Genomic DNA, 54,459 nt, shown 5'->3' with positions numbered 1-54,459 from the left:
GGTGCAGCGCATCGCCGGTGCCAAGATCACCGTGGTGCCGATCCTGCGCGCGGGCCTGGGCATGCTGAGCGGCGTGCTGTCGCTGATTCCCGCCGCGCGCGTCAGCGTGGTCGGCCTGCAGCGTGACGAAGAAACCCTGCAGCCGGTGCCCTATTTCGAGCGCCTGACGGGCCGCCTGGAAGAGCGCGACGCGCTGATCCTGGACCCGATGCTGGCCACCGGCGGCACCCTGATCGCGACCATCGACATGCTCAAGCGGGCCGGCGCGCGCCGCATCAAGGGCATTTTCCTGGTAGCCGCACCGGAGGGCATCGCCGCCGTACAGGCCGTGCACCCGGACGTGGAGATCTACACCGCCGCCATCGACCATCATCTGAACGAAAAGGGCTACATCCTGCCCGGCCTCGGCGACGCCGGCGACCGCATCTTCGGCACCCGCGTCTGAAAAAAAGGGGACGGAGGGGATTAAGTCGCATTTGGCCCACGCGTGGGCCAAATGCGACTTAATCCCCTCCGTCCCCTTTTTGGTGTTACAGGGCGCGGGCGGTGAGTTCGTGCTGCTCGTGCACGGTCACGAATCGCCCCTTGTCGTCGCGCTGGAGTTGCGCCAGCGCGATCTGCGGGTCGTGGGTAAAGAACAGGTGGACGTTGCGCGACAGCTTGTCTTCGAGGAATTGTTTCTTCTCGTCGATCAGCAGTTCCGCGTTGCGGTCGTAGCCCATGGTGATCGGCACGTGCACCCAGGACCGGCCCGGCACCAGGTCGGCACAGAACACCACGCCGCCCCGGGTCTGGCCATCTGCCGTTGGCTGGCCGACGATCTCCGCCAGCATCAGGCCAGGCGTGTGGCCGTCGCTGAAACTGAAACGCACGCTGGCACCCAGTACCTGCGAGTACTCGCCCTGCACGATTTCAAGGCGTCCGCTTTCCTGCAACAGGGCGGGCAGTTCCGGGATGAAGCTGGCGCGGTCGCGCGGGTGGGGCTGCACTGCGCGCTGCCAATGCTCGGCACCCACCACGAAGGTGGCATTGGGAAACAGCAGTTCGGGGGACCTGCCCTCCACCCACGGCGCCAGCAGCCCACCGGCGTGGTCGAAGTGCAGGTGGCTCAACACCACCACATCGATGTCTTCGTGCTCGAAACCCGCTTCGCGCAGGGAGTCGATCAGCACGTGCCGGCTTTCCTGCACACCGTAGCGCTCGCGCAGCCGCGGTTCGAAGAATGCGCCGATCCCGGTTTCAAACAGCACGGTCTTGCCGTGCAGCGGGCTGGCCAACAACGCGCGACACGCCAGTTCGATGCGGTTGAGTTCGTCGGGCGCCGCCCATTTTTCCCACACCGCACGTGGAGCGTTGCCGAACATCGCACCGCCATCCAGGCGTTGCGTGTTGCCGCGGATCGACCATAGTTTCATGCGGCAAGTATCGGTCAGCTACCGTTAAATAATCGCTAGCCAGGGTGGTCACGCCGAGTGTGGCTCGGCGCTACCGCTGAACCATTTACTTCACCTGCGCGCTGCCGACCGGGTTGCGCGGGTCGCTGCCGCCGTACAACGTATTGCTGCGGCGATCCCATTCCACCGTCTGCAGGTTGCCCCACACGTGGCTGGATCCGCGACCGCCAGCGGCGCTGTCGCCCGGCAGGTCGATCTTGTGGCCCATGGCCTGCAGCTGCTTGATGGTGCCGGCATCGAACGCATCGGTTTCCGCTTCGATCGCATCCGGCAACCACTGGTGGTGATAACGCGGCAACGCGGCAACCTGCTGCGCGGTCAGCCCTTGGTCGTAGCCGAGGATGCCCAGCAGCACCATGGTGATGATGCGGCTGCCACCCGGGGTGCCCAGCACGACCACCTTGTCGTCGCTTTCCATGAAGGTCGGCGTCATTGAGCTCAGCATGCGCTTGCCGGCCTTCGGCGCATTCGCCGCGTAACCCATCACGCCGAAGGCGTTGGGGGTACCGGGCTTGAGCGCGAAGTCATCCATTTCGTTGTTCAGCAGTACGCCGGTGCCCTTCGGAATCAAACCGGAGCCGTACAGCAGGTTCACCGTCTGCGTTGCACCCACGCGGTTGCCGTCGCGGTCGATGATCGAGAAGTGCGTGGTCTCGTCATCTTCCAGCGGCGTCGGATTGCCCGACAGCAGATCGCTGGGCGTGGCCTTTTCCGGATGGATGGTCGCGCGCAGCCCCTGCGCGTAATCCTTGCTGGTCAGCACTTTCTGCGGGATGTCGACGAAATCCGGATCACCCAGGAAGAAGGTGCGATCGCGGTATGCGCGGCGCATGGCCTCCACCACCAGGTGGGCGCGGTGCGCCTCATCCATCGACTTGATGTCCCAGCCCTCGAGGATCTGCAGCATGCTGGCCAACGCAATGCCACCGGAAGACGGCGGCGGCGCGGTGGTGATCTTCCAGCCGTTGTAATCGAACACGATCGGCTCGCGCACCTTCACCGTGTAGCCGGACAGCTCGTCGGCGGTCCAGCGGCCACCGGCCTGCTTGACCCCGGCCAGCAGCAGCTTGCCGGTCTGTCCGCGGTAGAACCCATCGAATCCGCCGTCCGCCAGACGCTGCAGCGTGCGTGCCAGTTCCGGCTGCTGGAAGATATCGCCCTCGGCAATCGGCTTGCCGTTGCGCAGGTAGACCTCTCGCGTGCCGGCATAACGCTCCATCACTTCACGGCGCGACTGGTAGCCCTTGGCCATCCGCGCGTACACGGGGAAGCCTTCGGTGGCGATGCGGATCGCCGGCTGCAGCGAGGTCTTCAGCGGCAGCTTGCCATGCTTGGAGGACAGCTCGACCAGTGCCGCGGGCAGGCCTGGGATACCGGCCGACCAGGCACCGTTGACCGAACGGTCGCGATCCAGATTGCCGTCCTTGTCCAGGAACGCCGCTTCGGTGGCGGCCGCCGGTGCGGTCTCGCGTGCGTCCAGCATCACGTCCTTGCCCGAGGCGGCATCGTGCAGCAGGAATAAGCCGCCACCGCCCAGCCCGGAGCTGATCGGTTCGACGACCGCCAGGGTGGAGGACACCGCGACGGCCGCATCGAAGGCATTGCCCCCCTGCGCCAGGATGTCCATGCCGGCCTGCGTGGCCAACTGATGGCCACTGGCGATCGCCACGCCATCGGGATGGGCGGCACGGGTGGGGCCAGTGGATTGCGCCCACGCGATCGGCGCAGACAGCAGCAGGCCCAGCAGCAACAAGGGTCGCAGGATCGGGTTCATTCGGATGGGGGCTCCGCGTAGAGTTCAGGGTGATCGTGCTGCAGGCCGCGCAGTTTGGCCATCAGCTGGTCGTGCGTTTCGACGATGTCCGGGTCCGGGTCGATGCATTCCACCGGACAGACAACCACGCACTGGGCTTCGTCGAAATGGCCCACGCACTCGGTACAGCGTGCAGGGTCGATCACGTAGATGGTTTCACCCATCGAAATGGCCTGATTGGGGCAGGCCGGCTCGCAGACGTCACAGTTGACGCAGAGCTCATTGATTTTCAGCGACACGGCGATGGACTCCTCGCCCGCGCAGCGCGGCCTGCCTGGCAAGGCAGACCGCTGGACTGGCACCGGCCGGCGCGGGCGCGCTGGCCGGTCAGTGGCACCCCGTCGGGGGCACCTACGGCCACGCCGCAGGGCGTGGCCGCTACCGCACGGGTATTACTTGGCTTCGACGAACACGTACTCGGCACCGGTCGGCTGGACGACAGCCTGCACGCGGGCATTGTCTGCGGCGTCACCGATGAACAGCACGCGCACGTTCTTCATGGAATCCGGCGACACGTCCTTGAACACGACCTGGATCATGTCGGCCATCTTGGCCGAGGCCGACGAACCGAAGGCCAGCATGTTGCCCGGCTGCACGCCACGGGCGACGGCCTGGGTGGCGCTCTCGGTCTGGCGCTCGAACTTGGCGGCGAACTCCGGATCCGATTCCGGTGCGAGGTAGTACAGGAACGGGCTGTTGGTCACGGTGCCCATGTTCTGCACGGCCACGGTCTGCAGGTACTTCTTCCAGCCGGCATCGTCGTCCTTGGCCGGAGCGACCAGCGCCTGCTGGGCGTCGGCGGCCGGAGCCGGGGCTTCTTCCTTCTTGCAGGCGGTGAAGGCCAGGGCAAGCGAGGCCAGCAGCATGGCGCGCATGGTGGTGTTCATGGGTGATCTCCCGTGGTGATTCTGTGGATTGCAGTGGATACGTAAGGATGCCGGCGGCGCTGGTGCGCCACGGGCGGGTGGTTCAGGCCTGCGCTGCCTTGGCTTCGCGGGCCCTGCGCAGCGCATCGAGCACCGACGCCGGCACGAAGCCGGACACGTCGCCACCCAGGCGTGCGATTTCGCGCACCAGCGACGAGGAGATGAAGCTGTGCTGCTCGGCCGGTGTCAGGAACAGGGTTTCGACTTCCGGGATCAGGTGGCGGTTCATGCTGGCCATCTGGAACTCGTACTCGAAATCGGAGACCGCGCGCAGCCCGCGCAGCAGGATGCCGCCCTGCACCGAACGCACGAAGTGCGCCAGCAGGGTATCAAAGCCGATCACTTCCACGTTGTCGTGGTGCGACAGCGCGCCGCGGGCCAACTGCACGCGCAGCTCCAGCGGCAGCGTCGGGCCCTTGGATGGGCTCTGCGCCACGCCGACCACTACTTTTTCGAACAGCGGAGCGGCCCGGTTCACCAGGTCGATGTGACCATTGGTGATGGGGTCGAAGGTGCCCGGGTAGACAGCGATGCGACGATTGGCGACGGTCATGTGCGGTCGTAAACGTTCAGATTTGGTCAAAGTGTAGCAGTGGCACGCCGATACAGCGCAAAGCGCACCTCGCGGGTGCCTCCTTCGCGGTGCAGCAGCCACTCCGCCGGCAAGCGCGGGGCCTGGCCTTCGGGTGACTCCACGTACAGCCAGGCGTCGGCGGCCAGGTGTCGCGGCAGCTGGGCCAGCGTGCTTTCCCACAGCCCGGCTGCGAACGGCGGATCGACGAAGGCGATGTCGGCCTGTGCCGGCGGCGCGCTCTGCAGCCACCGCAGCGCATCGCTCTGCACCACCTGCACGCGTGACTCGGCCTTGAGCTTGGCCACCACCGCCGTCAGGTTTGCCGCCAGCTGCGGATCACGCTCGATCAGCGTGGCGTGCGCCGCACCGCGTGACACGGCCTCCAGCCCGAGTGCGCCGCTGCCGGCGAAGACATCGAGCACCCCCGCCCCGCCCAGCCGGGGCATCAGCCAGTTGAACAGGGTTTCGCGCACCCGGTCGCTGCTGGGGCGCAGGCCTGGCAGGGGGGGCACCGGCAGCCGTGTGTTGCGCCACTGGCCGCCGATGATGCGGACCTGGCCCTCGTTGCCACCGCGGCCGCTCATGGCGCGCTACCGGGATTGACCCGCGCACGGGTCTGTTTCATGGAATTCAGCATGTTTCGATTGTAGCGGCAGCAGCGAACGGCTGAGCCCCTCGTGGTGGGTCGCTGGAAGCGGTCTACTGGGAGTGGGCCGGGCGGGAGGGGTTGGTGGGGGACGGCAAAAACCGCATCCATGCGGGCCTCGTTTCGCGCCATCCCTGGCGCGGGTCCACGTCATCGCATTCGCGCTGCCGCTCCCACGCTTTGCTTCGCAAACCGTGGGCCCCGTCTCACCAGCACCCACACCCCGCCGCCTCGCGGCCGCCCCTGACTCAGGGGCTCCCTCCACCCGACGCGTCAACGGGGCTGCGGTAGCGCCGAGCCGTGCTCGGCGGAATGTTTCCGCCAAGGGCCCGCTGCGCTCGCCGACCATGGGTCGGCGCTACCGCTATTTCTTTTTCTTTTTACGTGGCGGGACGCGCGCGCGGACTGTCCGGGCCGGGCGGGAGGGGTTGGTGGGGGCGTTGAGCGCCATGGATGGCGCGAAACGAGGCCCGCAGGATGCGGTTTTTGCCGTCCCCCACCAACCCCTCCCGCCCGGCCCACTCCCAGGAAACCGCTTCAAGCGACCCACCACGAGGGGCTCAGCCGTTCGCCCGACGCCGAGGGCCTTGATAACGGGACAATCACCCTCACCCCTTGCGCAGGCCGCACACGCTGACGCGGCACTGACACGGAGCCCCATGCGATGACTGAAACCACACAGACCGAGACCCTTGGCTTCCAGACCGAGGTCAAACAGCTGCTGCAGCTGATGATCCACTCGCTGTACTCGAACAAGGAAATCTTCCTGCGCGAGCTGGTGTCCAATGCCGCCGACGCAGCCGACAAGCTGCGCTTCGAAGCGCTGACCCAGCCGGCCCTGCTGGACGGTGACAACGAGCTGCGCGTGCGCGTCAGCTTCGATGCCGCCGCGCACACGGTGACCATCGAAGACAACGGCATCGGCATGAGCCGCGACGAAGCCATCGCCCACCTGGGTACGATCGCCAAATCAGGTACCGGCGACTTCCTGCGCCAGCTCTCCGGCGACCAGAAGAAGGACTCGCAGCTGATCGGCCAGTTCGGCGTCGGCTTCTACAGCGCCTTCATCGTGGCCGACCAGGTGGATGTGTACTCGCGTCGCGCCGGTGCGTCGGCCGCCGAAGGCGTGCGCTGGTCCTCGCGCGGCGAAGGCGAGTTCGATATCGCGCAGGTGGAAAAAGCCGAGCGCGGTACCCGCATCGTGCTGCACCTGAAGGACAGCGAGCAGGACTTCGCCGATGGCTGGCGCCTGCGCGGCATCCTGAAGAAATACTCCGACCATATCGGCCTGCCGATCCAGATGCCGAAGGAACAGCCGGCCGCCGAAGGCGACGATGCGGCGCCGGCGCTGGAATGGGAAACCGTCAACCGCGCAAGTGCGCTGTGGACGCGTCCGCGCACCGAGATCACCGACGCGGAATACACCGAGTTCTACAAGCACGTTGCCCACGATCACGGCGATCCGCTCGCGTGGAGCCACAACAAGGTCGAAGGCAAGCTGGAGTACACCTCGCTGCTGTACGTGCCGGGCCGCGCACCGTTCGACCTGTACCACCGTGAGGCCCCCAAGGGCCTGAAGCTGTACGTGCAGCGTGTGTTCGTGATGGACCAGGCCGAACAGTTCCTGCCGTTGTACCTGCGCTTCATCAAGGGCGTGGTGGATTCCAACGACCTCTCGCTCAATGTGTCGCGCGAAATCCTGCAGTCCGGGCCGGTCATCGATTCGATGAAGTCCGCGCTGACCAAGCGCTCGCTGGACATGCTGGAGAAGCTGTCCAAGGACAAGCCGGAACAGTTCGCGACGTTCTGGAAGGAATTCGGCCAGGTGCTGAAGGAAGGCCCCGCCGAAGACTTCAACAACCGCGAGAAGATCGCCGGCCTGCTGCGTTTTGCCTCGACCCGTGGCGATGGCGATGCGCAGACGGTGTCGCTGGCCGATTATCTCGGCCGCGTGGCGGAAGGCCAGGACAAGATCTACTACCTGACGGGCGAGAGCTACACCCAGGTGCGCAACAGCCCGCATCTGGAAGTGTTCCGCAAGAAGGGCATTGAAGTCCTGCTGCTGACCGACCGCATCGACGAGTGGCTGATGGGCTACCTGACCGAGTTCGACGGCAAGCGTTTCGTTGATATCGCGCGGGGCGACCTGGACCTGGGCGCGCTGGAAAGCGAGGAAGACAAGCAGGCACAGGAATCGGCGGCCAAGGACAAGCAGGCCCTTGTCGAGCGTCTGAAGACCGCGCTGGGTGATGACGTGGCCGAGGTAAGGGTGTCGCACCGGCTGACCGACTCGCCCGCCGTGTTGGCGATCGGCGAGCAGGACCTGGGCCTGCAGATGCGGCAGATCCTGGAAGCCAGCGGGCAGAAGGTGCCGGAGAGCAAGCCGGTGCTGGAGATCAATCCGGGCCACCCGCTGATTGCCAAGCTGGACGCGGAAGCAGACGGCGAGCGCTTCGACGACCTGGGCCGGGTACTGTTCGACCAGGCCGCGCTGGCCGCCGGTGACAGCCTGAAAGATCCGGGCGCCTATGTGGCTCGCTTGAACAAGCTGCTGCTGGAGCTGTCCGCGTAAAGGCCGTTCGTGATGCAGCAGCGTGAGGACGATCGGTCGTCACGGTGCTGCGCCTGCGCGGCCCGGCTCTGGTCGGCTGCACGGTCTGGCTGATGGTCGGCTGCACGGTCTGGCTGATGGTCGGCTGCACGGTCTGGCTGATGGTAGAGCCGACTTCAGTCGGCTGCTCGGTCTGGCTCTTGGTAGAGCCGACTTCAGTCGGCTGTTCGGCCTACGTCAGCCGACTGAAGTCGTCTCTACCAGGCTGTTCGGCCTACGTCAGCCGACTGAAGTCGGCTCTACCGGCTGCTCGGTCCACGTCAGCCGACTGAAGTCGGCTCTACCAGGCTGCACGGTCCACGTCAGCCGACTGAAGTCGGCTCTACCGGGTTGCTTCCCTTCCTCCACGCAGGCCCTACCGGGGCCGGTGGTACCCTGTCCCCTGATTCAAAGCCGCTGCCCGCCAATGCTTAGTTTTTTCCGTCGTAAAAAGACCCAGGATGCGCCGCAGGCCGACGCGCCCAAGACCCATCACTACACGGCTGAAGAGCTGGCGGCTGCCTTCCCATCGGCACGCCCGGCCGAGGAAATCCCTGCCCCGCCCGTAGCGCTCGAGCCGCCAGTGGTGAGCGAGCCGCGGCAGGCGCCCAGCGCGCCGTCACCGGTGGTGGCTGCACCGGCACCCGTTGTCCCGACACCGCCCGTGGTCAGTGTGCCCGCACCGGTTGCACCTGCGCCGCCCGTGGTCGCGGCGCCGGCGCCCGTTACCCCTGCCCCTGCGCCCCCCGCAGCGCCGCCTACCGCCGAGCGCGCGCCTGAAGATTTCGTGGCCGAGGCGCTTGCCGCAGCGGCTGTACTGGCGCCGATCGCGCCGGTCACGCCTGCCATGGAACCGGCCGCCCCGGCCGCCGACCTGCCCGTGCTGGTGGATGCCGAGCCTGCACCTGCCGGTAAGAGCGGTTGGCGCGAGAGACTGCGTAACAGCACGTTCGCCCGCAGCTTTGGTGGGTTGTTCTCGCGCAACCCCAAGCTCGACGATGACCTGCTGGATGAAATCGAGACCGCGCTGATCACCGCCGATGTCGGCGTCACCGCGACCACCACGCTGGTCGAAAGCCTGCGCCGACGCATGAAGTCACGCGAGTTCGCCGATGCGCAGGCGCTGCTGAAGGCACTGCGCGCCGACCTCATCAACATCCTGGTCCCGGTGGCCAAGCCGCTGGTCATCGACCGCAGCGCCAAGCCCTTCGTCGTGCTCACCGTGGGCGTCAACGGCGTCGGCAAGACCACCACCATCGGCAAGCTGGCCAAGCGCTTCAAGGACGAAGGCCACAGCCTGATGCTGGCCGCCGGCGACACCTTCCGCGCCGCTGCGGTTGCGCAGTTGCAGTCGTGGGGCGACCGCAATGGCGTCACCGTGATCGCGCAGGGCCAGAATGCCGATGCCGCTTCGGTTGCGTTCGATGCACTGCAGGCCGGCAAGGCGCGCGGTACCTCGGTGCTGATCGCCGATACCGCCGGCCGCCTGCACACCCAGTCCGGGCTGATGAACGAGCTGGGCAAGATCCGTCGCGTACTGGGCAAGATCGATCCCGGCGCACCGCATGAAGTGCTGATGGTGATCGACGGCACGACGGGCCAGAACGCGCTGTCGCAGCTGCGCCAGTTCAACGCCGCAGTGAACGTCACCGGCCTGGTCGTGACCAAGCTGGATGGAACGGCCAAGGGCGGCGTGGTGTTCGCGCTGGCGCAGGAATTCGGCATTCCGATCCGCTTCGCCGGCATTGGTGAGCGTCCTGAAGACCTGCGCGTGTTCGACCCGGAAGCCTTCGTCGACGCGCTGCTGCCTGAAGCGCTGGGCAGTGCCTGAGGCCGCCACCGTCGTCGCGGCCGCGCCTCCGCTGGCGTCGGTCGCCGGCGGCGGCGATCCGTTCGTCGCCCACTTGCTGCACTGGTTCGACGGCCACGGTCGCCATGACCTGCCTTGGCAGCATCCGCGAACGCCGTACCGGGTGTGGCTGTCGGAAATCATGCTGCAGCAGACACAGGTCGCGACGGTGATCCCGTACTTCCTGAAATTCCTGCATCACTTCCCTACCCTGCCCGACCTTGCCGCCGCCGAAAACGATGCAGTAATGGCGCAGTGGGCCGGGCTGGGGTATTACGCCCGTGCGCGCAACCTGCATGCGGCTGCCAAGCGCTGCGTGGCCGACCACGGTGGCGAACTGCCGCGCGATCTCGATGCGCTGCACGCCTTGCCGGGCATCGGCCGCAGCACCGCCGGGGCGATCCTCAGCCAAGCGTGGAAGGATCCTTTCGCGATCCTGGATGGCAATGTCAAGCGGGTACTGACCCGCTACCACGGCATCGAGGGGTTTCCTGGGCTGCCGGCGGTGGAACGGCCGCTATGGGCCTTGGCCGACGCCCACGTCGCGCAGGTGCCGGTGGGCCGGATGGCCGATTACACGCAGGCGCAGATGGACCTGGGCGCTACGTTGTGTACGCGCAGCAGGCCGAGCTGTGTGATCTGCCCGCTGCAGGAGCGCTGCGTGGCCCGCCGCGAAGGCCGCACCGCGGAATTGCCCACGGCGAAGCCGAGCAAGGTACTACCCGAGCGCGAGGCCGTGGCGGTGCTGCTGCAGGATGGCCAGGGCCGCACGCTGCTGCAGAAGCGCCCGGAAACGGGCATCTGGGCGTCGCTGTGGACCCTGCCGCAGGCGGACACGGGGCTGGCGATGCAGGATTGGTTCGATGCGCACGTGGACGGCGCGCTGGAAGATGCGCAGGCGTTGCCGCTGCTGCAGCACACCTTCAGTCATTACCGGCTGCAGCTGCAGGTGTTGCGCGCGCGGGTGAGCGGGCTGAAGGTGGACGATCCGATGCTGCGCTGGGTGGCGGCCGGAGACATGCCAGCGCTGGGCCTGCCCGCCCCGATCCGCAAGCTGCTGGAGGCGGTGTTGTGATGTGGATCGGTCACAGCGAACGTGGCGATGGTCGTGAAGCGGGTCGGTCGCGGCGAACGTGGCGATGGTCGTGATGCGGGTCGGTCGCGGCGAACGTGACGATGGTCGTGATGCGGGCCGGTCGCGGCGAACGTGGCGATGTTCGGTAGAGCCGACTTCAGTCGGCTGATGCTATCCGCAGCCGACTGAAGTCGGCTCTACCGGTCGGCTCTACCGGTCGGCTCTACCGGTCGGCTCTACCGGTCGGCTCTACCGGCCGGCTATCCCGGTCGGCTGTTGCGGCCGCCCTTCACTTCTTTTGAGAGTATCTGCCCATGTCCCGCACTATTTTCTGTCAGTACCAGCAAGCCGATGCCGAGGGGCTGGACTTCGTTCCCTACCCCGGTGAGTTGGGTCAGCGCATTTTCGCCCATATCGGCAAGCCGGCGTGGAGCGCGTGGCTGGCGCACCAGACGATGCTGATCAATGAAAACCGGCTGTCGCCGCGTGATCCGAAACACCGCGCCTTCCTGGAAGAGGAACTGGTGAAGTACCTGTTCGCGGGCAATGCGGAAAAGCCGCCGGGTTTCGTCCCCGAGGCCTGATCGGGCTCAGGGTTCGCGTTCCTGGGTGGCGGCCTGGCGCAGGTCCTGCTCGGCCACGCGCAGCGCCTTGATGTCCAATGGGCGGATGCGGGCGATGAAGCACGGCATCTGCGGGCCCGGGCCGGGGCCGCCTACGAGCACCTTGTCGAAGCGGGCCGCCACCCGCCCGACGCGACTGGTGAGGCCAATCGCCTGCGCATACGGCAGGTCAGGGCACGGGCCGGACAGCTCCAGCAGGTACGCCTCGCCGGGGCGTGTCCACACCGCCAGTGCGCTGTCGCCCAGTTCCTGCCAGCCACTCAGGCTGGAAGTAAACGGCATGTCGTTCTGTGGCGCACCGGCGTGGGCGCGGTACAGCTGCACCTTCTGTTCAGTGGTCAACCGGCCACTGGTGGCACAGGCCGCAAGGCAGAGGCACAACGCAGTGGCGGTGATCAGGCGCTTCATGGCGGATATCCCGGGGGTTCACGGCCGATGATGCAACTGCGACCGTGAACGCGGTAGTGACGGCCGCTGGCCGTCCATCCGGGACCGCTGCAGTGGAATGCCAGCGGCCGTCACTACCGGGTCGCCGACGTTAGACGTCGGCGTGCGCCAGCGCGTGCAGCTTGCCTTCGCGCAGCTCCAGCACGCGGTCCAGTTTGCGCGCCAGGCTGCGGTCGTGGGTGACCAGCACCAGCGAGGTATGCCGCGCGCGATTCAGTTCCAGCATCAGCTCGAATACGGTCCCTGCGGTGCGGTCGTCCAGGTTGCCGGTGGGCTCGTCGCCGAGCACGCAGGCGGGCTGGTTGACCAGTGCACGCGCCACGGCCGCACGCTGGCGTTCGCCACCGGACAGCTCGCCCGGCTTGTGCTGCAGGCGGTGACCCAGGCCTACCGACTCCAGCAGCGCCTTTGCGCGGTCATTGGCCGCCGCCACCTCGCCGCCGCCCAGCAGCACCGGCATCATCACGTTTTCCAACGCGGTGAACTCCGGCAGCAGGTGGTGGAACTGATACACGAAGCCCAATGCCCGGTTGCGCAGCACCCCGCGCTCGCCATCGGACAGCTTGGACATCTGCTGGCCCGCGACGAACACTTCACCGGCACTGGGCGTATCCAGCCCGCCCAGCAGGTGCAGCAGCGTGCTCTTGCCGGCGCCGGATGCACCGATGATGGCCACGGTTTCGCCGGCCGTCACGTGTAGGTCCAGGCCGTTGAACACCGGGGTATGCATCTTGCCTTCCGCGTAGGTCTTGCCCAACGCTTCGGCGCGGATGACTTCCTGGCCGGGAGAGAAAACCTCATTCATAACGCAGCGCCTCCGCGGGCTGGGTGCGGGCGGCGCGCCACGCCGGATACAGGGTGGCAAGGAAACTCATCGCCAGCGCGACCACCGTGATCACCACGATGTCGGCGGGCTGCATGTCGGTCGGCAGGCCGGTGATGTAGTAGACGTCTTCCGGCAGCAGCTTGACGTTGAACACCGCCTCGATGGCACCCAGGATGCGCTCCAGATTGAGGGTCAGGGTGATGCCGCCGATCACGCCGGCCACCGTGCCGATGATGCCGATCAGCGAGCCCTGCACCATGAAGACGCCCATCACCCCGCGCGGGGTCAGCCCCAGCGTGCGCAGAATGGCGATGTCGGCCTGTTTGTCGGTCACCAGCATCACCTGCGAGGACACCAGGTTGAAGGCGCCCATCGCGATGATCAGCGACAGCAGGATCCCCATCACCACTTTTTCCATCCGCAGCGAGTGGTACAGGTTTGCATTCTGCTGGGTCCAGTCGCTGACCCGATAGCCGCCGCCAAGGCGCTGCGCAAGGTCGACGCCGACGTTGAGCGCCTGGTCCATGTCATGCAGCTTCAGCCGCACACCTGTGGCCCCATCGATGCGCAACACGCGCTCCAGGTCCTTCATGTTGGCGAACGCCACACCCCGATCGATCTCGTTGTAACCGGCTTCGAAGATGCCGCTGACGGTGAAGCGCTTCATCCGCGGAATCGCGCCCATCGGCGTGCCCTGCACTTCGGCCAGCGTCGCCACCACCTGGTCACCGACGCCCACACCCAGCCAGATCGCCAGCTCCTGGCCAAGGATCATGTTGTAGCTGCCCGGCGTCAGGCTGTCGAAACGGCCCTTCTTCATTTTATCGGCGACAACGGAAACCTTGGGCTCCATCGCCGGATCCACGCCCTGCACCAGCGCGCCCTGCACGCGGGGGCCGCTGATCATCGCCTGGATCTCGATATACGGCGCGGCACCGGCCACGCGCGGATCTTTGTAGGACAGATCCACGGCGCGCTGCCAGTCGCTCATCGGCTCGCCATCGCGGGTGATGGTGGTGTGCGCGGACATCTGCAGCAGGCGGTCACGGATTTCCTTCTGGAAGCCGCTCATCACCGCCAGCGTGGTGATCAGCACCGTGACACCCAGCGCAATGCCGAGGATCGATGCCATCGAAATGAAAGAGATGAAGCCGTTGCGGCGCTTGGCTCGCAGGTAGCGCAGGCCGATGGCCACGGGGATGGGTTTGAACATGCAGGTGCGCCGGTAGATTCAGCGTATGGTGCCACCTACGGCGGCTTACGGGAAACCTGTCGTGCACGGACGGCTAGACGCAGTTCACGTCGCTGCCCGCGCGACAGCACGTCCGGCCAGAACAACAGGCTGCCGCCGCTGCCCGGTCCCTGCCAGCGCAGCTGCAGCCACGGCCCGCGTACCTGCAGGGTCGGCACGTCCAGTTCCACGCCATCCAGCAGCAACGGACGGGGCAGTTCCTGCAGCCACAGCAGACGACGCGGGCAGCGCATCGCGGACCAGATCAGGCCCACGCCCACCAGCCAGCACAGCAGGATCACCGGCGATTGCGCGCGTGCGGATATGCCGCTGGCAGCGACCAGCCAAGGCGCAGCGAGCGCGACCAGGGCCTCCGCCAGCAGGCGCACGCGCGAAGGTCGCCACTCAAGCCTTGAGGACGCGGATCCGGTCGAGCATCGGGACGGCGTGTGCATGCGGGCAGGCCTCGTAGCCCATGAACCACCGCCACAACTTATCGTCCTCGCAGTCCAGCAGGAACAGGAAAACCTCGCGGTCCGCTGCCGGTGCAGTGGGCCACTCGCGCTCCAGGTAGCGTTCGAACAGCTGGTCCAGCTCGCGCATGCCGCGGCGGCAGCGCCAGCGCAGCTTCTTCACCAGGGTGGCTTCGTCCATCGGGGTTCCCGGATAGCGCAACGCCGAGCATGGCTCGGCGCTGCAGGGTGCATCAGTGTGGCAGGCAGATCAGGCGCGACGCGCCATCATCAGCTTCTTGATCTCGGCAATCGCCAACGCCGGGTTCAAGCCCTTCGGGCAGGTCCGTGCGCAGTTCATGATGGTGTGGCAGCGATACAGCTTGAACGGATCTTCCAGATCGTCCAGGCGGGCACCGGTGTCTTCATCGCGCGAATCCACGATCCAGCGGTAGGCCTGCAACAGCACGGCCGGCCCCAGGTAACGCTCGCCGTTCCACCAGTAGCTCGGGCAGCTGGTGGAGCAGCACGCGCACAGGATGCACTCATACAGACCGTCCAGCTTCTTGCGGTCTTCCGGCGACTGCAGGCGCTCGCGGTCCGGCGGTGCCGGCGTCTGCGTGCGGATCCACGGCTTGATCGACGCGTACTGCGCATAGAAATGCGTCAGGTCCGGCACCAGGTCCTTGACCACGCTCATGTGCGGCAGCGGGTAGATCGGCACTTCGGCCTTGCCGCAATCGGCAATGGCGCGGGTGCAGGCCAGCGTATTGGTGCCGTCGATGTTCATCGCGCACGAACCGCAGATGCCCTCGCGGCACGAACGACGGAAGGTCAGGGTCGGATCGATCTCGTTCTTGATCTTGATCAGCGCGTCCAGGACCATCGGTCCGCACGCGTCCAGGTCGATCTCGTAGGTATCGGTACGCGGGTTGCTGTCGTCGTCCGGACTCCAGCGGTAGACCTTGAAGGTACGCACGTTCTTCGCGCCGCCGGTGGCGGGGAAGTGCTTGCCCTTCGTGATCTTTGAATTCTTTGGCAGGGAAAACTCGGCCATGGCTGCTCTCGTTGGCTCAGGCGGCCCGCGCCCTCAAGGCGCGGATTGCATGGTAGGCGGGGGTCGCGATCAGTACACGCGCGGCTTCGGCGGCACCACGTCAACCTCATCGGTCAGCGTGTACATGTGCACCGGACGGTAATCGAAGCTGCACTTGCCCTGGTCGTCGACCTTGACCAGCGTGTGCTTGTGCCAGTTGACGTCGTCGCGATCCGGGAAGTCTTCGTGCGCATGTGCGCCGCGGCTTTCCTTGCGCTGCTCGGCCGAGTTGATGGTCGCCACGGCATTGAGCAGCAGGTTGTTCAACTCGTAGGTTTCGATCAGGTCCGAGTTCCAGACCAGCGAACGATCGGTGACCTTGACGTCCTGGAACGAGTCGAAGATACCGGCCATCTTCTCGCAGCCTTCCTTCAGCGTCTGGCTGGTGCGGAACACGGCCGCATCGGCCTGCATGGTGCGCTGCATGTTGTCGCGGATCACCGACGTCGGCGTATCGCCCTTGGCATAACGCAGCTTGTCCAGCAGCCCCAGTGCCTTGTCGCAGGCATCGGCCGGCAGCGGCTTGTGCGATGCACCCGGCTTGATCGTTTCGGCACAGCGGTTGGCCACTGCACGACCGAACACCACCAGATCCAGCAGCGAGTTCGACCCCAGCCGGTTGGCACCGTGGACCGATACGCAGGCCGCTTCGCCGATCGCGTACAGGCCCGGGATGACTGCATCCGGGTTGTCGCCATCGATGCGCACCACTTCACCGTGGAAGTTGGTCGGAATGCCGCCCATGTTGTAATGCACGGTCGGGATGACCGGGATCGGCTGCGTGTGCACGTCGACGCCGGCAAAGATGCGCGCGCTTTCGGCGATACCCGGCAGCTTGTCGTCGATCACGCCCGGGCCGAGGTGGGTCAGGTCGAGCAGGATGTGATCCTTGTGCTCGCCGACGCCGCGGCCTTCGCGGATTTCCACGGTCATCGAACGCGCAACCACGTCGCGCGATGCCAGATCCTTGTAGTGCGGTGCGTAGCGCTCCATGAAGCGCTCGCCGCTGCTGTTGCGCAGGATGCCACCTTCGCCGCGCACACCCTCGGTGATCAGGCAGCCCGCGCCGTAGATGCCGGTCGGATGGAACTGCACGAATTCCATGTCCTGCATCGCGATGCCGGCACGCATGGCCAGGCCGCCGCCATCACCGGTGCAGGTGTGGGCGGAGGTCGCGCTGAAGTAGGCACGGCCGTAGCCGCCGGTGGCCAGCACCACGCCCTGGGCGCGGAACAGGTGAAGCGAGCCCTCGGCCATGTCGATGGCCAGCACGCCGCGGCAGGTGCCGTCTTCGTCGAAGATCAGGTCCAGCGCGAAGTACTCGATCATGAAGCGTGCATCGTGCTTCAGCGACTGCTGGTACAGGGTGTGCAGCATGGCGTGGCCGGTACGGTCGGCCGCCGCGCAGGTACGCTGCGCCGCCGGGCCCTCGCCGTACTTGGTGGTCATGCCGCCGAACGGGCGCTGGTAGATCTTGCCCTCTTCGGTACGGCTGAACGGCACGCCGTAGTGCTCCAGCTCGATGATCGCCGGGATCGCTTCGCGGCACATGTACTCGATGGCGTCCTGGTCACCCAGCCAATCCGAGCCCTTGATCGTGTCGTAGAAGTGGTAACGCCAGTCGTCCTCGCCCATGTTGCCGAGCGCGGCGGAGATGCCCCCCTGCGCGGCGACGGTGTGCGAACGGGTCGGGAAGACCTTGGTCAGGCACACGGTCTGCAGGCCCTTGGCAGCCAGCCCGAACGTGGCGCGCAGGCCGGCACCGCCGGCGCCCACCACGACCATGTCGTACTTGTGTTCGGTGATCTTGTAAGCGGACATCTAATCTGGATTCCTGTCTTGGTGCCTGGACTCAGGCAGCGCCGAGGGCAATGCGGACGACAGCGAATATGCTGACGATCGCGCCGAGCACGGCGATGAACTTCACCAGGGTCTGCAGCGCAAGCGCCACCAGCGAGTTGTGGATGTAGTCTTCCAGCACGATCTGCAGGCCAAGCTGGGCGTGCCAGAACATGGCCACCAGGAAGCCGACCACCAGCACCGCATTCCACGGCTTGGCGATGGCCGCCGACGCGGTCACGTAATCAGCGCCGACCAGGCTCAGCACGAACACCAGGAACCAGATCGACAGCGCGACCAGCGCGGTGGCGGTCAGGCGCTGGTGGACGAAGTGTTCGGTACCGGTCTTGGCCGCGCCAAGGCCACGCACGTTCTTCAGCGGGGTGCGGTAACGGCTCATGCGGCACCTCCGGAAAGCACGACGTAGGCCCAGATCGCGGCGGTGATGACCAGCGATGCGAACACCGAAAGCCAGCTGCTGCGGACGAATGCGGGGATGCTGAAGCCGATCGCGAAGTCCTGCACGATATGGCGCAGGCCATTGCACAGGTGGTAGGCGAAGGCCCAGGTCCAGGCAAACAGGAACAGCTTGCCGTACCAGGCGCCTGCGTGGTCGGTGAAGCAGGTCCAGGAGGCGGGGCCCATCATCAGGGCGAGCAGTCCGCCGGCAATGATCAAGGCTCCAACAGACAGAAAGATGCCGGTCGCTCGATGCAGAATCGAGGTGGCCATCTGGATCTGCCAGCGATACACCTGGAGGTGCGGGGAAAGGGGGCGTTCTCGGGTCGCCATTCGCTGGGCTCGTTGTCTCGGCTGGGCGGCACAGCTGCCGCGTTGGCTCAATGCTGGATCAAAAATCGATGCAGCGTCCGTTTTTCTCCCAATCACCGTACCGCACCGGATCAAGTCCGCCGCGGCCACCGTATTCCTTCTGCTCAGCAGGCATGCTTTCGGGCGCGGGCGCCTTCGGGTCCAGCGGAGCTTCAGATTCAGCGTCGGGAGTGGGGGTTGTTTGGCCTATCATCAGGATTCTCGCAACGCACAAATTCTAGACCTCACGCACGTGCCTGACAACCTTTCCCCTGATATCGATGCATATCGCCCATTGGCAGACCGCCAGTTGCTGGCGATTTCCGGCCCCGACGCGGCGGTGTTCGCGCAGGCGCAATTCTCCAGCGATGTGCTCGCCCTCGCCGATGGCCACTGGCAGTGGAGCGCGTGGTTGACGGCCAAAGGCCGCACGATCGCCGTGTTTCAGCTCATTCGGATCACTTCCGATGATCTGCTGCTGATCTTCGCCGACGGCGACGCAGATGAGATTGCGTCGCAGTTGCAGCGTTTTGTGTTCCGTCGGAAAGTGAAAATTGGTCTGCGCGATGATCTTCAGCTGCAGGCCGCGCTCACTGCCCCGAAAACTGCTTCTGGCGCAGTTCTGGCCGGATCGCTGGCTGGATTCCTGGAATTGGACGTGGGCAGCGGGGACCTGCCGAGGACGATGCGCATTGCCGCCGACGCGCCCGGGCAGGTGGACGCAGGATTCACCGCGACGTGGCGTCAGGCGGACCTTCGCTTCGGTGTACCGCGACTGGACGCAAGCCAGCGCGAACAGTGGACACCGCAGCAACTCGGCCTGGATCGACTGAACGGCTACAGCGTCAAGAAGGGCTGCTACCCGGGTCAGGAGATCGTGGCGCGCACGCATTTCCTTGGCAAAGCGAAGCGCGCGTTGCAACTGCTGCAGCTTGACGCAGGCGCCGCCCCCGGTGTGGCCGTGGAACAGAACGGCAGCACCTTGGGCACCGTTGCCTGCGTGGCCGGTGAGCTGGCGCTGGCGGTGCTGCCGCTGGAAGCCAGCGACGCTCCGCTGAGCGTAGCCGGCCTGCCCGCGCAGCGCCTCCCGCTACTGGAAGGCCTGGCGCGGTAGAGCCGACGGGGGGGCCGACTGGTGGGGCCGACCGGTAGAGCCGACTTCAGTCGGCTGCCTTTTACGTGATGACCGGCAGCCTCGGCCAGCCCCACGCGCAGCCGACTAAAGTCGGCTCTACCGGTCGGCTCCACCCGTCGGCTGCCTGCCCGTGATGCCCCGCGTTCGGAATCGGTAGAGCCGACTTCAGTCGGCTGCCTTTCACGTAATGGCATGCGGCCTCGGCCAGCGCAGCGCTCAGCCGACTAAAGTCGACTCTACCCGTCGGCTCTACCCGTCGGCTCTACCTCTCGACTGCCTTCAGGCGGTCAGGCGCTCGCCGGTTTCCGGGTCGAAGAAGTGCAGCGCGCCGGGCTGCACCGCCACCTGCAGGGTTTCGCCCACGGCGGGCAGCGAACGCGGTGCGACGCGCATGGTCAGGGCGTGGTTGCCGCTGACCATGTTGACGAAGATCTCGTTGCCCACCGGCTCGATACCCTCGATGCGGGCGTCGAACGCCCACTCCGCATTGCCGTCGGCCGGCTGCAGATGCTCGGGCCGCACGCCGACGGCCACCGGCTTGTCCAGCCAGCGCGGATCGATCGTGGCCTGGCCCAGCGGCGCTTTCCATGCACCGTCGATCACCGCCACGCCCGCCGCGGTCGCCTGCAGCGTGCCGCGCAGGACATTCATCGCCGGGCTGCCGAGGAAGCCGGCCACGAACAGGTTCGCCGGTCGGTCATACAGCGCCATCGGCGTGTCGATCTGCTGGATCACGCCGTCCTTCAGCACCACGATGCGCTGGCCGAGGGTCATCGCCTCGACCTGATCGTGGGTGACGTAGATCATCGTGGTCCCCAGCTTGCGGTGCAGCTGCGCGATTTCCGTGCGCACGCTGTGGCGCAGCTTGGCGTCCAGGTTGGACAGCGGCTCATCGAGCAGGAACACCGCCGGCTCACGCACCAGGGCGCGACCCAGCGCGACGCGCTGGCGCTGGCCGCCGGACATCGCCTTGGGCAGCTTGTCCATCATGTCGGTCAGGCCAAGGGTCTGCGCCGCTTCGCTGATGCGCTTGTCGATGGTCGCCTTGTCGTGGCCGCGCAGCTTCAGGCCGAAGGCCAGGTTCTCGGCGACGGTCATGTGCGGATACAGCGCGTAGCTCTGGAACACCATCGCGATGTCGCGGTCTTTCGGCGCCACGTCGTTGACCACGCGGTCGCCGATGGTCAGCGTGCCGCCACTGATCTCTTCCAGCCCGGCGATCATCCGCAGCAGGGTCGACTTGCCGCAGCCCGAGGGGCCCACGAGCACCATCAACTCACCGTCAGCCACCTCGAAGGTGGCCTCCTTCACCGCGACCTGGCCGTTGTCGTAGACCTTGCGCACACCCTGCAACTGTACTTTTGCCATATCACTCTTCCAGTCCGCCCGTTGCCTGGGCATTGCATGTGGACTGCCTTCGGCCCTCCCGATGGCAGTGTTTTTGCCTCAGTGCCGCATGACGGCACCAATGCAATCGAATACAGTTGCACATTCTGCCATGTAAACGTTTTCACGTGGCAGTATCCGTAGGTTGCTGCGCACGCAGTGTGCATCGATGATGGAACGTACACCCGGCCCCTCGTGACGGGCAGCGCCAGCAGCCGCTGGCATGCACCCACGATGGAACGGACAAAGCAGCGCCAAACCCCTCCCGGAACCCAGCCAGGCAGCGATTGACAACGATGTCACCCGGATCTGAAACTCGAGAAATGCACGATACCCTCTTCCTGTTCGGCGCCACTGGCGATCTGGCCCAGCGCTACCTCTTCCCTTCCCTGCTGCGGCTGCTTGGTGATGGCCTGCTGCCGGAAGACTTCAAGGTCCGTGCGCTGGCATTGTCGCCGCACGACACCGACGCCTTCCGGGACATCCTGCGCCCGCGCCTGCAGCAATCCATGCCGGCGGCCAGCGAAGCGGACATCGCCTCGCTGCTGCAGCGCATCGACTACCGCTCGGTGGACCTGCGCAACGCCGACTCGGTCGCTGAAGCCGTGGCCGACCAGGTCGGTCGCCGCTGCGTGAGCTACCTGGCGATTCCGCCCGGCCTGTACATCTCCACCTGCGAAGGTCTGGCCAAGGGCGGCGCACTTGCCGCACCGCACCGGCTGATGCTGGAGAAGCCGATCGGCAGCGACAGCGAAAGCGCCGAGCAGATCATCAGCACCATCGGCCAGTGGATCGACGAAGACCGCGTGTTCCGCCTGGATCATTACCTCGGCAAGGCCGCGGTACAGAACCTGATCGCGCTGCGTTTCGGCAACACGCTGCTGGAAGCCGTGTGGAACCGGACCTACATCGAATCGGTGCACATCCTGGTGTCCGAGAGCGAAGGCGTGGATGGCCGCGATGCCTACTACGCGCGCTCCGGTGCGCTGCGTGACATGGTGCAGAGCCATATCCTGCAGCTGCTGTGCCTGGTGGCGATGGAGCCGCCGGCATCGCTGGAAGCCGATCGCATCCGCGATGAAAAGGTCAAGGTGCTGCGCTCGCTGCGTCCGCTGGATGCCAAACACGCTGCACGTGACAGCGTGCGTGGCCGCTACACCGCCGGCAGCATCGACGGCCAGCCGGCGCAGGCCTATCAGCCGCCGGAAGGCAGCGACGTGGAAACCTTCGCCGGGGTCACCGCGCACATCGACAACTGGCGCTGGAGCGGCGTGCCGTTCCACCTGGTCACGGGCAAGCGCCTTCCCGAGCGCACCAGCCGGGTGGTGGTCACGCTGAAGCCGGTCACCCATTGGTTGTTCGAGCGCCCGCATCGTGGCCAGGCCACGCCGAACCGGCTGGTGTTCCAGCTGCAGCCGCAGGAGAACATCGAGCTCGGCCTGATGAGCAGCCTGGCGGGCCCGGAATGGGGCGCGCTGGAACTGCAGCCGGTCGAGCTTGATCTGTCGGTTCCCACCGGCCTGCACCGCCGCATTGCTTACGAACGCCTGTTCCTGGACGCCTTCAATGGCAACCACGCTTTGTTCGTCCGCGATGACGAGGTGCGTGCGGCATGGCACTGGATCGACAGCGTGGCCGATGCGTGGAAGAACGCCGATCTGCCGCTGCAGCCGTATGCCGCCGGCACCTGGGGCCCCGCCGAAGCGGCCGGCTTCCTGCCTGGCGATGTCATCGATACCGCACACGGAGACCCGGCATGACGGCGCAGGAGCGGCCGCTGCTGGTCGCCGACATCGGCGGCACCAACGCACGCTTCGCACTGGCCGACACCGCCAGTGACACGCCGCTGCTGGAAGACAGCATCCGGGAGTTCCCGGTGGTCGATTTTCCTTCGCTCGGTGATGCCGCACGGCATTACCTGCAGGAAGTCGCGGCCGAGGCAGACCGCGGCGTGTTCGCCGTTGCCGGTCGCGTGGACGGTGACGAGGCCCGCATCACCAACCACCCGTGGGTGATCTCGCGCAGCCGCACGGCGGCAATGCTCGGTTTTTCCGAGCTGCACCTGATCAATGACTTCGCTGCGCAGGCGATGGCCATTTCGCTGCTGCAGCCCAAGGATGTGGTGCAGATCGGCGGTGCCGCGTGGAGTCCGCGGCGCAGCGGTGCACCGGCCAACTACGGCGTCATCGGCCCTGGCACCGGCCTCGGTGTGGGTGGCCTGGTGATCCGCAATGACCGCTGCTTCCCGCTGGAAACCGAGGGCGGCCACGTCAGCTTCCCGCCGGGCACCCCGGAAGAGATCCGCATCCTGGAAATACTGTCGGAAACCTTCGGCCGGGTATCCAACGAGCGCCTGATCTGTGGCCCCGGGCTGGTCAACATCCATCGCGCCGTCTGCGAAATGGCCGGCTTCGATCCGGGCCACCTCAAGCCGGCCGATGTCACCGCACGCGCCGCCACGGGCGATCCGCAGGCGATGCGTGCAGTGGACCTGTTCTGCGCGATCTTCGGCGCCATCGCCGGTGACCTGGTGCTCATCCAGGGGGCGTGGGACGGCGTGTTCCTGACCGGCGGCCTGGTGCCGCGCATGCTGGAATCCCTGCAGCATTCCGGCTTCCGCCAGCGCTTTGAACACAAGGGGCGTTTCTCTTCGATCATGGGCCGCGTTCCTTCGCTGGCCGTCATCCACCCCAATCCCGGCCTGCTCGGCGCGGCGGCCTATGCGGTCGATGCCCAGTGCGGTGCCCTCGGAGCTGTTGCCTGATGCCTGTTCCCTTCTCTACCGACCGCGTCGAATTCATCGCCCACCGCGAAGCCGACGGCTGGATCGAATCCGTTGCCGCGGACATGGCGAAGATCCTCAACGCCGACATCGCCGAGCACGGGCGTGCGCGCATGCTGCTGTCCGGCGGCACCACTCCCGCGCCGGTGTATCAGGCGCTGGCCGAGCTGGACGTGCACTGGGACCGCGTAGAAGTGGGGTTGGCCGACGAACGCTGGCTGTCGCCGCAGGATCGCGACAGCAATGCGCGTCTGGTCCGCGAAAACTTCCTGCAGCGCGCCGAAGGCGCCCATTTCGATCCGCTGGTGCGCATCGGCAAGCCGCTGGCCGAGTGCGTGTACACCGCCAACCTGCAGGCCCAGCACAGCCTGCAGCCGAGCGTGGTTGCACTGGGCATGGGCAACGATGGACATACCTGCTCGCTGTTCCCCGGCTCGCGCGAGCTGCCGCGTGCACTGGAAAGCACCCTGCCCTACGCCTCACTGGATGCAACCGGCTGCCCGGGCGCCAACCAGTGGCCGCTGCGCATCACCCTGACGCCGCATGGCCTGCGTTCCTGCCGCCAGCGCCTGCTGCTGCTGCGCGGCAAGCAGAAGCTGGAAGTGCTGCAGCACGCGCTGGACAGCAACGACGTCCACCAGTATCCGATCCTCGCCGCCATCGAACAGCCCGGTCCGCGCCTGCGCGTGCACTGGGCCGACTGACCTGATCGCCGTGAACCGCTTTCCCCCTCTCGCCACCTTCCAACGCTGGTAGCCAATGAGTCTGCATCCGCAACTGCACGCCATCACCGAGCGCATCGTCCGCCGCAGCGCCGCCTCGCGCGCCGCTTACCTGGCCGGGATCGATGCCGCCCTTCGCGATGGTCCGTTCCGCAGCCGCTTGAGCTGCGGCAACCTTGCCCACGGTTTCGCCGCCTGTGGCGGTACTGACAAGAGCCGCCTGCGTGGCGGTGTGACGCCGAACCTGGGCATCATCACCTCGTACAACGACATGCTGTCGGCCCACCAGCCGTTCGAGAGCTACCCGGAGCAGATCCGGCAGATCGCACGTGAGCTGGGGGCGACCGCCCAGGTGGCCGGCGGCGTGCCGGCGATGTGCGACGGCGTGACCCAGGGCCGTGGCGGCATGGAGCTGTCACTGTTCTCGCGTGATGTGATCGCCCAGTCCACCGCGATCGGCCTCAGCCACGACATGTTCGACGCGGCGATCTACCTTGGCGTGTGCGACAAGATCGTACCTGGCCTGCTGATCGGCGCGCTCGCCTTCGGCCATCTGCCGTCGGTGTTCGTGCCGGCCGGACCGATGACCCCCGGCATCCCGAACAAGCAGAAAGCGGAAGTGCGTGAGCGCTACGCCGCCGGCGAAGCGACCCGCGAGGAGCTGCTGGAGGTGGAGGCCGCGTCGTACCACGGCGCCGGTACGTGCACGTTCTACGGCACGGCCAATTCCAACCAGGTGCTGCTGGAAGCCATGGGCGTGCAGCTGCCGGGTGCCTCGTTCGTCAATCCGGAACAGACCCTGCGCAGCGCGCTGACCCGCGAAGCCACCGTGCGCGCGCTGGACATGACCGCGCTGGGCGATGATTACCGCCCGATCGGCCGGATCATCGACGAGCGCGCGATCATCAACGCCATCGTGGCGCTGATGGCCACTGGTGGCTCGACCAACCACACCATCCACTGGATCGCGGTGGCACGTGCCGCCGGCATCGTGGTGACCTGGGACGACATGGACGAACTGTCGCAGCTGATCCCGCTGCTGACCCGCGTCTATCCCAATGGCGAAGCCGATGTGAACCGCTTCGCCGCTGCCGGCGGACCGGCCTTCGTGTTCGGTGAACTGATCCGCGCCGGGCTGATGCACGGCGACATCGTCACCGTCGCCCGCGGCGGCATGGCCGACTACGCACGCGAGCCGCGCCTGCAGGACGGCCAGGTGGTATGGGTGGACGGCATCATCCGCAGCGCGGACGAGGACGTCGCGCGCGGCGTCGACAATCCGTTCGAAAGCCAGGGCGGCCTGCGCCTGCTGCGCGGCAACCTCGGCCGTTCCCTGATCAAGCTGTCTGCAGTGAAGCCGCAGTACCGCACCATCGAAGCGCCTGCCGTGGTGGTCGATGCGCCGCAGGTGCTGAACAAGTTGCATGCCGCTGGCCTGCTGCCGCAGGATTTCGTGGCGGTGGTGCGCTACCAGGGCCCGCGTGCGAACGGCATGCCCGAGCTGCATTCGCTGGCGCCGCTGCTGGGCCTGCTGCAGAACCAGGGCCGCCGCGTGGCGTTGGTCACCGATGGTCGCCTGTCCGGGGCGTCGGGCAAGATTCCGGCGGCGATCCACGTGACGCCGGAGGCCGCACGTGGCGGTCCGCTGGGCAAGGTACGCGAGGGCGACATCATCCGCCTGGATGGTGAAGCGGGCACGCTGGAAGTGCTGATCGATGCGGCCGAGTGGGCAGCGCGCGAGCAGGCACCCAACACGGCGCCGGCTGCCAATGATCTGGGCCGCAACCTGTTCGCGATCAATCGTCTGGTAGTGGGTCCGGCCGACCAGGGGGCGATTTCGATTTCCTGCGGGCCAGCAGCCTCTGACGGCAGTGCGTGGGATTACGACGCAGAATACGAACTGGGGCATGACGCCGCAGCGGCGGCGGCACCGCACGAGTCGAAGGACGCCTGAGCATCATGCGGCGGGCTTGGTCGATCCGGGGCTGCGGGAAACCCTGACCAAGACCCGCCTTGAACCCATCCATGGGGGCTCGTTTCGCGCCATCCGGGCGCTCAACGGTCCTGGCCAGGGCTCCCCGCAGCCCCGCTGACAGTTCATCGGCGCTTCTGCGCTGCAGATAGAAAAACAAGGGAAAAACAGAGCATGGGTATCGCAGAGCATCAGGTACGGGCGGCGGAATTGTTGCGTGCAGCGGGCATCCTGCCGGTAGTGACCGTGCATACGCTGGATCAGGCGCGAGCGGTCAGTGCGGCGTTGCTGGAAGGCGGCCTGCCGGCCATCGAGCTGACCCTGCGCACGCCGGTGGCGATGGACGCGCTGGCAATGTTGAAGCGCGAACTGCCGGGCGTGGTGGTGGGTGCAGGCACCGTGCTGACGGTGGAGCAGATGCAGCAGTCCATCGATGCGGGTGCGGATTTCCTGGTGACGCCGGGCACGCCGGCGCACATGGCCGACGCGTTGGCCGCGGCACCGCTGCCGGTCGTGCCGGGTGCGGCCTCGCCGACCGAACTGCTGGCCTTGTACGCGCGGGGGTTCCGGGTATGCAAGCTGTTCCCGGCCACCGCCGTGGGCGGGCTGGCGATGATCAAGGGACTGGCCGGGCCGGTGCCGGACCTGAAGCTGTGCCCGACCGGCGGCATCACCGAAGACAGTGCCGCAGAGTACCTCGAGCAGAAGAACGTGCTCTGCATCGGCGGGTCGTGGATGGTGCCGGGCAACTGGATCGCCGACGGCGCGTGGGACAAGGTGCGCGACGCAGCGGCGGGCGCGGCGAAGATCGTCGCCCGGGTGCGCGGTCACTGAAGCGGTAGCGCCGAGCCATGCTCGGCAGGGACGACAGGGTGACGATCAACGGTCGTCACCCATCACACGTACCGCTACCCGCCCTGATCACATCGGGCGGGCGGGGTCCACCAGACCGTACTGGCTGGCCATGCGCGCCAGCGCGATGTTGTCGTGGATACCCATCTTCTCGAACAGGCGTGCCTTGTGCGTGTTGATGGTCTTCGCGCTCAGGCTGAGCCGGCGCGCGATGTCTTCCTGGCGCAGCCCCTGGGTCAACAACAGGGCCACTTCCAGCTCGCGCGGCGACAGGCTGTCGAACGGCGAGGCACTGCCCTCCACCGTGGACAACGCCAGGTTCTGCGCGATGTTGCTGCCCAGGTAGCGCCGTCCCTGCGATGCCTCGCGGACTGCGCGCAGCAGCTCCTGCGCGTTGCAGCCTTTGCTGATGTAGCCGGACGCACCGGCCTCCAGCAGCCGCTTGGGCATGGGGCCATCTTCCAGCACGGACACGATGACCACGCGGGTGGCCTCCTGCCCGCGCACGATGCGCTCGGTGACTTCCAGGCCACTGACGCCCGGCAGGTGCAGGTCGCACAGCACGACGTCCGGCTTCAGCTGGCGGATTTCGCGCAGCGCATCCTCGCCACACTCCGCCTCGCCGATGACCTCGATATCGGTCTCACCGGACAAAATCATCTTCATTCCGGTACGGACCAGTGCGTGGTCATCCACCAGATAGATACGAATCGTCATGCATGTTCCCCTTTCACCACCGCTGCCGTCTTCCACGGTAGGTACCGCGCAGACGCCCCACAAGCGTAGTTCCCGACGGTCGCTCCCGAACTGCGGCCAGAATCACATAACGCCCGTGTCTGACCCTGTATCGCTCGCCGTGAACCTGCTTGTCCGATCAATATAGCCTATAGGAGGCGCATCTTTACGGTTTGTTCACGTCAGCCCGGGCGAGCGGCCCACGCCGGGGACCCCACGGACGCCGCTGGCGGAACATCACCAGATAGCAGCCCACGACCCACACCAGCGCCGCACACCAGCCGGCCAGGATGTCGGAGGGGTAATGCACGCCCAGATAGATCCGCGAGATGCTGACCAGCACCGCGAACAGAGGCGCACCGATCAGCACCGGCACACGCCAGCGCGTGTTCCACGCCAGCAGCACGACCACGCAGGCGAAGGTCATCGAGCCCATCGCATGACCGCTGGGGAAGCTGTACGTGGACTCTGGCGCGATGGACTCCCATAGGCTTGGCCGATCGCGCTGGAAGAATTGCTTGCTGCCCATGTTGAGCAGGGCCGATCCGACGAACGCGATCGCCGCGAAGCTGGCCTCACGCCAGTGCCGACGCAGCAGCAGGGCCGCCACGATGACCACGTCGGCCGGGATCAGGAACCACTCATAGCCCAGCCGCGTGACCACCACGACGAACTGGTCAAGCGCCGGGCCATGCCAGCCATGCATGCGCATCAGCAGCGGGGCGTCGAAGTGGAACGATTCGAACTCATGCACTTCATCGGCCAACGCAACGAACACCGCCAGCGGCACCAGCACGCCGGCGAACAGCAGCAGGAAGCGCCACGCGTTGCGCGACAGCCAGTGACGAACACCTGCCGCCTCTTCCTGGCCGTCCGGTCCGACGAGGTTATCCGGCACTTCGGACATAGTTGCGCTCGACGTAGTCATCGATCAGGGCCACGAATTCCTGGGCGATGTTCTCGCCGCGCAGGGTGACCGACTTCTCGCCATCGACAAATACCGGCGCCGACGGCGCTTCCCCGGTGCCCGGCAGCGAGATGCCGATGTTGGCGTGCCGCGACTCACCCGGGCCGTTGACGATGCAGCCCATCACCGCCAAGGTCATGTTCTCCGCGCCGGGGTGCTCGATCTTCCACAGGGGCATGCGCTCGCGCACGTGGTTCTGCACGACCTTGGCCAGCTCCTGGAAGAACTCGGAGGTGGTGCGGCCACAACCAGGGCAGGCGGTGACCAGCGGCGTGAAAGCGCGCTGGCCCGTGGTCTGCAACAGTTCCTGGGCGACGATCACTTCCTGGGTACGCGACTGGCCCGGTTCGGGCGTCAGCGATATCCGGATGGTGTCACCGATACCTTCCTGCATCAGCACCGCCAGCGCGGCTGCCGAGGCGACGATGCCCTTGCTGCCGATGCCTGCTTCGGTCAGGCCGAGGTGCAGGGCAAAATCGGACCGCTGCGCCAGGTCGCGATACACGGCGATCAGTTCCTGCACGCCACTGACCTTGGCCGACAGCACGATACGGTCGCGCGGGAGGCCCAGTTCGACGGCGGTTTCCGCCGAATCCAGCGCCGACCGGATCAGCGCCTCGCGCAGCACCCTCCCGGCATCCCACGGCTGGGCGCGCTGGGTATTTTCATCCATCAGCCTGGCGGCCAGCGACTGGTCCAGCGAGCCCCAGTTCGCGCCGATGCGCACCGGCTTGTCGTAGCGGATGGCGAACTCGATCAACTGCGCGAACTGCAGGTCTTTCTTCTTGCCGAAGCCCACGTTGCCGGGATTGATGCGGTACTTGGCCAACGCTTCGGCGCAGGCCGGCTCGGCGGTGAGCAGCTGATGGCCGTTGTAATGGAAATCGCCGATCAGCGGCACCTCGATGCCCATCATCGCCAGCTTCTCGACGATGCGCGGGATCGCGGCAGCCGATTCGGCGTTGTTGACCGTCAACCGGACCATTTCCGATCCAGCGCGCCACAGTTCGGCGACCTGCTTGACGCTGGACGCCACGTCGGCGGTATCGGTGTTGGTCATCGACTGCACCACCACGGGCTTGCCACCGCCCACGACCACCCCGCCGATGCGGACAGGTTGGGTCAGGCGGCGCGGCCAGGCGGTGGGCTCGGCAGGAGGTGTGGGGCGGGAGACGGCGTCATGCATCGGAATATTCTAGCGCTGCCGCGCGACCGCCGGGTGACTCCCATTCAGTGCCGGTGCGGTCTGCGGCCGATTGTCGCAGGCAGGACACGCGGGGAGCGCATACGATGAGCGCCCATGACCTCTCCCGACGCCCCGTTCCTGCAGACCCTGTGCAGCCTGCGCTGGCTGGCTACCGCCGGCCAGGCGGCGACCATCCTGGTGGCCACCTGGGTGCTGGGCCTGCCGCTGCCGCAGGTGCCCCTGTGGGCCGGCGTGCTGGTGCTGGCCCTGTTCAACACGTATGCGCAGCTGCGCGTGCACGGCACCGATACCGCGCCAGTAACCGCCTTCGGCCATATCCTGGTGGATGTCACCGTACTGACCTGGATGGTCGGCTGGAGCGGCGGCATCAGCAATCCCTTCGGCTCGCTGTTCCTCATCCTGATCGCGCTGGCGGCGCTGGCCCTGCCGGTGCGCTGGACGCTGGCGGTGGCCGCGTCGTGCCTTATCGGCTACTCGCTGAGCGCCGCGTTCGGCCTGCCGCTGCCCGCCGGCGGCTACTTCGCTCCGAAAGACCTGCAGCAGTGGGGCGTGGTGGCCAACTTCCTGATCTCGGTGACGGTGGTGCTGGCGTTCTCCACGCGGCTGGCGGTTGCCCTGCGCCAGCGCGAACACGAGCTGTCACTGCTGCGCGAACGCTTCGCCCGCAACGAGGGCATCGTCGCGCTGGCCACCCATGCCGCATCGGTGGCGCATGAGCTGAACACCCCGCTGGCGACGATGACGCTGCTGGCCGACGATATCGCCGAGCAGAACGAAAGTGCCGAGGTGCGCGACGACGTGGAAACCCTGCGCGAACTGCTGGTGCAGTGCCGCGAGCGGGTACTGGCCCTGGCCGCGCCGGCATCACCGGATGTGCCCGGGCGAGGACCGGCCACCGCGCTGCAGGTGCTGGAGCAATGGCGGCTGGTACGGCCGACCATCATCCTCAGCCGCAACGCGGATGCTCCGCTTACCCTGCCGCTGGATGCCGGCGTGGGCCACCTGCTGATGGTGCTGCTGAACAATGCCGCCGAGGCCGGTGAAAACGCTGGACGCGCGGAAGTCGAGCTGTCGCTGCGCATCGAGGGCGACGACCTGGTGGGCGAAGTCCGTGACTTCGGCCACGGCTTCGATGCACGCCAGGCCGTCCTGCCCGCCACCCTGTTCAGCTCGAGCAAGAGCGAGGGCATGGGCGTTGGCCTGGCCCTGTCCCACGCCACCATCGAACGCCTGCATGGCGAAATGTGGATGCGCCCTGCGCATGGCGCAGGCAGCCGCGTCGGCTTCCGTATTCCGTTGGTCCCCCGCGAGGAAACCCCATGAACACTGCCCTGCCCTCTTCCGCCGCAGGCCTGCATGGCGATGGCCTGCTGGTCGACGATGACGAACTGTACCTGCGCACGCTGCAGCGCAGCCTGGCCCGCAAAGGCCTGGAAACGCGCACCGCGCAGGACTCGGCAAGTGCCCTGTTGCTCGCCCGCCAGCAGCCGCCCGCGTTCGCGCTGATCGACCTGAAGCTGGGCAGCGAGTCCGGGCTGGCGCTGATCCAGCCCCTGCGTGCCCTGCGCGAAGACATGCGCATCCTGCTGGTCACCGGGTATGCAAGCATCGCCACGGCCGTCGAGGCCATCAAGCTGGGCGCCGATGACTACCTGCCCAAGCCGGCCACGGTGCCGATGATCCTGCGCGCGCTGGGGGAAGAAGATGACGGCCCGGCCGACGATGGCGAGCTGGACCTGCCTGATGCGATGACGCCGATCAGCCGGCTGCAGTGGGAGCACATCCAGCAGGCGATGCATGAAACCGGCGGCAACGTATCGGCCGCCGCGCGCCTGCTCGGCATGCACCGGCGTTCGTTGCAGCGCAAGCTGGCCAAACGCCCGAGCCCGGAACCCTCACGCTGACGGCGGACTGCCGGCCCGCGCGCGATGCGTCTGGTAGCGCCGAGCCATGCTCGGCGGAATGCCGGCCCCGCGCGACACCCCACGGGGCCATGAACCTGACTTACAACAACCGCAGGATCTCGCGCGTCATGGGATCGGTGATCTCCACTGCCTCGCCCTGCAGCGCTGGCAGCAACTGGCCTGCCAACTGCTTGCCCAGCTCCACGCCGAACTGGTCGAACGCGTTGATGTTCCAGATCACCGACTGCACATACACCGCGTGTTCGTACATCGCGATCAGTGCGCCCAGCGCCTGCGGCGTCAGCGCATCCAACAGGATCATGGTGCTCGGACGACCGCCCGGGTAATCCCGATGCGGGTCATCGCTGGACTGGCCATTGGCCAGGGCCTCGGTCTGCGCCAGCAGGTTGGCGAGCAGCGCCTGATGGTTGACCGTGTACGGATCATCGCTGCGCACGCAGCCGATGAAATCGGCCGGAATCACACTGGTGCCCTGGTGCAGCGCCTGGAAGAAGCTGTGCTGCACATCGGTGCCCGCTCCGCCCCACCATACCGGCACCGTATCGCTGGCCACCGGCTGCCCATCGCGCTGCACGCGCTTGCCCAGGCTTTCCATCACCAGCTGCTGCAGGTAAGCCGGCAGCAATGCCAGGCGCTGGTCGTAGGTCATCACCGCATGCGTGGCATAGCCCAGCAGGTTGCGGTTCCAGATATCGGTCAGCGCGTGCAACACCGGCAGGTTGCGCTCGAGCGGCGCGTCCAGTGCGTGCGCGTCCATCTGCGAGGCGCCGTCCAGCAACTGCTCGAAACGTTCAAAGCCAATGGCCAGCGCGATGGGGAAACCAACGGCCGACCACAGCGAATACCGGCCACCCACCCAGTCCCACATCGGCAGCACGCGGCTGGATGCGATGTCGAACGCCTTCGCTGCACGTTCGGGATTGGCGCTGACCGCATACAGACGTTCGCTGCCGCCCAGCCAGTCGTGCAGGATCTGCCCGTTGAGCAGGGTCTCCTGGGTGCCGAAGGTCTTGGAGATCAGGATGCCGGCGGTGCGCGTCGGATCCAGCGTAGCCAGCGTGCGCTGCATGGCCGCGCCATCCACGTTGGACACGAAATGCACGCGCAGCCGGCTGCCATCAACCGGGCGCAGGGCATCGGCCACCAGCCGCGGACCGAGGTCCGAACCGCCGATGCCGACGCTGACGACGTCGGTGACGCCACTGGTTTCCAGCGCGCGCACCAGCTCGCCCATCTGCTGCCGGACCTGGCGTGCCGTAGCGAACGCGTCGGCGGCGACCGGCGCATCCACCACATCGCCACGCAGCGCGGTATGCAGCGCGGCGCGGCCTTCGGTCAGGTTGACCTGCTCGCCACGGAACAGGCGTGTGATCGCACCGCCCACGTCGCGTTCGGCGGCCAGCGCCAGCAACGCCTGCAACGCAGCGGCATCGTACTTCTGCCGCGCGAAGTTGACATACAACGGACCGACCCGCAGCGCCAGATCGGTGACACGGCCGGGTTCGGCGGTGAGCAGATCCGGGATGCGCGCGCCACGCAGGCGCTGGGCATGGGAGTGAAGCGCGTCGAGTCCGTTGTGTGTGGTCATGCGGCCTGGGTCGGGATGCTGTCGTTGGTGTGGGAGATCTGGTTGTTGCCATCCACATATACCAGCTTCGGCCGGAAGCTGTCTGCTTCCTGCTCGGTCATGCTGGCGAACGCGGCGATGATGATGATGTCGCCGACCTGCACGTGGCGCGCCGCGCCGCCGTTGAGCGACACCACGCCGCTACCGGCCTCGGCACGGATGGCGTAGGTGCTGAAACGGGCGCCGTTGGTGACGTCCCAGATATGCACCTGTTCGAACTCGCGGATGCCGGTGGCAGCCAACAGGTTGTCGTCGATCGCGATCGACCCTTCGTAGTTCAGCTCCGAATGGGTGACGGTGGCGCGGTGGATCTTGGTCTTCAGCAGGGACAGATGCATGGCACAGGCAACGCGGGAAAGGAAAGTCTGGATTCTACCATCTGGGGGATTGGCGACAGGGGCAGCGCACGCCAGTCAGGCGGCGGTTCAGGTACTGACGGCCACGCACGATTCCCGCAAGCGCGGCTTGCTTGCATCCGCTGAACTGTCCGCTTCAACCGGGAGTACCCATGTTCGCCACCCTCAGCCGTGCCAAGGATTTCGACCAGCTTGTCAGCCGCTTCTCCGGTCCTACCCGGATCGGCGATGTGTCGGCACAACCCCGCCGACGCAAGCTGCGTTCGGTCGCTATGCGCAACCTGCATCGACCACCTGTGGAGGCGCCACAGCGCCGCGTTGAGAGGTCAGCTGCCCGCCCGGCGGAAACAGCGCCGCTAGCGTGCAAGGCGAAGGACGCGGTGCAGTTTCCCGCCACCGGCATCTATGCCGCGCATCCGATGCTGCGCAGAATCGCAAACCTGGAAGCCAGGCTGACGCGGGCCGCGTGGGCCGAGGCCGAACAGACCGACAAGGAGATCTCGGTGGCCAGCGGCTTCCGCTACCGACCTTCCGCCCCGGCCAACGCAGTGAGCCCTGCGTCATCCCGCACGCCCACGCTTCTGGATACCGAATCAGACAGGGCGATGGAGATCGCGGTGCAGATCCATGAACAGCGGATGGCACGCGGGCAGCCGGTCTACCCCGATAGAACCTGGTACCGCGAAGGGCTGGTCAGGCGGGCGCTGGAGCAGGTGTAAAAAAGGGTCAGAGTCCATTTCGCTTCGCGAAACGGACTCTGACCCGGTTACGCCCCGTTCCGCCATGCCCCAGCCTCAGAACTCCAGGTTGTCGATCAGGCGCGTGCTGCCCAGCCGGGCAGCGATCAGGGCCACGCGCGGGCCGCCCTCATGCGGCGGTTCGATCAGGTCCGGCGTGCGCAGTGCGGCGTAGTCCACCTGGAAGCCTGCCGCCTGCAGCGCGTCTGCTGCATCGGCCTCGATGCGCTCGCGCGCATGCCCGCTGATGTAGCCCTCGCGCATCCCCGTCAACACCCGGTGGATGGTGGTCGCGGCCGGGCGTTGCGTCGCATCGAGGTACTGGTTGCGCGAACTCATGGCCAGGCCATCGTCTTCGCGCACGATGTCGCCGCCGACGATCTGGATGGGGAACGCCAGGTCGGCCACCATCTGCCGGATCACCGCCAACTGCTGGTAGTCCTTCTTGCCGAACGCGGCCACGTCGGGCTGCACCTGATTGAACAGGCGCGATACGACCGTGCACACGCCATCGAAATGGCCAGGGCGGTGCGCCCCTTCAAGCAGGCCACTGATGCCGGGTACGCTGACATTGGCCGCCAGCTCGACGCCGAACGGGTACATCGATTCGACGGTCGGCAACCACAGCACGTCGCAGCCAGCGTCTTCCAGGCCACTGGTGTCGGCCTCGGGGGTGCGCGGGTAGCGGGTGAAATCCTCGTTCGGGCCGAACTGCGTCGGGTTGACGAACACGCTGGACACCACGCGGTCGGCGTACTGCCGCGCCAGCGCGACCAGCGAATAATGGCCCGCATGCAGGTTGCCCATGGTGGGCACCAGCGCAACGCGCAGCCCCTCGCGCTTCCAGCCGCTGACGATGGCGCGCAGCTGGGCAAGTTCGGTGACGGTCTCGATCATGATGCGTAGGCGTGCTCAGCGTCGGGGAAAGTGCCGTCGCGCACGGCGTCGGCGTAGGCACGGACAGCACCGGCAACCGAACCGCCTTCGGCAAGGAAATCCTTGACGAACTTGGGCCGGCGGTGGCCACTGTCCAGGCCGAGAAGGTCATGCATCACCAGCACCTGGCCATCGCACTGCGGGCCGGCGCCGATGCCGATGGTGGGCACGGACACCGCGGCGGTTACTGCGGCGGCAACGGGGGTGGGCAGGCATTCCAGCACGATCATGCTGGCCCCTGCCTCGACCACGGCCTTGGCATCTTCCACCAGCTGCCGCGCGGCATCACCACGACCCTGCACGCGATAGCCACCCAGCCGCAGTACTGACTGCGGGGTCAGCCCAAGGTGCGAACAGACCGGAATCTCGCGCTCCACCAGATGGCGGATGATGTCCAGCTTGAAGCCGGCGCCTTCGATCTTGACCATTTCCGCGCCGGCCTGCAGCAGCTGCAGCGATGCGTCGAACGCGCGCTCGGGCGTAGCGTCCGCACCAAAGGGCAGATCAGCCACCAGCAGCGCGCGTTCCAGTACGCGGGCCACCACACGGGTGTGGTAGACCATGTCGGCAACGGTCACCGGCAGCGTGGAATCATGGCCCTGCACCACCATGCCCAGTGAATCGCCAATCAGGACGATGTCGACCCCGTTGGCATCGAAGGCGCGGGCGAACCCTGCGTCATAGGCGGTCAACATGACCAGCTTCTGGCCGTTGCGCTTGGCCTCCGCCAGCGCCGGGACGGTCCAGGGCTTGCTGTCTGCGTGCGTGCTCATCAGGAAATAACCGGGGGTGATAACGCGCCCATTATCCCTCTAACCGGGAAATCCCGCAGGGGTCCACCTGCATCACTGCATCCTGCACGCGACCATGACCGGGAAGCACAAGCCCGGGGGCCACTTCCGCCAGTGGCACCAGGACGAACGCACGCTGGTGCAGGAAGGGATGCGGCACCGTCAGCTCGGCCAGATCGATCACCTGGTCGGCATACAGCAGGATATCCAGGTCCAGCATGCGCGGCCCCCAGTGCAGGGACGGATCGCGCACCCGGCCGAACCGCTGCTCCAGCGCCAGCAAGGCGTGCAGCAGGGCCAGCGGCGGCAGCCTGGTCTGCACGCAGGCCACCGCGTTGACGAAGGGCGGTTGATCCTTGTTGCCCCACGCAGGGGTGGCGTACAGCGAGGATGCCCGCAGGAGCGTTGTGTCCGCCAGGCCATCGAGCGCGCGCAATGCACCGCGCACGCTTCCCTCGGCGTCGCCGAGGTTGGCCCCGAGCCCGATCCAGGCCTCGACCATGCGACTCATTCCGCCGGCGCGGAGGCGGCACCTTCCGGACGACGACGGCGACGACGACGCTTGCGCGGCGCGTCCTCTTCGCTGGCGTCATCCTGCTCGTGGATATCGTCCAGCGTAGTCTCCAGCTCGCGGCCGGATTGCTGCTGTGCCTCGCGCCAGAACGCCACGTCGGCAGCGTGCTCGCTGGACGCCACCTGGCGCAGGATCAGGAAATCGAAGGCGGCGCGGAAGCGCGGGTGGGTCAGGGTGCGGAACACCCGCTTGCGCTGGCGCGATCCGAAGCGTGCCTGCAGCAACCAGATCTCCTGCATCGGCAGGGAGAACCGGCGCGGCAGCGCCACGGTGGTCAGCTGGTGCAGGGTCACCCGATCAGCCGCACGGCGCTGCGCCTCTTCTTCAGCCACGCCCTGCTTGAGCAGGCTGGCCTGCGCACGGCAGAACGCCGGCCACAGCAGCAGCGCGAACAGGAACGACGGCGACACCGGCTCATAATTGGCCACGCGCAGGTCGGTGTTGGCAAGACCTTCGATCAACATGCGGCGCAGCGCGCCACTGCGGTTGGAGCGCAGCGCCTTGCCGCTTTCCGGGAACAGCACGTCGAACAAGCCGTAGCGCTCGAGTCCCTCGAAGCTGGCCACGCCGTGGCCGGACAGGAACAGCTTCAGCACTTCCTCGAACAGGCGTGCCGGCGCGGCTTCGTTCAGCAGGTTCGCCAGCTGCGGAATCGGCGCGGCGGTCTTTTCTTCAATCTGGAAACCGAGCTTGGCCGCCAGACGAATCGCGCGCAGCATGCGCACCGGATCTTCGCGATAGCGCTGCTCCGGGTCGCCGATCAGCTTCATCAGGCGCGCCTGCACGTCTTCAAAGCCGCCGGTGTAGTCGCGCACCGAGAAATCCTCGACCGCGTAATACAACGCATTGCAGGTGAAATCGCGGCGGATCGCATCCTCTTCGATGGAGCCGTACACGTTGTCGCGCACCAGCATGCCGTTGTCCATCTCGCGGTCACCGCTGCCATCATCAAGATTGGCGCGGAAGGTGGCCACTTCGATGATCTCGCGGCCGAACACTACATGGGCCAGGCGGAAACGGCGGCCGATCAGGCGGCAGTTGCGGAACTGCTGCTTGACCTGCTCGGGCGTGGCGTCGGTGGCCACGTCGAAATCTTTGGGATGGCCATTGACCAGCAGGTCACGCACGGCACCGCCTACCAGGTAGGCGCCGAAGCCGGCATCACGCAGGCGGTACAGCACGCGCAGTGCGTTCGGGCTGATGTCCTTGCGGGAGATGGTGTGCTGGTCGCGCGGGATGACGCGCAGGCTTATCGGAGTTGTCACGGAGGAAATGATGTTGGCGCTTCCGGTTGAAGTTTCGGGATTGCCCAATGGCATCGAGATGCATATACTAGCGCGCCTGCCCCGGCAGTGACACTTCAAACGCTCCCTTCGTCTAATGGTTAGGACGTGGCCCTCTCAAGGCTAAAACAGGGGTTCGAGTCCCCTAGGGAGCACCAGTCACTGCAGCAGGAAGCAAAAAGCCCGCCAAAAGCGGGCTTTTCTGCGTCCAGTCCCTGCTATTGCACCTGCTAGAGCCGGCGGTAGAGCCGGCTTCAGCCGGCTGCTGTTGCGCCTGGTAGAGCCGGCTTCAGCCGGCTGCACCACGCACTACATCCCGCCGCCGCAGGAAACGGTCGACCCTCGGCCGACCGCACCTCAGCCCTCCATCTGCTCCAGCTCCTTGCCCTTCGTTTCGCGCACGTAGCGCAGCACGAAGAAGATGGAGAGGAAGGCGGCGACCGTGTAGATGCCGTACGCGCCGGCCAGCCCGATCCCGGTCAACAGCACCGGGAAGCTCACAGTGATCGCAAAGTTCGACGTCCACTGTGCCGCGCCCGCCACCGCCAGCGCCGAGCCCCGGATCTGGTTGGGGAACATCTCCCCCAGCATCACCCACATCACCGGGCCCCAGGACATGTTGAAGAACACCACGTAGACATTGGCGGCCACCAGCGCCAGACGGCCCATGCCATCGGACAACTGCAGCTTGCCATCGACCAGACTGCCGCTGGAGAACGCCACCACCATCAGCGCCAAGGACACCGCCATGCCCACCGAGCCAATCCACAGCAGTGGCTTGCGACCGATGCGGTCGATCAGCAGCACGGTGACCAGGCACGCCCCGATGCTCAGGGCGCCGGACAGCACGTTGATCAGCAATGCATCGCTTTCCGAGAAGCCGACCGCCTGCCACAGCACGGCGCCGTAGTAGAACACCACGTTGATACCGACCAGTTGCTGCAATACGGCCAGGCCGATACCCACCCACACGATACGGCGCAGCTTGCCGGTGCCCTGGTCCTTCAGATCCGCAAAGGACGGTGTGTGCTGGTCCTGCGACAGGCTGGCTTCGATCTCGCCCAGCTTGGCCTGCGCCTCGGCTGCTCCGTACAGCCGCGTCAACACGGCAGCCGCCTGCTCGCGCCGTCCCTTCACCACCAGGAAGCGCGGACTTTCGGGAATCACCAGCAGCAGCGCGAGGAACAGCAACGACGGAATGGCCTGCATCCAGAACATCCACCGCCACGCCTCCTGCCCCAGCCACAAGGCTTCGGTGGAGGCGCCCGCCGCGCGGGCCAGCAGATAGTTGCTGAGGAACGCAGCGAACAGCCCGCTGATGATCGCGATCTGCTGCACCGTTGCCAGCTTGCCGCGATAGCGCGCCGAGGCGACCTCGGCGATGTAGGCCGGGGCCATCACGCTGGCGGCACCGACGGCAAAGCCCCCCACCACGCGCGCCGTGACGAACAGCCACGACGCATGCGCGGCGCCAGCTCCCAGCGCGGACAGCAGGAACAGCACCGCAGAGATGATCAACACCCCGCGCCGGCCCAGCCGGTCCCCCAGCCGCCCGGCCAGGAATGCACCGATGGCGCAGCCCAGCAGCATCGAGGCCACCTCGAAGCCCAGCGCCGCTTCGCTGGAATTGAACGCGGTGCGCAGGCCATCGACGGTGCCGTTGATGACGCCACTGTCGAAGCCGAACAGGAAGCCGCCAATGGTGGCCACGCAGCTGATCAGCACGATGAAAGCCGTGTTCTCTCCGCGCGTGCCGACGGATGCAGGTATCGCTGTGGACATGGGTTTATCCGGTTGCGGTGGACGCCCGCTGCTCAGCGCAGCAGGTACTGGTTGAGCAGATTCTCATACGCTTCCTGCCGTCCGCTACGCTGGCGCGGCTCGCCGGCCTGCTGTGCATGGGCACACAGGTCCTGCAGGGTCAGCTGCCCCTGGGCAAACGCGGCACCGGGGCCCTGGTCGAAGCTGGCATAGCGCTCGCTGCGCCACTGCTCCAGCGGCGATGCCGTGAGCAGTGCATGGGCGACCTCCAGGCCGCGGGCAAACGCGTCCATGCCGCCGATGTGGGCCATGAACAGGTCCTGCGGATCTGTTGATTCGCGACGTACCTTTGCATCGAAGTTCAGGCCGCCATCGGCAAATCCGCCCTGCCGCAGTACCACCAGCATCGCCCCCACCGCGTCATACATGTCGGTGGGGAACTGATCGGTGTCCCAGCCGTTCTGCGGGTTGCCGCGGTTGGCGTCGATGCTGCCCAGCAGTCCCGCGTCAGAGGCCACCTGCAGATCGTGCGCGAAGGTGTGCCCGGACAAGGTGGCATGGTTGGCTTCGATGTTGAGCTTGAAGTCCTTGTCCAGGCCGTGCGCGCGCAGGAAGCCGACGACGGTGGCGCTGTCGAAATCGTACTGGTGGTGCATCGGCTCCATCGGCTTGGGTTCGATCAGGAAGGTGCCCGTGAAGCCGATACTGCGCCCGTAATCGCGGGCCGCTGTCAAAAACCGCGCAAGATGCGCCTGTTCGCGCTTCATGTCGGTGTTGAGCAGGCACGAATAGCCCTCGCGGCCGCCCCAGAACACGTAATTGCTGCCACCCAGCGCGACCGTGGCATCCAGCGCCGCACGCACCTGCACCGCGCCGCGCGCCACCACACTGAAGTCCGGGTTGGTCGCCGCACCGTTCATGTAGCGCGGATGCGAGAACAGGTTGGCCGTGCCCCACAGCAGCTTGATGCCGGTCTTGTCCTGCCGCTCGCGTGCCACCTCGACCATGTGCGCCAGATTGTCCCGGTACTCGCCGATGTCATCGGCATCCGGCGCAAGATCGACGTCGTGGAAGCAGTAGTACGGCACGCCCAGCTTGGTGAAAAACTCGAAGGCCGCGTCCGCCTTGGATTCGGCACGCGCCAGCGGCGTGGCCCCCTGGTCCCACGGATACGCCCGCGTACCCGGGCCGAAGGGGTCGTGCCCTGCCCCGCAGAAGCTGTGCCAATACGCAACGGCGAAGCGCAGGTGTTCGGCCATGCTGCGGCCACCGATCTGCTTGCCTGCGTCATACACCTTGAAGGCCAGCGGATTGTCGGAATCACGTCCCTCGAAGGGAATCCGGCCGATACCCGGGAAGAACTCGCGTTGGCCAACGTGGAACGAAGCACTCATGGTCGACATCCTTTTGGGGGAATCAGGGCAGGCGCTGCCGGTACAGCGGCAACAGTTCCTGCAGATGGTGGGCAAAACGCTGGTACGCACGCGCATACAGCGCACCGCGTGCGGGGTCCGGCCGGGCGGACAGTCGGGGATCGAAGACCACGTGCGCGTCGACGATGTCCTGCAGTGCGTGGCCGTCATGCCCTGCGCCGTCGCAGGCCCACAGCGCCTGCAGCGCCGCACCGAAGGCCGCGCCCTCGGTCTGCAGCGGCACCTCCACCGGCAACTGGAAAACATCGGCGATCAACTGACGCCACTCGGCACTGTTGGCGCCGCCGCCGGTGAGCACGATCCGCTCGCCCTGCAGCCCGGCCTCGCACAGCGCGTCGTAGCCCAGGCGCAGGCTGAAGCTGGCGCCCTCCATCGCAGCGCGGTAGAGATTCGCCGCGGTCAGGTTGTGCAGGTCCATGCCATGCAGGGCGCCCTTGGCCAGCGGCAGGTCCGGGCTGCGCTCACCGTTGAAGAACGGCAGCAGCACCAGGCCACCGGCACCGGGCTGGCTGGCCGCCATCAACTGCTCGCCGTCGCCACGGTGCAGCCCCAGCAACTGCGCGACCTGGTTGGTGGCCACGGTGCAGTTCATGGTGCAGATCAGCGGCAACCAGCCGCCATCGGACGCGCAGAAGGCGGCCCAGCGTCCCTGCGGGTCGATCGTCGGGCTGCCGCGCCAGGCAAACAACGTGCCGGATGTCCCCAGGCTCATGCTCAGGCGGCCTTCGCGCACCGCGCCGGTACCGATCGCCGCCATCATGTTGTCGCCACCACCGACCGCCACGCGCACATCGGCGGGCAGGCCCAGCGCTTGTGCGGTGGCCGACTGCAAGGCAAACGTGGCATCAGGCGCGACCAGCGGCGGCAACAGCGCGCGCAGGTCCCGCGTGCCATCCGTGGCCGCCAGCAACGGGGCAGACCAGGTGCGCGAGCGCACGTCCAGCCAGCCGGTACCCGAGGCATCGCCGCACTCCATGAACCGCTCGCCGGTGAGCCACAGGTTGAGGTAGTCGTGTGGCAGCAGGATGCCATCCAGCGCCACATAGACCTCCGGACGGTGCTGCCGGGTCCAGGGAAGCTTCGAGGCCGTATAGCCCACACGCAGCGGATTGCCGGCGGCCGCAATACACCCCGCTTCACCGCCCATCGCCCCCGTGATGTCGTCACATTCGGCGGTGGTGCTGGTGTCGCACCAGAGTTTCACCGGACCCAGCACGCTGTCATCGGCAGCCACGGGCACGAAGCCATGCTGCTGGCCCGACACGGCCAGACCGCGTACCCGCGACCGGATGTCGGCGGGCAGCGCCAACACGCAGGCCTGCAGGCAACGGATCCACTCACCTGCGTCCTGCTCGCGGGTGCCGTCGTCGGCACTGACCAGTCCCAGTTCACGTGCCTGCTGGGCCACCACCTGCCGCAGGGCAGAGTCGTAAGCCAGCACCTTCAGGCTCTGCGTCCCCGCATCGATACCCAGAAAGATGGGTCCTGCTGCCTCGCCGCCTTGCTCCCGCACCCCCCACCTCCGAAAATGTCTACCGCTAGACATCGAGTGTTGCCCGCTGTTTTCGGATTGGCAATGTGCACTGCGGCAAAAGCACAGGCCGCGCCGGGCCGCGCAGTGCCCTGCCCTGCTTTTCTCTTTTCTTTCTTTTTTCGTCGCGGCCACCCACCGCGCCCGCACTCTGCCAGAGGGTCGGGCGGAGGGGGTTGGCAGGACGCTGAGCCGCATGGATGCGGCGATGCAGCCTACAGGGACGTACTTGCGGCGTGTCCTGCCAAGCCCCTCCGCCCGACCACCACGACGCGCCGCTGTGCCGTGGCCGCGAAGGGGTTTATCCGTTCGACCAGCACCCACGCCCAACCTGTTCTAGAATTGCGGGCTTGAAGACGGATCTGCCTCTCCCCCTATGCCTTTTGTCGTCACCGAAAACTGCATCAAGTGCAAACACACCGATTGCGTGGAAGTGTGTCCCGTGGATTGCTTCCACGAAGGCCCCAACTTCCTGGTGATCGATCCGGACGAGTGCATCGACTGCACCCTGTGTGAGCCGGAATGCCCGGTCAACGCGATTTTCCCCGAAGACGACGTTCCCGCCGGCCAGGAAGTGTTCGTCAGCCTGAATGCCGAACTGGCAAAGGACTGGCCGGTCTTGACCGTGCGCAAGGATCCGCCGGCCGATGCAGAAGAGTGGGACGGCAAGCCGGACAAGCTGAAGCTGCTGGAGCGCTGAGACAGGCGCGATGCGAAAAAAAAGGGCGCCGAGGGCGCCCTTTTTCGTAATACCCGGCGGGTGGAGCCGACGGGTGGGGTCTATGGATGGGCCTATGGGTGGGGCCGACCGGTGGGGCCTGCGTGTGGGGCCGACCGGCGGGGCCTACGTGCGGGGCCGACCGGCGGGGCCTACGTGCGGGGCCGACCGATGGGGCCTACGTGTGGGGCCGACTGGTAGAGCCGACTTCAGTCGGCTGAAGGGAAGTGCAGCCGACTGAAGTCGTCTCTACCACCCCACCCCAGCCCAACCAAACCCAAACCGACCCAACGCACCCAGCCACCTTCAGACCGCCATCAGCCCATCCACGCCCGGCGTGCCCGGCGTGGACAGGGCCCGACGTGGCTTACGGGGCCAGCTTCGCCTTGAGTGCAGCGATCAGCTTCACCGGTGCGTCGCCGGTGGCCGGCAGGCCACGCGGGTCGACAGCGGAAATATACGAACCGCCGTTCACGGCCACCACGCGCACCAGGAAGTTGCTGCCCTCGAAGGCGACGTCGTAGGAACCCAACAGCTGGGCACGGGTGACGATCTGCGCGCCCTCGGTACCCTCCAGCGCGGTGCCGACGGCGCCAAACGCGGCATCCTTGGCGGTGCTCACGTTGAAGCCGGACGCGCTGTTGGCCGGGGCGGCAGGCGCCTGACCGGCAACGGCAGGCGCCGCCGGGCGGTTGGCCTGCGAGGCCAGCGCGGAACTGGTGCCAGCGGACGCACCCGCGGCGGTCGCACCGGCCGGTGCTGTCAGATCCGGCGGCACTTCCAGCGGACGCATTTCCGGGGCCAGGGCGTAATCGCCCTTCGCGCCCTTCTTGAAGCAACCGGTGGTCGCCACGACGGTGCCGAGGGCAAGGAACGCGATGGACAGCACGCGGAAGGTAGTAGTGGATTGACGCATGGGAATCTCCTGGGACGCCACGTGGGGATCAGTGGCTGGAAAGGGCTTCAAGCGCGGCGATATCACCGGCCAGTTGCTCGGCAGCGGGCTGGTGCGCTGCCGACAAGGGCAGCAGCGGCAGGCGCAGGTCGTGTCCGATGCCGATCCGGCGCAGCAGCGCCTTCACCGGGATCGGGTTGGATTCAACACCACAGAAATCATGGAACGGCTGCAGGCGCGCGTCCCAGCTGTCGGCGGCGGGGTCATGCGCGGCGGCGAGGTCACACAGGCGGCGATAGGCGCCCGGCAAGGCGTTGGACCCCACCGAGATCAACCCCTCCATGCCGGCCTGGATGGAACGCGACGCGGTCCCGTCATCGCCACTGAGCACCACGAAGCCCGGCGCACGCAGCGCCAGCAGGGCCTGCACGCGGCCGGCCTCGCCCACCGCTTCCTTGATGCCGACGATGTTCGGGTGCTGGGCCAGCTCGGCCACGGTCTCCGGCAGCATGTCGCAGCCGGTGCGGCCCGGCACGTTGTACAGGACGACCGGCAGCCCGCCCTGGTCCGCCACCGCGCGGTAATGTGCGATCAGGCCGGCCTGGGTGGGACGCACGTAGGGGGGGGTGACGACCAGCGCGTGGGTAGCGCCGGCCGCCGCCGCGCGCCGGGTCTGGGCGATCGTCCTGGCGGTGCCCGACAGGCCGGTACCCGCCAATACCGGCAGCCGACCGGCGACCTGCGCGACCGCGCTGGCCAGCAGCTGGTCGTACTCGTCGTCGGACAGGGTGGAGGCTTCGCCGGTGGAACCTGCCACGACAACGCCGTGCACGCCTCCTTCCAGCTGCAGGCGCAGCAGACGCTGCCAACCATCGATATCGAGGGAACCGTCGGCCCGGAACGGGGTCGCCAGCGCGGTGATGAGACCGGAAAGGGACAAGGCGTGCTGCTCTTGGCTGTAGGGGAGACGCGGCGGGGCCGGAAAGCTCCGATGCGCCCTGCATGTTACTTGCGGCGCGAAAGCGCGGGCAAGTATGCTGGTCACCGGTGAATCCCCGCCCGTTGCGGGCATTCAGACTCACGCACGCATTACCCCGGAATCGCCTTGACCGACACCACCCCGCGCCCTTCGCCGAGCGAAAACCACCTCCTGATCAACGCCTATACGACGCATCCGGAGTCCCCCCTGCTGCCTGTCACCCGCCGCATCGCAGATAGCGGCTGCAACCTGGTCGACGCCCGCCTGTCCACCGTGGGCCGCGATGTATCGGTCACCGCGCTGGCCACCGGCTCGTGGGATTCGGTCGCCAAGCTGGAAGCCATGCTGACGCGGCTGGAGCGCGAAGAAGGCTTGAAGCTGGTCTGGTACCGCACCGAAGCGAAAGGCGCACAGTCCAACCTGTTGCCCTACATCGTGGAAGTGATCGCCGCCGACAAGCCCGGCATCCTGTTCCAGCTGGCCGATTTCTTCGACCGCCAGGGCATCACCATCGAAAACCTGCAGAGCACCCGTTACCGGGCCATGCAGACCGGCGCGGAAATGTTCAGCGCGCAGGTCACCGTCGGCGTGCCCGCTGCCATGCACATCGCCGCGCTGCGCGATGACTTCCTGGAGTTCTGCGACCATCTGAACCTGGATGCGATCATGGACCCGATGAAGTTCTGACGGTTTTTCGCGCGTTCGTCACGGGCGCGCGATGTTTCATGAAGCTGTAGCAGCGTGCAGGTGTAGTGGCATGCAGTGGATTGGCCAGAACCCGGTTCGGCACAAGGAACATATGGACAACGGCGACACCCTGGACCGCACCACCCTCTCCCTGCCGCTGGCGCTGTCCGGCGGCGATCACGCCACCCTCGCCGATTTTTCCGGCTCGTGGCTGGTGCTTTACTTCTACCCGAAGGACAGCACTCCCGGCTGCACCACCGAAGGGATCGATTTCAACGCCCGGCTGCCGCAGTTCGAACAGCTCGGCGCCCGCGTGCTCGGCGTGTCCCGGGATTCCGTCAAGTCACACGACACGTTCTGCGCAAAGCAGGGGTTTCGTTTCCCACTGATCAGCGACACGGATGAGGCGCTGTGCGCTGCGTTCGATGTGATCAAGCTGAAGAACATGTACGGCAAGCAGGTGCGCGGCATCGAACGCAGCACGTTCCTGATCTCGCCGGAAGGCCGCATCGTGCAGTCGTGGCGCAAGCTGAAGGTAGCCGGCCATGCCGATGCGGTTCTCGACGCGCTGAAGGCCGCCCAAGCACAGTGACTCCCATCGCCTACTTCGTCCGTCACCACCCTGCCCTGCAGGCTGTGGTGATTTTTCCCTGCCCGTCCACCAGGAACCGATGATGACCCGAGGCAAGCGCATCTACGTGCTGGATACCAACGTGCTGATGCACGATCCCACCGCGCTGTTCAAATTCGAGGAGCACGATGTCTACCTGCCGATGCAGGTGATCGAAGAACTGGACAATGGTAAGAAGGGCACCTCTGAAGCGAGCCGCAACGCACGCCAGGTAAGCCGGTTCCTCAATGAACTGGTGCAGGCGTCGGGGCTGGACAACCTCGCTGAAGGCATTCCGCTGCAGTTGCCCAACGGCCTGCAGCTGCGTGGCAAGCACAGTGCGGGCAAGCTGCGCTTCCAGACCAGCCATTTCGATGCCGGCAAGAGCTTTGGCAAGGTCATTCCGGACAACGCCATCCTGGGCGCGATCCTGGCCTTGAACGAGGAGACGCCGGAAGTTCCGGTCGTGTTCGTGTCCAAGGACATCAACCTGCGGATCAAGGCAGCGATCGCAGGCATCGTGTCCGAAGACTACGAAAACGACCGCGCGCTGGATGATTTCAGCCTGCTTTACACCGGCGCCACCGAGCTGCCGGAGGACTTCTGGAAGCTGCACGGCAGCGACCTGCGCAGCTGGAGCGACAAGGGCCGCACGCATTACGAAGTGGAAGCGCATGAGACCGAAGACTGGTACCCGAACCAGTACGTCCATCTGCCCGGTGATGACGAAGTCGAGCTGCGTGTCAGCAAGGTCGCCGGAGACAGGATCACGCTGTCGCTGGTCGATGATTTCCGCCACGGCAGCCATGCCGTTTGGGGTATCAGCGCGCGCAACCGCGAACAGAACTTCGCCCTCAATGCACTGATGGACCCGGACATCGACTTCGTCACCCTGCTGGGTACTGCCGGCACCGGCAAGACCCTGCTGGCGCTCGCTGCGGGCCTGGCGCAGACGCTGGACCAGCAGCGTTACCGCGAAATCATCATGACCCGTGCGACGGTCAGCGTGGGCGAAGACATCGGCTTCCTGCCCGGTACCGAAGAAGAAAAAATGACGCCGTGGATGGGCGCGCTGACCGACAACCTGGAAGTGCTGACCCAGCCTTCCGAAGGCGGTTCGTGGGGGCGGGCGGCGACCAACGACCTGCTGGCCAGCCGGATCAAGATCCGCTCGATGAACTTCATGCGCGGCCGTACGTTCCTGTCGCGTTACCTGATCCTGGACGAGGCGCAGAACCTCACGCCGAAGCAGATGAAGACCCTGATCACCCGCGCCGGCCCTGGCACCAAGATCGTCTGCCTGGGCAACGTGGAGCAGATCGATACGCCGTACCTGACCGAGACCACCTCGGGCCTGACCTACGCGGTGGACCGTTTCAAGAACTGGCCGCACAGCGCGCACATCACCCTGCGCCGGGGCGAACGTTCGCGCTTGGCCGACTACGCTTCGGAGGTGCTGTGAGCAACATGATGTGGAAAACGCTGCCGCTGGTGGCGGTTGCCGTGCTGGCGGGCTGCAGCACGGTGAAAGGGCCGCCCAGCGTGCCGACGGCGATCAAGACAGGGCAATCGTGGGTGGTGACCCGGCCGGTCATTGCCGCGCAGGTGCTCGACACGTGCTCGCGTCCCAGCCCGGGGCGCGACGAGGGCCGGGTCACCGGTTACTGGGCCCCCAGTCGCCAGCAGGTGGAGCAGCTCGAAGCGCAACTTGCGCAACTGGAGCCCCGTGTCGCGGCGCCGCAGGATTTCGATCGCCAGTACGTCGGCATCGAGGCCGGCGGCAACGAGCTGATCTACGTCAACGCCTTCCACCTGCCGGACAACAGCACGATCAATCCGGCACGCGAAGCGATCCGCTCCTGCGATGGCGGCGCGATGTTCTGGGGCGCGGTGTTCGATCCGAAGACGGCCACGTTCTCCGAGTTCCATCCCAATGGCGGCGGCAAACCGGGCATCTGACGGCCGGTGCTCGTCACGGCCTACAATGCCTGCATGAGCCCGAACACCCCCGCCTCCGTCCTCACCATCGCCGGATCTGATTCCGGCGGTGGTGCCGGTATCCAGGCCGACCTGAAAGCCTTTGCCGCACACCGCGTGCATGGGCTTTCCGCGATCGCCGCGCTGACTGCGCAGAACACGCGCGGCGTCATCGCGGTGCACGTGCCGCCGATCTCGTTCCTGCAAGCGCAGATCGACGCCTGTTTCGACGACTTCGACGTGCATGCCGTCAAGCTGGGCATGCTGGCGACCGCCGAGGTCATCCACTGCGTGGCCGATGCGCTGGAGAAACATCGCCCGCCGCACATCGTGCTGGATCCGGTGATGGTCGCCACCAGTGGTGCGCGGCTGCTGGAAGACAGTGCGCTGGAGGCCCTGCGCACGCGCCTGCTGCCACTGGCCACGCTGATCACCCCGAACACGCCGGAAGCCGAGCTGCTGATCGGACGCCGCATCCTCAACGCCGACGACGCCGAGCATGCGGCGGCCATCCTGCTGGACCGTGGTGCGGGCGCCGTGCTGCTGAAAGGCGGCCATCTGCATGAAGGCAGCCGGGTCATCGACCGGTACTTCGATGGCGTCAGCAGCGAGGAATTCAGCCACGCACGCCTGATGGTGGATGCGCATGGCACCGGATGCACGCTGGCCTCTGCCATCGCCGCGCAACTCTGCAACGGCCTCAGCCTGCCCAACGCCTGCGAGGCCGCGATCGATTATGTAGCGCGTGGCCTGCAGCTGGGCTACCTGCCGGGTCGCAGCGAGGTGCTGGTGCTGGACCATTTCGGTGCAGCAACCCACGCATGACCGTCGACAGCCGCACCAGCCCGCTGCAGACCGCGGACGGCCACCGCTTCGACCTGCTGCACTGCCTACCCACTCATCCCCGTGCGCGGCTGCTGTGGTTGCCTGCGCTGGGCGTGGCCGCGCGCCATTACCTGCCCTTGGCGCAGGCGCTGGCTGCAGACGGGATCGCGGTGTACCTGCACGAGTGGCGCGGCAATGGAAGCAGCGCATTGCGTCCTTCGCGGTCGCAGGATTGGGGCTACCGGCAGATTCTCGAGTACGACCTGCCGGCCAGCCAGCAGGTGCTCGCCGCGCACGACGCGCAGGACGGCGCGCTGCCCTGGATCATCGGCGGGCACAGCCTGGGTGGGCAGCTGGCCTGCCTGCATGCCGGGCGCGTCCCTTCCGCTTTTCCACGTCTTTGGCTGGTGGCCAGTGGCACGCCCTGGTGGCGCAGCTTTCCCGCTCCACGCCGCTGGTCGTTGCCGCTGGCCTATCGCTTCCTGGCATGGCTGGCCCAGCGCACGGGTGTGCTGCCTGGCCGACGGCTGGGGTTTGGCGGTACCGAAGCGCGCGGCCTGATCGCCGACTGGTCGCGGGTTGGACTAAGCAGCCGGTACGCAGCGGCCGGCCTGGATGAGGACCTGGACGGCCAGCTGCAGCGGGTACAGGGGCACGCGCAGGCGGTTCTGATGGCCGATGACTGGCTGGCGCCGGCCGGATCGATGCAGGCCCTGCTGCAGAAACTGCCACAGGTGCAGGCCACGACCTGCACATTGGATGCGGCAAGGCTGGGCGTACGTGCCGACCACTTCCACTGGATGAAGGCGCCACAGGCCGTCGCAGGGGCGCTGACGCGTTCACTTGAATGAAACCCTTCACAAAAACGTTGACGGATGCGGCGGTAATCCGCATAATTCCGCTCCTGTTGAAGCGCGCCCGTAGCTCAGTTGGATAGAGTACCTGGCTACGAACCAGGCGGTCGGGAGTTCGAATCTCTCCGGGCGCACCATCAACAGGAACACCAGCCCCGCCGCTGGTGTTGATTGGTAAAAAAATCGCTGTCACATGCGCCCGTAGCTCAGTTGGATAGAGTACCTGGCTACGAACCAGGCGGTCGGGAGTTCGAATCTCTCCGGGCGCACCAGTGACGCGATCATCAACGCCGCCGTTGATGCAGCCGTAAATGCAGTACACCGTGCGCCCGTAGCTCAGTTGGATAGAGTACCTGGCTACGAACCAGGCGGTCGGGAGTTCGAATCTCTCCGGGCGCACCATTATTCGAAGAAAACAGCAGGCCTCGGCCTGCTGTTTTTTTTTTGCGTGTGCGGATTCCGGCCGTCACCGACTCAGGGTCGGCACTACCCTCACCCCAACAGAATGCTTACCGCATCGCGCTCCACCATGCATCCAGTACGCCCGGCGCGCGCAGGCGCTCACGCCACCAGCGTAGTGCGGCGCCATCTTCCCCGGTGCGCCACGCCAGCCAGAACGTTTCGTCCGGCTTGTGCTCCTCGACATCGCGGATCACCAGCTCGCCCCGCGCCACGGCCGCACGCGCGCAGGGCTCAGGCAGGAATCCAAAGCCCACCCCTTCGCGCTGCAGCCGCAACTTGCTGGCCATGTCGGGCACGCTCAGCGTCTCCTGCCCCATCAGCAGGCCAACGGTGCGCGGCAGCAGGCGCCGTGCCGAGTCTGATACGGCGATCGCACAGTGCTCCACCAGCTGTTCGCGCCGCAGCACGCCCGGCACGCCCACCAACGGATGCCCCGGTGCCACGGCGAACACGAACGCCACGCTCCCCATCGGCTCCACCACGTAGCCCCCGCCGCTCGGGCCCTCGCCCGCCGCACCGACCAGCAGGTCCGCGCGACGATCCAACAGGGCCTCCCACGTGCCCGACAGCGCCTCGCCGATCAGCCGCAGGCGGGTCTGCGCCGCGACCTCACGGAACGCCGCGATATCCGTCCCCAGCAACCAGGTGGGAAACATCGAGTCCATCGCCAGCGTGAGTTCGGCCTCCCAGCCAGAGGCCACGCGCCGGACACGCAGTTCCAGTTCGCGTGCCGCGCGCAGCAGGTGCCGGCCCTCGTCGAGCAACGCGCGCCCCGCCTTGGTCATCTCTGCCCGGGGCCCCATGCGGTCAAACAACTGCACCCCCAGATCCTCTTCCAGCTTGGCCACGGTGTAGGAGATGGTCGAGGGGACCTTGTGCAGGGCTTTGCCTGCGGCGGCGAAGGAGCCACGTCGGTCGATGGCGTCCAGGATCTGCAGCGCGTCGAGACTGAGCTTGAGCATTCGAATTTTTCGATGATGGCTTGCAAAACTATCCGTTTTTCAAAGCCGCAGGGCAAGCGGATACTTCTTCGCAACGGGAAACGCAGCCTGCACAGGCAGCCAACCCCGCATCGAAACCATCGAACAAGGAGATTCACCATGATCCAGATCCGCAAGAGCGCAACCCGTGGCAAGGCCGACCATGGCTGGCTGAACTCCATGCACACCTTCTCGTTCGCCAACTACCATGACCCCCGCTACACCCAGTTCGGCCCGCTGCGGGTGATCAACGAAGACAAGGTGATCGGCGGCCAGGGCTTCGGCACCCACAGCCACAGCAACATGGAAATCGTCTCCTACGTGCTGGGCGGAGCGCTGGAGCACAAGGATTCGATGGGCACCGGGTCGGTCCTTCGCTACGGTGACGTGCAGCGCATGAGCGCGGGCAGCGGCGTCAGCCACAGCGAGTTCAACCATTCCGCCGACGAACCGGTGCACTTCCTGCAGATCTGGCTGTTCCCGGACCAGGAGAACATCGAACCGTCCTACCAGGAAACCCACTTCACCCCGGATGACAAGCGCGGCCAGCTCCGCCTGATCGCTTCGCCCGACGGTGCCGATGGATCCCTGTTGATCCACCAGGACGCGCGCATCTTCGCCAGCATCCTCGATGGCGCACAGCGCCTGCACCACACCCTCGCACCGGGCCGCGGCGCCTATGTGCAGGTGGCCCGCGGGCAGCTGAAGGTCAACGGCATTACCCTGGAGGCAGGCGATGCGCTGCAGATGCGCGACGAAGTGCAGGTGACACTGGAAAACGGCAATGATGCCGAGGTGCTGGTGTTCGACGTGCCGCTGTAAGGTCCGACGTCAGGGTGGCGGGCAATGCCCTGCCACCCGCCTGCACGTCGTCGACACCCTTATCGAACCTGCCGACAGTCACCGAGGACGACGCCACCGGTGTTGATGTCGTGCACGGTACCGACCAGACGCACCTTGTCGCGGCCTTTGAGGGTTCCCGCGAGCAGGCGCTGGTCAGGCGCCAACTGGCACTGCACCCCGAAGTTTCCGCCGTTGAAATCCGCAGAGCCGCGCAGTCCCAGCAGCCCCTTCGGCTGGGTCACCAGATAATCCAGCTCGACCCGCTGGGTGAAGCGGTTGGGTCCAATGGTATAGACGGTGCCGTCGACGATGTAGCGGCGGCCCATGTACTTCGCCGCGAAAGGCAGCATCAGTTCACTCGCATCACCCGCATTCTTGCCACTGAACAACCCCCGGATCGGCGCCGTGCTGATCGAACGTCCCAAGCGACCCGCCTCTTTGCCGAGCTCGCCTGAAAGTGCCTGCGCGTCGACAGACACCGGCTCGTCGAAACGGCTGGCGCGACGTGCAGCCTCGGCGATCGCCTCCCCCTCCTTGCCCGGCTTGATCTTGTCCAGCAACTGCGTGCACAAGCCGGTCTTCGCGTCTTCATCGCGCACCAGCTGACCGCGCGCGAGTTTGACCGTCACGAACACTTCGCCGCTGGGCTGGACCTGGACCGCGGTGATGACCGGAATGGTGACGCCTTTGCGCTGGGTCAACAGAATCGTGCCGTCCTCGGGCGTGATGACATCGCCACTGGCTTCAAAGCCGACACTGAGCGCCATGCTGCGCACCTGGCCAAGCGCACTGGCCATGCTGATGCCGGGAATGGTCCGACTGGCCGCGTAGCGCATGCCGTTGCGCGGGTCACCCACCGCCTGGAAACTCTCCGCGCAGGTCGCGCCCATGGCAGAGCCCGCGTACAGGCCTGTCGCACCGAAGACCGCCATCGCGGTCGCCCTGTAGATCCACATCGTCCGTGCTCCTTGTGTCGGGTGAGGCAGCGCATGCCGGCCCCCTGCCGCAAAGAAGCGTAGCGCACCGTCCCGCCAGCGGCGTCGACGCGTCCCACACACGGCTTTGTCCGTGCCGGGTCTATCTGCCTTCCATGCCCGCACCGCGTTCATGCGACGGACTCGTCCGCTTAACGACCCGGGCTGCACGATCCGTGTCACAACACGGAGGGTGCCATGAACAAACAATCGCCGACCAATCCGGGCAACGAAGAAGACGATCAGAACCAGGCGGACACACCGGACAGGCTGCGCAACGACGGCGCACGCTGGAAAGAACGCGACATGCCCGAGCAGGAGGGCCACGCCACCCCGGATGACTACGAAAAGCCTGCGCCAGGCTGAGCCGGCATCGCAAGGTAGAGCCGACTTCAGTCGGCTGCCTCACTTCCCGCCGAGCACGGCTCGGCGCTACCGTGGCCTTGGTAGCCCCGACCCATGGTCGGCGAGCGCAGCGGGCCGCACCGCATCACGCCGACCATCTGCCAGCATGACGCGTGTCCTTCACGGGGCGGTGTAGGTCGCCGTCAACGTCACCGCGCGATACCCGCCGGTGCCGCCCACCAACCGGATGAAGTACGAATCCTCCACCGGCAACGCGGCCTGCATGTTCTGCGTCGTGCCGGCGCGCACCGCACTGACATCCGCGCCAGTGCCATCGCGTTCCGGTG

At 66.3% G+C, this 54,459-nt stretch carries 57 protein-coding genes and 4 tRNA genes (2 of these 61 cut by a window edge); 27 read left to right on the top strand and 34 right to left on the bottom strand.

Annotation, left to right across the window (positions count from 1 at the left end; genetic code table 11):
• Positions 1 to 445, top strand: partial view of a uracil phosphoribosyltransferase gene (gene upp, locus IFT65_RS05225; protein WP_188324348.1) — the 3' portion only. The gene continues 185 nt to the left of window position 1, outside the view; only the last 445 of its 630 coding nucleotides appear in the window; its start codon lies off the left edge, out of view; its stop codon occupies positions 443 to 445.
• 85 nt (positions 446 to 530) lie between these two features.
• Here upp and IFT65_RS05220 read toward each other — a convergent pair whose 3' ends face one another.
• The 6 genes from IFT65_RS05220 to rsmD all read right to left on the bottom strand — a co-directional run bounded on the left by IFT65_RS05220 (position 531) and on the right by rsmD (position 5,351).
• Entirely contained in the window at positions 531 to 1,415 is an 885-nt protein-coding gene (locus IFT65_RS05220) for an MBL fold metallo-hydrolase (RefSeq protein WP_192080610.1), read from the bottom strand.
• Between the two features lie 85 nt (positions 1,416 to 1,500).
• Complete coding sequence (ggt, locus tag IFT65_RS05215; protein ID WP_192080606.1) at positions 1,501 to 3,228, bottom strand: gamma-glutamyltransferase; 1,728 nt, start codon at positions 3,226 to 3,228, stop codon at positions 1,501 to 1,503.
• Positions 3,225 to 3,506 (bottom strand): YfhL family 4Fe-4S dicluster ferredoxin, encoded by a 282-nt coding sequence (locus tag IFT65_RS05210; RefSeq protein WP_042612382.1) that lies wholly within the window; start codon positions 3,504 to 3,506, stop codon positions 3,225 to 3,227. The genes ggt and IFT65_RS05210 overlap by 4 nt, the downstream gene beginning before the upstream one ends.
• Positions 3,507 to 3,659: 153 nt before the next feature.
• A complete protein-coding gene (locus tag IFT65_RS05205; protein WP_188324351.1) occupies positions 3,660 to 4,154 on the bottom strand; it encodes a hypothetical protein in 495 nt (164 codons plus the stop codon).
• An 82-nt stretch (positions 4,155 to 4,236) separates the two neighbouring features.
• Positions 4,237 to 4,746, bottom strand: coding sequence for a pantetheine-phosphate adenylyltransferase (gene coaD / locus IFT65_RS05200; protein ID WP_188324352.1), 510 nt, complete (start codon positions 4,744 to 4,746; stop codon positions 4,237 to 4,239).
• Between the two features lie 26 nt (positions 4,747 to 4,772).
• Positions 4,773 to 5,351 (bottom strand): 16S rRNA (guanine(966)-N(2))-methyltransferase RsmD, encoded by a 579-nt coding sequence (gene rsmD / locus IFT65_RS05195; RefSeq protein WP_192080604.1) that lies wholly within the window; start codon positions 5,349 to 5,351, stop codon positions 4,773 to 4,775.
• A gap of 726 nt (positions 5,352 to 6,077) precedes the next feature.
• Here rsmD and htpG point away from each other — a divergent pair.
• The 4 genes from htpG (at position 6,078) to IFT65_RS05175 (ending at position 11,511) form a co-directional block, all read left to right on the top strand.
• Positions 6,078 to 7,985 carry a molecular chaperone HtpG gene (gene htpG, locus IFT65_RS05190; protein WP_192080603.1) on the top strand — a complete coding sequence of 636 codons (1,908 nt, stop codon included), beginning with the start codon at positions 6,078 to 6,080 and terminating at the stop codon, positions 7,983 to 7,985.
• A gap of 445 nt (positions 7,986 to 8,430) precedes the next feature.
• Positions 8,431 to 9,834 carry a signal recognition particle-docking protein FtsY gene (gene ftsY, locus IFT65_RS05185; protein WP_192080601.1) on the top strand — a complete coding sequence of 468 codons (1,404 nt, stop codon included), beginning with the start codon at positions 8,431 to 8,433 and terminating at the stop codon, positions 9,832 to 9,834.
• A gap of 31 nt (positions 9,835 to 9,865) precedes the next feature.
• Positions 9,866 to 10,927, top strand: a complete 1,062-nt coding sequence (mutY, locus tag IFT65_RS05180; protein ID WP_192080742.1) for an A/G-specific adenine glycosylase — start codon at positions 9,866 to 9,868, stop codon at positions 10,925 to 10,927.
• Between the two features lie 314 nt (positions 10,928 to 11,241).
• Positions 11,242 to 11,511: an oxidative damage protection protein gene (locus IFT65_RS05175; RefSeq protein WP_188324356.1), complete on the top strand. Its 270-nt coding sequence runs from the start codon at positions 11,242 to 11,244 to the stop codon at positions 11,509 to 11,511.
• A gap of 6 nt (positions 11,512 to 11,517) precedes the next feature.
• Here the strand turns inward: IFT65_RS05175 and IFT65_RS05170 are convergent, their stop codons facing one another.
• The 10 genes from IFT65_RS05170 to IFT65_RS18840 all read right to left on the bottom strand — a co-directional run bounded on the left by IFT65_RS05170 (position 11,518) and on the right by IFT65_RS18840 (position 18,465).
• Positions 11,518 to 11,958, bottom strand: a complete 441-nt coding sequence (locus IFT65_RS05170; protein WP_192080600.1) for a DUF6491 family protein — start codon at positions 11,956 to 11,958, stop codon at positions 11,518 to 11,520.
• A gap of 130 nt (positions 11,959 to 12,088) precedes the next feature.
• Complete coding sequence (gene lolD, locus IFT65_RS05165) at positions 12,089 to 12,802, bottom strand: lipoprotein-releasing ABC transporter ATP-binding protein LolD (protein ID WP_188324358.1); 714 nt, start codon at positions 12,800 to 12,802, stop codon at positions 12,089 to 12,091.
• Entirely contained in the window at positions 12,795 to 14,036 is a 1,242-nt protein-coding gene (locus tag IFT65_RS05160; protein ID WP_192080599.1) for a lipoprotein-releasing ABC transporter permease subunit, read from the bottom strand. The genes lolD and IFT65_RS05160 overlap by 8 nt, the downstream gene beginning before the upstream one ends.
• A 35-nt stretch (positions 14,037 to 14,071) precedes the next feature.
• On the bottom strand, positions 14,072 to 14,443 hold the full coding sequence (locus tag IFT65_RS05155; RefSeq protein WP_342365854.1) for a hypothetical protein: 372 nt from the start codon (positions 14,441 to 14,443) through the stop codon (positions 14,072 to 14,074).
• A 16-nt stretch (positions 14,444 to 14,459) separates the two neighbouring features.
• Positions 14,460 to 14,708 (bottom strand): succinate dehydrogenase assembly factor 2, encoded by a 249-nt coding sequence (locus IFT65_RS05150; protein ID WP_192080598.1) that lies wholly within the window; start codon positions 14,706 to 14,708, stop codon positions 14,460 to 14,462.
• Between the two features lie 69 nt (positions 14,709 to 14,777).
• Positions 14,778 to 15,563, bottom strand: a complete 786-nt coding sequence (locus tag IFT65_RS05145; RefSeq protein ID WP_188324361.1) for a succinate dehydrogenase iron-sulfur subunit — start codon at positions 15,561 to 15,563, stop codon at positions 14,778 to 14,780.
• 69 nt (positions 15,564 to 15,632) lie between these two features.
• Complete coding sequence (sdhA, locus tag IFT65_RS05140; RefSeq protein ID WP_192080596.1) at positions 15,633 to 17,423, bottom strand: succinate dehydrogenase flavoprotein subunit; 1,791 nt, start codon at positions 17,421 to 17,423, stop codon at positions 15,633 to 15,635.
• Between the two features lie 31 nt (positions 17,424 to 17,454).
• Positions 17,455 to 17,841: a succinate dehydrogenase, hydrophobic membrane anchor protein gene (sdhD, locus tag IFT65_RS05135; protein ID WP_188324363.1), complete on the bottom strand. Its 387-nt coding sequence runs from the start codon at positions 17,839 to 17,841 to the stop codon at positions 17,455 to 17,457.
• Positions 17,838 to 18,233 (bottom strand): succinate dehydrogenase, cytochrome b556 subunit, encoded by a 396-nt coding sequence (gene sdhC, locus IFT65_RS05130; protein WP_188324364.1) that lies wholly within the window; start codon positions 18,231 to 18,233, stop codon positions 17,838 to 17,840. The genes sdhD and sdhC overlap by 4 nt, the downstream gene beginning before the upstream one ends.
• Positions 18,234 to 18,291: 58 nt before the next feature.
• Positions 18,292 to 18,465, bottom strand: coding sequence for a DUF1674 domain-containing protein (locus IFT65_RS18840; protein ID WP_223202865.1), 174 nt, complete (start codon positions 18,463 to 18,465; stop codon positions 18,292 to 18,294).
• Positions 18,466 to 18,504: 39 nt separating this feature from the next.
• On the opposite strand from IFT65_RS18840, the gene IFT65_RS05125 reads away from it, so the two are divergent.
• Positions 18,505 to 19,365: a folate-binding protein gene (locus IFT65_RS05125; RefSeq protein ID WP_342365862.1), complete on the top strand. Its 861-nt coding sequence runs from the start codon at positions 18,505 to 18,507 to the stop codon at positions 19,363 to 19,365.
• Between the two features lie 300 nt (positions 19,366 to 19,665).
• On the opposite strand, the gene ugpC is transcribed toward IFT65_RS05125, so the two are convergent.
• Positions 19,666 to 20,754: a sn-glycerol-3-phosphate ABC transporter ATP-binding protein UgpC gene (ugpC, locus tag IFT65_RS05120; protein ID WP_188324366.1), complete on the bottom strand. Its 1,089-nt coding sequence runs from the start codon at positions 20,752 to 20,754 to the stop codon at positions 19,666 to 19,668.
• A 341-nt stretch (positions 20,755 to 21,095) separates the two neighbouring features.
• Between ugpC and zwf the strand changes: the two genes are divergently transcribed.
• The 5 genes from zwf to eda all read left to right on the top strand — a co-directional run bounded on the left by zwf (position 21,096) and on the right by eda (position 27,082).
• The gene (gene zwf / locus IFT65_RS05115) at positions 21,096 to 22,532 is read left to right on the top strand and encodes a glucose-6-phosphate dehydrogenase (RefSeq protein WP_188324367.1); all 1,437 of its coding nucleotides are present in this window, start codon (positions 21,096 to 21,098) and stop codon (positions 22,530 to 22,532) included.
• Positions 22,529 to 23,536 (top strand): glucokinase, encoded by a 1,008-nt coding sequence (gene glk / locus IFT65_RS05110; RefSeq protein WP_188324368.1) that lies wholly within the window; start codon positions 22,529 to 22,531, stop codon positions 23,534 to 23,536. The genes zwf and glk overlap by 4 nt, the downstream gene beginning before the upstream one ends.
• Complete coding sequence (gene pgl / locus IFT65_RS05105; protein WP_188324369.1) at positions 23,536 to 24,258, top strand: 6-phosphogluconolactonase; 723 nt, start codon at positions 23,536 to 23,538, stop codon at positions 24,256 to 24,258. The genes glk and pgl overlap by 1 nt, the downstream gene beginning before the upstream one ends.
• Positions 24,259 to 24,313: 55 nt before the next feature.
• Positions 24,314 to 26,230: a phosphogluconate dehydratase gene (gene edd / locus IFT65_RS05100; RefSeq protein ID WP_192080592.1), complete on the top strand. Its 1,917-nt coding sequence runs from the start codon at positions 24,314 to 24,316 to the stop codon at positions 26,228 to 26,230.
• Between the two features lie 192 nt (positions 26,231 to 26,422).
• Entirely contained in the window at positions 26,423 to 27,082 is a 660-nt protein-coding gene (gene eda / locus IFT65_RS05095) for a bifunctional 4-hydroxy-2-oxoglutarate aldolase/2-dehydro-3-deoxy-phosphogluconate aldolase (protein ID WP_188324371.1), read from the top strand.
• Positions 27,083 to 27,169: 87 nt separating this feature from the next.
• On the opposite strand, the gene IFT65_RS05090 is transcribed toward eda, so the two are convergent.
• The 3 genes from IFT65_RS05090 to ispG form a co-directional block, all read right to left on the bottom strand.
• A complete protein-coding gene (locus IFT65_RS05090; protein WP_188324372.1) occupies positions 27,170 to 27,817 on the bottom strand; it encodes a response regulator in 648 nt (215 codons plus the stop codon).
• 184 nt (positions 27,818 to 28,001) lie between these two features.
• A complete protein-coding gene (locus IFT65_RS05085; RefSeq protein ID WP_192080590.1) occupies positions 28,002 to 28,742 on the bottom strand; it encodes a phosphatase PAP2 family protein in 741 nt (246 codons plus the stop codon).
• Entirely contained in the window at positions 28,723 to 29,988 is a 1,266-nt protein-coding gene (gene ispG, locus IFT65_RS05080; RefSeq protein WP_192080588.1) for a flavodoxin-dependent (E)-4-hydroxy-3-methylbut-2-enyl-diphosphate synthase, read from the bottom strand. Before ispG ends, IFT65_RS05085 begins: the two co-directional genes overlap by 20 nt.
• Before the next feature lie 114 nt (positions 29,989 to 30,102).
• Here ispG and IFT65_RS05075 point away from each other — a divergent pair, with 114 nt between their 5' ends.
• Both IFT65_RS05075 and IFT65_RS05070 read left to right on the top strand, forming a co-directional pair.
• The gene (locus tag IFT65_RS05075) at positions 30,103 to 31,332 is read left to right on the top strand and encodes an ATP-binding protein (protein WP_192080586.1); all 1,230 of its coding nucleotides are present in this window, start codon (positions 30,103 to 30,105) and stop codon (positions 31,330 to 31,332) included.
• A complete protein-coding gene (locus IFT65_RS05070) occupies positions 31,329 to 31,913 on the top strand; it encodes a response regulator transcription factor (protein ID WP_192080584.1) in 585 nt (194 codons plus the stop codon). The genes IFT65_RS05075 and IFT65_RS05070 overlap by 4 nt, the downstream gene beginning before the upstream one ends.
• Before the next feature lie 100 nt (positions 31,914 to 32,013).
• On the opposite strand, the gene pgi is transcribed toward IFT65_RS05070, so the two are convergent.
• Both pgi and panD read right to left on the bottom strand, forming a co-directional pair.
• On the bottom strand, positions 32,014 to 33,522 hold the full coding sequence (pgi, locus tag IFT65_RS05065; RefSeq protein ID WP_192080582.1) for a glucose-6-phosphate isomerase: 1,509 nt from the start codon (positions 33,520 to 33,522) through the stop codon (positions 32,014 to 32,016).
• The gene (panD, locus tag IFT65_RS05060; protein ID WP_182337771.1) at positions 33,519 to 33,899 is read right to left on the bottom strand and encodes an aspartate 1-decarboxylase; all 381 of its coding nucleotides are present in this window, start codon (positions 33,897 to 33,899) and stop codon (positions 33,519 to 33,521) included. Before panD ends, pgi begins: the two co-directional genes overlap by 4 nt.
• 170 nt (positions 33,900 to 34,069) lie before the next feature.
• Here panD and IFT65_RS05055 point away from each other — a divergent pair, with 170 nt between their 5' ends.
• The gene (locus IFT65_RS05055; protein ID WP_192080580.1) at positions 34,070 to 34,636 is read left to right on the top strand and encodes a hypothetical protein; all 567 of its coding nucleotides are present in this window, start codon (positions 34,070 to 34,072) and stop codon (positions 34,634 to 34,636) included.
• A gap of 75 nt (positions 34,637 to 34,711) precedes the next feature.
• Here IFT65_RS05055 and panC read toward each other — a convergent pair whose 3' ends face one another.
• Genes panC through pcnB form a run of 4 tightly spaced genes read right to left on the bottom strand, consistent with a single transcriptional unit; the run spans position 34,712 to position 38,268 of the window.
• Positions 34,712 to 35,551: a pantoate--beta-alanine ligase gene (gene panC / locus IFT65_RS05050; RefSeq protein ID WP_192080578.1), complete on the bottom strand. Its 840-nt coding sequence runs from the start codon at positions 35,549 to 35,551 to the stop codon at positions 34,712 to 34,714.
• Positions 35,548 to 36,363 carry a 3-methyl-2-oxobutanoate hydroxymethyltransferase gene (gene panB / locus IFT65_RS05045; RefSeq protein ID WP_192080576.1) on the bottom strand — a complete coding sequence of 272 codons (816 nt, stop codon included), beginning with the start codon at positions 36,361 to 36,363 and terminating at the stop codon, positions 35,548 to 35,550. The genes panC and panB overlap by 4 nt, the downstream gene beginning before the upstream one ends.
• A gap of 31 nt (positions 36,364 to 36,394) precedes the next feature.
• Positions 36,395 to 36,883: a 2-amino-4-hydroxy-6-hydroxymethyldihydropteridine diphosphokinase gene (gene folK / locus IFT65_RS05040; protein WP_192080574.1), complete on the bottom strand. Its 489-nt coding sequence runs from the start codon at positions 36,881 to 36,883 to the stop codon at positions 36,395 to 36,397.
• Between the two features lie 5 nt (positions 36,884 to 36,888).
• Complete coding sequence (pcnB, locus tag IFT65_RS05035; protein ID WP_192080572.1) at positions 36,889 to 38,268, bottom strand: polynucleotide adenylyltransferase PcnB; 1,380 nt, start codon at positions 38,266 to 38,268, stop codon at positions 36,889 to 36,891.
• Positions 38,269 to 38,321: 53 nt separating this feature from the next.
• Between pcnB and IFT65_RS05030 the strand changes: the two genes are divergently transcribed.
• Positions 38,322 to 38,396 (top strand) — tRNA-Glu (locus tag IFT65_RS05030).
• A 199-nt stretch (positions 38,397 to 38,595) separates the two neighbouring features.
• Here the strand turns inward: IFT65_RS05030 and IFT65_RS05025 are convergent.
• Genes IFT65_RS05025 through xylB form a run of 3 tightly spaced genes read right to left on the bottom strand, consistent with a single transcriptional unit; the run spans position 38,596 to position 42,945 of the window.
• A complete protein-coding gene (locus IFT65_RS05025; RefSeq protein WP_192080570.1) occupies positions 38,596 to 40,020 on the bottom strand; it encodes a sugar porter family MFS transporter in 1,425 nt (474 codons plus the stop codon).
• A gap of 32 nt (positions 40,021 to 40,052) precedes the next feature.
• Entirely contained in the window at positions 40,053 to 41,393 is a 1,341-nt protein-coding gene (xylA, locus tag IFT65_RS05020) for a xylose isomerase (RefSeq protein ID WP_192080568.1), read from the bottom strand.
• Between the two features lie 22 nt (positions 41,394 to 41,415).
• On the bottom strand, positions 41,416 to 42,945 hold the full coding sequence (gene xylB, locus IFT65_RS05015) for a xylulokinase (RefSeq protein WP_342365852.1): 1,530 nt from the start codon (positions 42,943 to 42,945) through the stop codon (positions 41,416 to 41,418).
• A gap of 394 nt (positions 42,946 to 43,339) precedes the next feature.
• Between xylB and fdxA the strand changes: the two genes are divergently transcribed.
• The gene (gene fdxA, locus IFT65_RS05010) at positions 43,340 to 43,663 is read left to right on the top strand and encodes a ferredoxin FdxA (RefSeq protein ID WP_188324386.1); all 324 of its coding nucleotides are present in this window, start codon (positions 43,340 to 43,342) and stop codon (positions 43,661 to 43,663) included.
• Between the two features lie 385 nt (positions 43,664 to 44,048).
• On the opposite strand, the gene IFT65_RS05005 is transcribed toward fdxA, so the two are convergent.
• Positions 44,049 to 44,597 (bottom strand): hypothetical protein, encoded by a 549-nt coding sequence (locus IFT65_RS05005; protein WP_192080564.1) that lies wholly within the window; start codon positions 44,595 to 44,597, stop codon positions 44,049 to 44,051.
• 28 nt (positions 44,598 to 44,625) lie between these two features.
• Positions 44,626 to 45,516, bottom strand: coding sequence for a 4-hydroxy-tetrahydrodipicolinate synthase (gene dapA / locus IFT65_RS05000; RefSeq protein ID WP_192080562.1), 891 nt, complete (start codon positions 45,514 to 45,516; stop codon positions 44,626 to 44,628).
• 165 nt (positions 45,517 to 45,681) lie between these two features.
• Between dapA and IFT65_RS04995 the strand changes: the two genes are divergently transcribed.
• The 9 genes from IFT65_RS04995 to IFT65_RS04955 all read left to right on the top strand — a co-directional run bounded on the left by IFT65_RS04995 (position 45,682) and on the right by IFT65_RS04955 (position 50,910).
• Positions 45,682 to 46,242, top strand: a complete 561-nt coding sequence (locus tag IFT65_RS04995) for a glycine cleavage system protein R (RefSeq protein WP_223202868.1) — start codon at positions 45,682 to 45,684, stop codon at positions 46,240 to 46,242.
• A gap of 112 nt (positions 46,243 to 46,354) precedes the next feature.
• On the top strand, positions 46,355 to 46,834 hold the full coding sequence (locus tag IFT65_RS04990; RefSeq protein ID WP_188324389.1) for a peroxiredoxin: 480 nt from the start codon (positions 46,355 to 46,357) through the stop codon (positions 46,832 to 46,834).
• Between the two features lie 82 nt (positions 46,835 to 46,916).
• A complete protein-coding gene (locus IFT65_RS04985) occupies positions 46,917 to 48,314 on the top strand; it encodes a PhoH family protein (protein WP_188324390.1) in 1,398 nt (465 codons plus the stop codon).
• A 5-nt stretch (positions 48,315 to 48,319) separates the two neighbouring features.
• A complete protein-coding gene (locus IFT65_RS04980) occupies positions 48,320 to 48,811 on the top strand; it encodes a hypothetical protein (RefSeq protein WP_192080741.1) in 492 nt (163 codons plus the stop codon).
• A gap of 33 nt (positions 48,812 to 48,844) precedes the next feature.
• Positions 48,845 to 49,654, top strand: coding sequence for a bifunctional hydroxymethylpyrimidine kinase/phosphomethylpyrimidine kinase (gene thiD, locus IFT65_RS04975; RefSeq protein WP_192080559.1), 810 nt, complete (start codon positions 48,845 to 48,847; stop codon positions 49,652 to 49,654).
• On the top strand, positions 49,651 to 50,505 hold the full coding sequence (locus IFT65_RS04970) for an alpha/beta fold hydrolase (protein WP_192080557.1): 855 nt from the start codon (positions 49,651 to 49,653) through the stop codon (positions 50,503 to 50,505). The genes thiD and IFT65_RS04970 overlap by 4 nt, the downstream gene beginning before the upstream one ends.
• A 63-nt stretch (positions 50,506 to 50,568) precedes the next feature.
• Positions 50,569 to 50,645: transfer RNA gene (locus tag IFT65_RS04965), tRNA-Arg, on the top strand.
• A gap of 58 nt (positions 50,646 to 50,703) precedes the next feature.
• Positions 50,704 to 50,780 (top strand) — tRNA-Arg (locus IFT65_RS04960).
• Positions 50,781 to 50,833: 53 nt separating this feature from the next.
• Positions 50,834 to 50,910 (top strand) — tRNA-Arg (locus IFT65_RS04955).
• A gap of 107 nt (positions 50,911 to 51,017) precedes the next feature.
• Here the strand turns inward: IFT65_RS04955 and IFT65_RS04950 are convergent.
• Entirely contained in the window at positions 51,018 to 51,932 is a 915-nt protein-coding gene (locus IFT65_RS04950; RefSeq protein ID WP_192080554.1) for a LysR family transcriptional regulator, read from the bottom strand.
• Positions 51,933 to 52,070: 138 nt separating this feature from the next.
• Here IFT65_RS04950 and IFT65_RS04945 point away from each other — a divergent pair, with 138 nt between their 5' ends.
• A complete protein-coding gene (locus IFT65_RS04945) occupies positions 52,071 to 52,772 on the top strand; it encodes a pirin family protein (protein WP_192080552.1) in 702 nt (233 codons plus the stop codon).
• 59 nt (positions 52,773 to 52,831) lie between these two features.
• Here IFT65_RS04945 and IFT65_RS04940 read toward each other — a convergent pair whose 3' ends face one another.
• Positions 52,832 to 53,749: a hypothetical protein gene (locus IFT65_RS04940; protein ID WP_192080550.1), complete on the bottom strand. Its 918-nt coding sequence runs from the start codon at positions 53,747 to 53,749 to the stop codon at positions 52,832 to 52,834.
• 216 nt (positions 53,750 to 53,965) lie between these two features.
• Here IFT65_RS04940 and IFT65_RS04935 point away from each other — a divergent pair, with 216 nt between their 5' ends.
• On the top strand, positions 53,966 to 54,133 hold the full coding sequence (locus IFT65_RS04935) for a hypothetical protein (RefSeq protein ID WP_192080548.1): 168 nt from the start codon (positions 53,966 to 53,968) through the stop codon (positions 54,131 to 54,133).
• 159 nt (positions 54,134 to 54,292) lie between these two features.
• On the opposite strand, the gene IFT65_RS04930 is transcribed toward IFT65_RS04935, so the two are convergent.
• Positions 54,293 to 54,459 carry the 3' portion of a hypothetical protein gene (locus IFT65_RS04930; protein ID WP_192080546.1) on the bottom strand. 37 nt of this gene lie beyond the right edge of the window, so only the last 167 of its 204 coding nucleotides appear in the window; its start codon lies off the right edge, out of view; its stop codon occupies positions 54,293 to 54,295.

The sequence above is a fragment of the Stenotrophomonas sp. CFBP 13725 genome (genome assembly GCF_014841935.1).
In the GTDB taxonomy this organism is placed as follows: domain Bacteria; phylum Pseudomonadota; class Gammaproteobacteria; order Xanthomonadales; family Xanthomonadaceae; genus Stenotrophomonas.
Note: the sequence above shows the minus strand (reverse complement) of the source record. Positions and strands in the feature narration are given on the sequence as shown.

What these genes read in the sequence shown, in the direction of transcription:
- panC (WP_192080578.1), bottom strand. Translation starts at nt 35,551, where the DNA reads ATGATCGAGACCGTCACCGAACTTGCCCAGCTGCGCGCCATCGTCAGC.
- IFT65_RS04945 (WP_192080552.1), top strand. Translation starts at nt 52,071, where the DNA reads ATGATCCAGATCCGCAAGAGCGCAACCCGTGGCAAGGCCGACCATGGC.
- eda (WP_188324371.1), top strand. Translation starts at nt 26,423, where the DNA reads ATGGGTATCGCAGAGCATCAGGTACGGGCGGCGGAATTGTTGCGTGCA.
- IFT65_RS18840 (WP_223202865.1), bottom strand. Translation starts at nt 18,465, where the DNA reads ATGATAGGCCAAACAACCCCCACTCCCGACGCTGAATCTGAAGCTCCG.
- ggt (WP_192080606.1), bottom strand. Translation starts at nt 3,228, where the DNA reads ATGAACCCGATCCTGCGACCCTTGTTGCTGCTGGGCCTGCTGCTGTCT.
- zwf (WP_188324367.1), top strand. Translation starts at nt 21,096, where the DNA reads ATGCACGATACCCTCTTCCTGTTCGGCGCCACTGGCGATCTGGCCCAG.
- ftsY (WP_192080601.1), top strand. Translation starts at nt 8,431, where the DNA reads ATGCTTAGTTTTTTCCGTCGTAAAAAGACCCAGGATGCGCCGCAGGCC.
- IFT65_RS05150 (WP_192080598.1), bottom strand. Translation starts at nt 14,708, where the DNA reads ATGGACGAAGCCACCCTGGTGAAGAAGCTGCGCTGGCGCTGCCGCCGC.
- IFT65_RS05170 (WP_192080600.1), bottom strand. Translation starts at nt 11,958, where the DNA reads ATGAAGCGCCTGATCACCGCCACTGCGTTGTGCCTCTGCCTTGCGGCC.
- IFT65_RS05005 (WP_192080564.1), bottom strand. Translation starts at nt 44,597, where the DNA reads ATGCGTCAATCCACTACTACCTTCCGCGTGCTGTCCATCGCGTTCCTT.
- IFT65_RS05075 (WP_192080586.1), top strand. Translation starts at nt 30,103, where the DNA reads ATGACCTCTCCCGACGCCCCGTTCCTGCAGACCCTGTGCAGCCTGCGC.
- IFT65_RS04950 (WP_192080554.1), bottom strand. Translation starts at nt 51,932, where the DNA reads ATGCTCAAGCTCAGTCTCGACGCGCTGCAGATCCTGGACGCCATCGAC.
- panB (WP_192080576.1), bottom strand. Translation starts at nt 36,363, where the DNA reads ATGAGCACGCACGCAGACAGCAAGCCCTGGACCGTCCCGGCGCTGGCG.
- IFT65_RS05085 (WP_192080590.1), bottom strand. Translation starts at nt 28,742, where the DNA reads ATGTCCGAAGTGCCGGATAACCTCGTCGGACCGGACGGCCAGGAAGAG.
- IFT65_RS04985 (WP_188324390.1), top strand. Translation starts at nt 46,917, where the DNA reads ATGACCCGAGGCAAGCGCATCTACGTGCTGGATACCAACGTGCTGATG.
- thiD (WP_192080559.1), top strand. Translation starts at nt 48,845, where the DNA reads ATGAGCCCGAACACCCCCGCCTCCGTCCTCACCATCGCCGGATCTGAT.
- sdhD (WP_188324363.1), bottom strand. Translation starts at nt 17,841, where the DNA reads ATGAGCCGTTACCGCACCCCGCTGAAGAACGTGCGTGGCCTTGGCGCG.
- IFT65_RS05090 (WP_188324372.1), bottom strand. Translation starts at nt 27,817, where the DNA reads ATGACGATTCGTATCTATCTGGTGGATGACCACGCACTGGTCCGTACC.
- coaD (WP_188324352.1), bottom strand. Translation starts at nt 4,746, where the DNA reads ATGACCGTCGCCAATCGTCGCATCGCTGTCTACCCGGGCACCTTCGAC.
- pgi (WP_192080582.1), bottom strand. Translation starts at nt 33,522, where the DNA reads ATGACCACACACAACGGACTCGACGCGCTTCACTCCCATGCCCAGCGC.
- ugpC (WP_188324366.1), bottom strand. Translation starts at nt 20,754, where the DNA reads ATGGCAAAAGTACAGTTGCAGGGTGTGCGCAAGGTCTACGACAACGGC.
- folK (WP_192080574.1), bottom strand. Translation starts at nt 36,883, where the DNA reads ATGGTCGAGGCCTGGATCGGGCTCGGGGCCAACCTCGGCGACGCCGAG.
- IFT65_RS05055 (WP_192080580.1), top strand. Translation starts at nt 34,070, where the DNA reads ATGTTCGCCACCCTCAGCCGTGCCAAGGATTTCGACCAGCTTGTCAGC.
- lolD (WP_188324358.1), bottom strand. Translation starts at nt 12,802, where the DNA reads ATGAATGAGGTTTTCTCTCCCGGCCAGGAAGTCATCCGCGCCGAAGCG.
- IFT65_RS05160 (WP_192080599.1), bottom strand. Translation starts at nt 14,036, where the DNA reads ATGTTCAAACCCATCCCCGTGGCCATCGGCCTGCGCTACCTGCGAGCC.
- IFT65_RS05070 (WP_192080584.1), top strand. Translation starts at nt 31,329, where the DNA reads ATGAACACTGCCCTGCCCTCTTCCGCCGCAGGCCTGCATGGCGATGGC.
- IFT65_RS04970 (WP_192080557.1), top strand. Translation starts at nt 49,651, where the DNA reads ATGACCGTCGACAGCCGCACCAGCCCGCTGCAGACCGCGGACGGCCAC.
- IFT65_RS05145 (WP_188324361.1), bottom strand. Translation starts at nt 15,563, where the DNA reads ATGGCCGAGTTTTCCCTGCCAAAGAATTCAAAGATCACGAAGGGCAAG.
- panD (WP_182337771.1), bottom strand. Translation starts at nt 33,899, where the DNA reads ATGCATCTGTCCCTGCTGAAGACCAAGATCCACCGCGCCACCGTCACC.
- xylA (WP_192080568.1), bottom strand. Translation starts at nt 41,393, where the DNA reads ATGAGTGCTTCGTTCCACGTTGGCCAACGCGAGTTCTTCCCGGGTATC.
- IFT65_RS05205 (WP_188324351.1), bottom strand. Translation starts at nt 4,154, where the DNA reads ATGAACACCACCATGCGCGCCATGCTGCTGGCCTCGCTTGCCCTGGCC.
- sdhC (WP_188324364.1), bottom strand. Translation starts at nt 18,233, where the DNA reads ATGGCGACCCGAGAACGCCCCCTTTCCCCGCACCTCCAGGTGTATCGC.
- ispG (WP_192080588.1), bottom strand. Translation starts at nt 29,988, where the DNA reads ATGCATGACGCCGTCTCCCGCCCCACACCTCCTGCCGAGCCCACCGCC.
- pgl (WP_188324369.1), top strand. Translation starts at nt 23,536, where the DNA reads ATGCCTGTTCCCTTCTCTACCGACCGCGTCGAATTCATCGCCCACCGC.
- edd (WP_192080592.1), top strand. Translation starts at nt 24,314, where the DNA reads ATGAGTCTGCATCCGCAACTGCACGCCATCACCGAGCGCATCGTCCGC.
- IFT65_RS04935 (WP_192080548.1), top strand. Translation starts at nt 53,966, where the DNA reads ATGAACAAACAATCGCCGACCAATCCGGGCAACGAAGAAGACGATCAG.
- rsmD (WP_192080604.1), bottom strand. Translation starts at nt 5,351, where the DNA reads ATGAGCGGCCGCGGTGGCAACGAGGGCCAGGTCCGCATCATCGGCGGC.
- htpG (WP_192080603.1), top strand. Translation starts at nt 6,078, where the DNA reads ATGACTGAAACCACACAGACCGAGACCCTTGGCTTCCAGACCGAGGTC.
- IFT65_RS05220 (WP_192080610.1), bottom strand. Translation starts at nt 1,415, where the DNA reads ATGAAACTATGGTCGATCCGCGGCAACACGCAACGCCTGGATGGCGGT.
- IFT65_RS04980 (WP_192080741.1), top strand. Translation starts at nt 48,320, where the DNA reads ATGATGTGGAAAACGCTGCCGCTGGTGGCGGTTGCCGTGCTGGCGGGC.
- IFT65_RS05175 (WP_188324356.1), top strand. Translation starts at nt 11,242, where the DNA reads ATGTCCCGCACTATTTTCTGTCAGTACCAGCAAGCCGATGCCGAGGGG.
- sdhA (WP_192080596.1), bottom strand. Translation starts at nt 17,423, where the DNA reads ATGTCCGCTTACAAGATCACCGAACACAAGTACGACATGGTCGTGGTG.
- IFT65_RS04940 (WP_192080550.1), bottom strand. Translation starts at nt 53,749, where the DNA reads ATGTGGATCTACAGGGCGACCGCGATGGCGGTCTTCGGTGCGACAGGC.
- glk (WP_188324368.1), top strand. Translation starts at nt 22,529, where the DNA reads ATGACGGCGCAGGAGCGGCCGCTGCTGGTCGCCGACATCGGCGGCACC.
- IFT65_RS04990 (WP_188324389.1), top strand. Translation starts at nt 46,355, where the DNA reads ATGGACAACGGCGACACCCTGGACCGCACCACCCTCTCCCTGCCGCTG.
- IFT65_RS05025 (WP_192080570.1), bottom strand. Translation starts at nt 40,020, where the DNA reads ATGTCCACAGCGATACCTGCATCCGTCGGCACGCGCGGAGAGAACACG.
- fdxA (WP_188324386.1), top strand. Translation starts at nt 43,340, where the DNA reads ATGCCTTTTGTCGTCACCGAAAACTGCATCAAGTGCAAACACACCGAT.